Here is a 56,332-nt window from a genome sequence, read left to right as displayed (position 1 = left end):
GCCGTAGCCGATGCGCGCCACGTGCTGTGTGCCGATGCGGCCGGAGCCGCCGGGCGAAATATGGTCGGTCATGGTGCTCCTGTCAGCGGGAAGTGAGACACTGGTGGTTAGCGGAGGGCCCTCCGCTTGGTCAGCGTAGCAGAAACGGAGGTCCCTCCGCTTTGGTCGGGAAATGTCGTGCCGATGCGCGCCGCAACCGGGAGCGGCTACTTGCCGCCGCCGCCGCGGCGTTCGGCGGCTCCGACGGGAGCCCGGTGCCGCTGGAGGCGATCGCCCGCGACGCCGGGGTGGGGATCGGCACGCTCTACCGTCACTTTCCCAATCGCGAGGCGTTGGTCGAGGCCGTCTACCGCGCCGAGCTGAGCGACGTCGCGGCGATGGCCGAAAAGCTGCTCGCCGACCACCCGCCCAAGGTGGCGCTGCGGCGCTGGCTAGATCGCTACGCCGCCTTCGTCGCGGCCAAGCGCGGCATGGCGGAATCGCTGCGGGCCATCGTCGAATCCGGTGCGATGGAGCCCAATGAGACCCGCGAACGCATCGTCGGTGCGGTCGATCTGCTGTTGCGGACCGGTGCCGAGGACGGCAGCCTGCGCGCGGACGTGCGGGCCGACGACGTGGTGTCGAATTTGATCGGCATCTTCTTGACCAGCGCCTCGCCCGAGCAGACCGGGCGCCTACTGGACCTCTTGGTCGCCGGAGTGGCCGCCACGGGCTGAACCCGGTGGCTACGGTGGGGACGATGACCATCGACGTGTGGATGCAGCACCCGACCCGCCGTTTCCTGGCCGACGACATGCTGGCGTCCCTGCGGCGCTGGACCGGCGGGGCGATGCCAGATCAGGAGATCCCGATCGAGGCCACCGTGTCCGCGATGGATTCCGCCGGGGTGGATTTCGGCTTGCTCAGTGCCTGGCGCGGACCCAACGGCATGGATCTGGTGTCCAATGACGAGGTCGCCGAATGGGTTCGGGCGCACCCGAGCCGCTTCGCCGGCCTGGCCACCGTCGACCTGGACCGCCCGATGGAGGCCGTCCGCGAGCTGCGACGCCGGATCGATGACGGGTTCGTCGGCCTGCGGGTGGTGCCCTGGTTGTGGAATGCGCCTCCCACCGACCGGCGCTATTACCCGCTGTTCGCCGAGTGTGTCGAACTCGGTGTCCCGTTCTGCACCCAGGTCGGCCACACCGGCCCGCTGCGGCCCTCGGAGACCGGGCGCCCGATTCCCTACATCGACCAAGTGGCACTGGACTTTCCAGAACTGGTCATCGTGTGCGGGCACGTCGGCTATCCCTGGACCGAGGAGATGGTCGCCGTCGCCCGCAAACACGAGAACGTCTACATCGACACCTCGGCCTACACCACCAAGCGGTTGCCCGACGAGCTGATCAGGTTCATGAGAACCCGGACCGGGCAACGAAAAGTGTTGTTCGGCACTAACTATCCGATGATCATGCACGGGCATGCGCTCGACGGGCTGAATGATCTGGGGCTCGATGACGACGCGCGGGCGGATTATCTGCACGGCAATGCCGCGCGGGTGTTCAAGCTGGGGGCGGATAGGCTCCGATAAGGTTGTTTCCCGGCGCCACAAGCTGCGTTACCGCAGCGGATTCTGGCTTCTGAGTATCAACGCCGATTTCGTCGCGAGTACGCCTGCGCAGGCTACTCGGTGCTCTCAAGACGCTCGAGTTCGGTATTGAGATTCACCCGGGCGGCTGCCTCCCACTGGGCGCGTGCCGGCGCTGTGCGGTATAGGGCCGGTCCGTCGAGAAGGGAACGCAGTATCTTCGACCGTCCAAGCCTGAATTCTTTTTCGGTAACATGGGCGTATTCGGCGCGGACCGCCGCCGCGTAGGCAGCGTAGCTTTCGGCGGTCGATGCGAGGACCGCTAGATCTGCGTCGCAGAGCACTTGCCCGTTGCGATCGCCAGCGTCCGGCGTGTGGCTGGCGGATAGCCGCACGAGTCGTGCGACTTCGAGGACCAGTGCGGGCGCGACGTTCAAGTCCGCGAGTTCCGTTTCCGCCCGAGCAGCGCTGTTCTGCTCATCGTCGGAGAAACCGTTGTAGACGGCGTCGTGGTACCAGGCGGCTAACCGCACAGCGTCAGGGGTGACGGCGTGAGCCGCGAGCTGATCGACGTGGCGCAGCACCTCGCGCAAGTGGATTACATTGTGATACCGGCGGTGCGGCTCGGACCAAGAGGCAAGCAACTGTCGGCCGACGTCGTCGGTCCCCGACTTAGCACTGTGCCTTCCGATCAGCGAATGCCAGGCGCCCAAGAGGTCGGCGGTCCGGTAGCGCTCCGGTTCATTGACGACCTCTGGTTTCCTTGGGATACGCCAAGCATCTTCGCTAGGCACGAGTCATTCCGTCGTGGTCCCCGGAGCAGAACATGCACGGGTCGTTTCTTTCGCTGCCGTAGTTAACGTATGACGCTACGGCTGTGACTACTGATGCGGCCGTATCTGGGTCAAGGATCGGTTCATCTGTCGCTGAAAGCTCAGGCTTCAGGGCGCCGATACTGGCGACTAGCGGAATCTGGCTGGTCACGTCGCCGGTGATATCGCCCGTGCAATCGCCATCGATGAACAATGTGTACAAATCATGCTCGGGGAACGCGTAGTTGAATCTCAGTACCCACCATTTGCCAGACTCCATCGCCGCATAGGGGAAGAATTTATAACCCGTACGAAACCACTCGGGGCGTGCGCTGTTATCGATTGTCGGCGGCCCGCCTCGTGCTGCATCTTCCGATGCCATAATCTATACGATTCTCTTTGGGGCGTTAAAAATCATCGCCGCGCGATTGTTGTCTTTGCCGATCATCAGATGTCCTTCGAGTTCTTCGGTTGGTGCCAGCGGTTGGGTAGGGCGGCAAAAAATTCGTGATAGACCGCGTTGGTCAAGTTTGTGATGTCGTCGTGCAGTCGGTGTAGAGCGCATATTTCTATAAAAATACCATGTTCGATGAGAATGCCCTCCTCGCGCCCCTCGGAGTTGGCGATATAGTTGCTGTACTGTGCCCACACCGAATTCCCGTGGATGTGGATGTATCCGCTGCTTCGTACGCCCATCATGCCGGATTCCTGCTGTAAGGGAAGTGTCTTAGTTGCAACGCCCGTGGCGCCGAGATCCTGCAAAGTGCAATCGGCATTGTCTGTTAGAATTTGAAGCGGCGGCATACCGGACAACCGGAAAATGTTGATGGTCTCACAACCGTACCCTCTGCCGCGGTCCTCACTACCGTGCACTGCAATCCGTGATGGTGCGTTGCGGTTGTCAGCAAAACGGCCGATATGCCAACCGATAGGGGGAGTAATTCGCATCAACCACGCGGGTAGGCACTCAACAGGTAGCTGTTCCAGGTGGTCAACGTGGCGGGCGACCACATTGGCGACTGACTTGATAGCCGAGAGGTGACTCCACTCGTCCGGCAGTTCTTGGTTTCGGGCGCTCATGGGCTGAATGGGTGGGCCAGCTTGCCTAACTGGGTGATGATCCAGAGGCCGACTCCGCCAGCCCCAGCGAGCAGTCCTCCTGCCTTGGCCTCTTCGGGCGTTATCAGTGGCGGCGACGGGGGCGACGGGAGCGTGATCGGTGCACTGGACGGACCTGGAGCTGGAAGTGGCACGTCTGATGGATTCGGTGTGTCCCAGCCAAAGATGGGTGCCGACTGGTTCGGGCTGATCTGGAAGCCGGGCGGCGATGGGTCTTGCAACCATGGTGGCAATGGCGGGTGGTCGAGCACTGTTGGCGGAGGTGGCGCAACAGGGGGGTGGGTGAATTCTGGCGGCCGGATCTCGGTTGGGGGGTGTGCCAACACGGTTGGCTGATTTGGCAGCGGACTGATGACTGGAGCGGTTGGTGCTCCCCCTATCGGGTCGGTCGGACGTATAGGGGGGAGGGGCGGCGGGTGTGCGGGATCGATACCGAGGCCCGCGTTTACGCTGCCGCGACTCCTGATCGAACTCTCGATGATCGCCCGGTAGAGGTCATCTCCTGTGACTCCTTTAGCCTGATTCTTGGCGACGAGGTCACCAAAGGTTAGGTTTGGCTCCGTGGCGTTCAGTTGGTCGGCAAGTGCTCGGTTGCTCATCAGATCCCGCGTCCAAGAACGCAACGCGTTGCGTTGTTCAAACATTATTTTTGCACGTTCCTCGGTACTCAAACCCTGCTCGGCGAGTTGCTCGTTGAGTTCGCGCATGCGCAACTCGCCTTGCGTGTATACAGTACGAGTTTCTTCGGCCGACAACGAGCCAGGGTTGTAGTTCGGGAGCCCGAGTTTGCCGACTGGGTCTGGCGCTTTGTCGATTCGAGGATTTGGCTCCGGCTTCGGAGCCGGCGCATCCTTGAATCTCCGATTGCCCACCAGTTGGATTCCATCTTTCGCCGGCGTGGACTCGACCGGTTTTTCGTCGAACACGACCTTGTCGAGGCTTTCGGAGGCCACGGCGATTTGCATGGCTACTTCGTTATCTTTGGCGACGAGCGCGGCCACCTTGTGGCGAATGAACGTTGCGTGGCCCTGGGCCGCGGTCTGCCGTGCCCCGCGGTACGCCGAGGAACCGCCTTGCGTACGGTCGGTGACCGAATAATCCTCTCCGACGTCAAAACCGTCGTCCCGAGCTTCGCGGACCGCGCTGAGCACTCCCTGCTTGCAGAACTGCAGCGCCTCATCGCCGCGGCGGGCAACCCCGCTGACATGCCGCAATTGGTCTGCTGGCGTGCGTACCTTCACCATGTCGGCGTAGGTACGTTGTTGCGCTCCTTCGTTTCCGAAGCCTGTCCAAGGCGTACCCCCTGGGGCGGACACGCGCCGGTGGACGTCGGTGAACGACTCCTCCCATAGGTTGGCGGTGCGGTCCCAATAATCGGCTGCGCCGCGCAGGTAAGAGGTGTCAAGCGTCGTCACCTGCGACAACGGGAATACTGGGGCAGTAGCCGCCATCTAGCAGACCGTGGGCGGAGCGATTGACTGCATTCGCGCCGCGGCGTCGGCTTCATTGGCGGCGTATCCACTTGCCGCCGCGGCCAACTTCATGGCGGTGGCATGCATTCGTGCCGTGCAGTTTGCGCCGGCCGCGGCCACGAGTGCATTGAGGGCAGTGACCGCTGCTGCGCTGCCCAGCAACGAGGAGACCGCACCGTCGGGTGCTGCATTGCCCACCAACTTGCCGGCCAACGCCTCACACCAGCTCGCCTCGGCTTGCAGAGCCGCGTCGCTCACCCGGAGGGTGTGACCAGTCTGCGCAGAGAGCATTACCGAATACTAATTCCCAAGGCCCGCCTGGCGCACCTCACCGCCGCCCCGGCACCATAGACCGATGCCGCCGCCCCTCGACGACATCCTCGACCGCCTGCACGTGGTGGCGTTGCCGATGCGCGTCAAGTTCCGCGGCATCACCGTTCGCGAACTGGCCCTGATCGACGGTCCGGCCGGCTGGGGCGAGTTCGGCGCCTTCCCCGAATACGACGCGCCCGAAGCGGCGCACTGGCTGGCTTCGGCCCTGGAAAGCGCCTACCACCGGCCGCCCGAGCCCATCCGCGACCGCATCCCGATCAACGCGACCGTGCCCGCCGTCGACGCTGCGCGAGTCCCCGACGTGCTGGCACGATTCCCCGGCGCAACAACCGCCAAGGTCAAGGTCGCCGAGCCCGGCCAGACCCTTGCCGATGACGTCGCGCGCGTCGAGGCCGTCCGCGCCGTGATCCCCACCGTGCGGGTGGACGCCAACGGCGGCTGGAGTGTCGAGCAGGCGGTGCAGGCGGCAAAGGCGTTGGGGCCGCTGGAGTATCTGGAACAACCCTGTGCCACCGTCGCCGAACTCGCCGAGCTGCGTCGCCACATCGGCACCCCGGTCGCCGCCGACGAGAGCATCAGGAAAGCCGAGGACCCGCTGGCCGTTACCAAAGCGGGAGCCGCGGACATCGCGGTGCTCAAAGTCGCACCACTGGGCGGCATTTCAAAGCTCCTAACCATCGCCGGCCAGATCGGCATTCCGGTGGTGATCTCCAGCGCGATCGACTCCGCGGTCGGTATCGCTACCGGACTGCAGGCGGCGGCCGCGCTACCCGCCCTGCAACACGCCTGCGGGCTCGGCACCGGATCACTGTTCGTCGAAGACGTCGCGGAAACGCCGCCACAAATCGACGGCTACCTGCCGGTGCAGCCGATCACCCCGGACCTAGAAAGGTTGCACGGCTTGGCCGCCTCGCCGCAGCGGCGGCAGTGGTGGATCGACCGGATCAAGGCCTGCCATCGGCTGCTGGCCGCCTGAGTGCGCATCCGTCGAGTGTGCGGTTTGGTACGAAAAAACGCCGAATTGCGTGCCAAACCGCACACTCGGCGCGCCGCCGCAAGTTGTCGCGTATAGCCGGGCACAACACCACATGGTCGAACCCGCGACACGCCCGTCACCGGCCGCCCACAACTCACACGCTGGGCAGCCGCGCGTCGATCCCGTTCGCGATCGTGACCGCCTCGTCGATGACGTAGAGCTTGCACGCCAACACGTCGATGGCGACGTTGTTGGCCACCCGCAGCGCCCGCTGACACGACCAGCCCGCGCTGTCGTCCTGGTGCTGGGTCATCCACACCGTGGAGTCGACGTCGGTGACCGCATCGAAGGTCCACGGCGTGTCGCCATAGCCGTCCTTGGTGGTGGTGAAGGACCGCTCGCCGCACGGCGCCCACCGGCGGGCGGTCGCCTCGAAAAAGCTCTGCGCATCGGCCCGGTCGGCGAACACCGTGGCCGCCTGGACGACAAAGTGGTCCAGGGCGGCTTCGGAGAGGGTCTGGACGATCGTGGCGGTCCAATTGCTGCCGGCGTAGACCGACTGCTCCACCGGCATCCAGGCGACCATGCAGTCCTGGTCGGGGAATTGCCGCCCGGAGTCGAACATCCGCGAGCGGGAGTCTTTGACCCGCATCCCGGCCGAGCCCATGATGTCGCTGACGGTGGAGGCGTCCAGCAGCAGGTCCGCCAGCATCGACGCTGCCACCGGCCGGGGTCCGTCGTGGTCGGCGGGCACCGCCAGGCCGTCGGTCACCCTCGAACAACCGGCCACCACGGCGCAGGCCAGCACCAGCGTGCAAGCCAACCCCGCGGTCCGTCTCCGCATCACCGTCCCCAGCTGCGCAGTTGCGATCCTGACACCATAAGCGGTCGGTGGGTCGCGTACCTTCACTCCCGTGACCAACCTCGCTTACGACGACCGTAATCAGGATGGCGATCCGGTTCTGTTTATCGCCGGGCGTGGCGGCGCGGGCCGCGGCTGGCATCTGCACCAGGTACGCGACTTCCAGCTCGCCCGGTATCGCCCGATCACCTTCGATAACCGCGGTATCGGCGCCACCGAGAACGCCTCGGGGTTCACCACCGAAACCATGGTGGCCGACACCGCGCAGCTGATCGAATCCCTGGGGGTGGCCCCGGTGCGGATCGTCGCGGTGTCGATGGGCGCCTTCATCGCCCAGGAACTGATGCTGGCCCGGCCCGAATTGGTGAAATCCGCGGTCCTGATGGCCACCCGCGGGCGCCATGACCGCGCCCGGGACTTCTTCTACTCCGCAGAGATGAAGCTGGCCGAGTCCGGTGTCGACCTTCCCGCCGAGTACGAAGCCAAAGTGCGTCTGTTGGAAAGCTTCTCGCCGAAGACCCTGAGCGACGACGCCGCGATCAAGGACTGGATCGCGATGTTCACCCTGTGGCCGGTCAAGAACACCCCCGGGCTGCGCTGTCAGCTCGACGTGGCGCCGTTGACCAACCGGCTGCCCGCCTACGCCAACATCACCGCACCGGTGTTGGTGATCGGGTTCGGCGACGACGTCGTCACCCCGGCACACCTGAGCCGCGAGGTCGCCGACGCGATTCCGGGCGCGCGGTACCTGGAGATCCCCGACGCCGGCCACCTGGGCTTCATCGAGAAGCCCGACCAGGTCAACAAGGCCGCCTTGGAATTCCTGGCCGAGGTCGACGGCAAGCCGTTCCGCTGGACGCCTCCCCCTCCGACGCACGACTAACCTGATACCAATGACCAACCCCTCGACGGCACAGGCCCGCATCGTCGTCGACGAGCTGATCCGCGGTGGCGTCCGCGACGTGGTGCTGTGCCCGGGTTCGCGCAACGCACCGCTGGCGTTTGCGCTGCACGACGCCGACCGGGCCGGCCGGCTGCGCCTGCACGTGCGCATCGACGAACGCACCGCCGGATACCTGGCGATCGGGTTGTCGGTGGGCGCCGGTGCGCCGGTGTGCGTGGCCATGACCTCGGGCACCGCGGTGGCCAACCTGGGGCCCGCGGTGGTGGAGGCCAACTACGCGCGGGTGCCGCTGATCGTGCTCTCGGCCAACCGGCCCTACGAGCTGCTGGGTACCGGCGCCAACCAGACCATGGAGCAGCTCGGCTACTTCGGCACCCAGGTGCGCGCCACGATCAGCCTGGGCCTGGCCGAGGATGCCCCCGAGCGCATGGATGCCCTCAACGCCACCTGGCGATCAGCGGTGTGCCGAGTTTTGGTGGCCGCCAACGGATCTCGCAGCGCCAACGCCGGGCCGGTGCAGTTCGACATTCCGCTGCGCGAGCCGCTGGTACCCGATGCCGATGATTCGGGAGCGCTGCCGCCGGGCCGCCCCGACGGCCGGCCCTGGACCTACACCCCGCCGGTCAGCTTCGATCAGCCCCTGGAGATCGATCTGACCCCGGACACCGTGGTGATCGCCGGTCACGGCGCCGGGGCACACCCGAACCTGGCGGCGCTGCCCACCGTCGCCGAACCCACCGCCCCGGCACCGCAGAATCCGCTGCACCCGCTGGCGCTGCCGCTGCTGCGCCCGCAGCAGGTCATCATGGCCGGGCGGCCCACCCTGCACCGCCCGGTATCGGCGCTGCTGGCCGACCCGACGGTGCCGGTGTTCGCGCTGACCACCGGGCCGCGCTGGCCGGACGTGTCGGGAAACTCGCAGGCCACCGGCACCCGGGCGGTGACCTCGGGGGCGCCGGATGCGGCCTGGCTGCGCCGCTGCGCCCAGCTCAACCGCAGCGCCAACGCCGCGGTGCGCGAGCAGTTGGCGGCGCACCCGCTGACCACCGGGCTGCACGTGGCCGCGGCCGTCGCCGACGCGCTGCGCCCCGGCGACCAGCTGGTGCTGGGCGCCTCCAACCCGGTGCGTGACGCCGCGCTGGTGGGGCTGAACCCGCAGGGCATCACCGTGCGGTCCAACCGCGGCGTCGCCGGTATCGACGGCACCGTGTCGACCGCGATCGGTGCGGCGCTGGCGCACGAGCGGGACCACCCCGGTGGGCGCACCATCGCCTTGATCGGCGACCTGACGTTTGTGCACGACAGCTCCGGGCTGCTGATCGGGCCCACCGAGCCGACGCCGCGGCAGCTGACCATCGTGGTGTCCAACGACAACGGCGGTGGCATTTTCGAACTGCTCGAGCAGGGCGACCCGCGGTTCGCCGACGTGTCGTCGCGGATCTTCGGCACCCCGCACGACGTCGACGTCGGCGGGCTGTGCCGCGCCTATCACATCGAGTCGCGGCAGATCGAGGTCGAGGCACTGCCCGCCGCGCTCGCCGAACCCGCCGGCGGCATGCGGGTGCTCGAGGTTAAGGCCGACCGGTCGTCGCTGCGGGCACTGCACGCCGCGATCAAGGCCGCGCTGTGAGACTGCCCCGCTTCACATCATGGAAACCGTTGCTGCACAGACTGGTTCGCGGAGAGGGCGTCGCCGCGCCGGGCAGCACGATCGGGCGTCTGCTGCGATGGGCCAGAACCGGCGTGCTGATCATGGTGGCGGTGGTGACGCTGCAGTCGGTGCTGTTGGTGGCCGGCGCCTGGCGCAACGACATCGCCATCGAACGTGACATGGGGGTGGCCGAGGCCGAAGTCCTCAACGCGGGCTTCCGGCGCTCCACCATCGAGTTCGTCACCCCGGAGCGGATCACCTACCGCCCCGAACTCGGGGTGCTCTATCCCTCCGAATTAGCAACCGGGATGCGCATTTACGTCGAATACGACAAGTCCGACCCCGACCTGGTGCGCGTGCAGCACCGCACCGCGGTACTGGCGATCATCCCGGCCGGCTCGATCGTGGTGATCGCCTGGCTGGTCGGAACCGCGGCGCTGGCCGGGTTGGCCGTCGTCGAACGACGCTGGGTCCGCGGCTAACGCTCCTGCACCAGCCGGTCCAGCCAGCCGGCCTCGTCGGTGTCGACGACCGTTCTGGTGGCGACATCGAAAACCGTTGGGGTGCCGGGGCTCCCCGGGTTGGCCGCCAGCAGCTGCACACGGTTGAAGGCGTTCATCGACGTCGGCTCGACGGCCGGCTGTCCGGTGGCGATCCGGTCCACCACGTGGGCGGGCAGGCCGGCCTCCCGGGCGGTGGCCGCGATCTCCTCCAGGTCCGGCGTGCCGCCCTTGCGGTACAACGCGGACACGAACCTCTGATAGGTCGCGGCGTCGGTGGCCGGATCGGCGGCGGCCATCAGCGCGTTGCCGACCCGGGCGGAGGTGTCGTTGCCCCGGCGGGCGTCGAGAAACGTCATCCACCGGTAGGTGACCGCGACGTCCCCGGCCGCCAGGTGCCGGCCCAGCGCGTCCCCGGAGTCCGCCTCGAATTTCGCGCACTCCGAGCACTGCGGGTCGCAGAAGATCTCCAGCTGCACCCCGGCGTCCGCCGAGCCGGCCAGCACACCGAAGTGATCAGGCGCCAGCGCGGTGCCCGGCGCGCCGGGTTCGGCAAGCGCTGGAGCTGCCAACGCCGCGCCGAACGTCACCAGTGCTGCCAATGTGCCCAGCCAAGACCGCATTCCACGACCCTATCGGAGGCGGGTAGCCTCGACACCGTGAGCCGCGCGAGCCTGGACAAAGATCCCCACGCGGTGGCATCGATGTTCGACGGCGTCGCGCGCCGCTACGACCTCACCAACACGGTGATGTCGCTGGGCCGCGATCGCGCCTGGCGGCGGGCCACCCGTAAAACACTCGGCCTGCGGCCGGGGGAGAAGGTGCTGGACCTGGCCGCCGGCACCGCGGTGTCCACCGTCGAGCTGGCCAAGTCCGGGGCATGGTGCGTGGCCGCGGACTTCTCGGTCGGGATGTTGGCCGCCGGCCGCAAGCGGGATGTACCCAAGGTCGCCGGGGATGCCACCAAGCTGCCCTTCGACGACGCGGTGTTCGACGCGGTCACAATCAGCTTCGGGCTGCGCAATGTCGTCGACCACACCGCGGGCCTGCGGGAGATGGCCCGGGTGACCAAACCCGGTGGGCGGCTGGTGGTCTGTGAGTTCTCCACCCCGAGAATCCCGGTGTTCGCCACGGTCTACAAGGAGTACCTGATGCGCGCACTGCCGGCGGTGGCCCGGGCGGTGTCAAGTAACCCGGAGGCCTACGTGTATCTGGCCGAGTCGATCCGGGCCTGGCCGGATCAAGCGGCGCTGGCCGAGCAGATCACCGCGTCGGGATGGTCGGACGTGCAGTGGCGCAACCTCACGGGCGGCATCGTCGCCCTGCACTCGGCCCGCAAGCCGCAGTAGTCCGGCCCTACGCCGGCGGGTCGAACCGGAAGACCGAGATGCGCCCGGCCAGCGCCTCGACCTCGTCGGGCGTGCCGTTGACGACCAAGCCCGCCTGTTTGAGGAAGCGGACGCCGACCGGCACCTGCGTCGGAAACGCCCGCAGCACCGGGCGGGCCGCCTCCGGTGACAGCTCGACGATGCGCACCGGCCGCTTCTTACGGCCGTGGGCGAGCGTGCCCGAACCGGCCGCCCGAGCATTCAGGGCCCAGTCGGCGTTCGGGAACCCCGCCACGGTGTAGAGCTGGCCGTCGTGGGTGAACGGCGTCATCGGTGTGCTGCGTGGCTGACCGGACTTGCGCCCCGGCACCGTCAGCACCATCGGCGGACCGGTCGGAATCCCCAGCTTCTGCAGGCCGATCATCACCTTGTTGACCGGCTTGAGCCAGCGTGGCGGCTTCGGGGTAGCCATGGCGTTCAGCCCAGGTGCGCCGAGAGAAGCCAGCCCGCAGCCGATTTGCGGCCGTTAGCCTCGTCGCGCAGCCCGACGCCGCCGAATCCGGCGAAGTTGTCGGGGAACACCGCGTGCAACCGCGCCGGCTTGATCTCGTCGATCACCCAGTACTTCGACACCACGTCGCGCAGCTCGTCTTCGGTCACCGCGAACGGCGGACCCTCCGGGATGGCGGACTTGTCGAAGACCAGCACGAAATACGAGGCGCCCGGCGCGGCGGCGCGCACGATCGAGCGCTGATAACCCTCGCGGGCCTCCACCGGGATCGAGTGGAACAGAGTGCTGTCGACGATGGTGCCGAACCGGCCGTCATAGCCGGTGAACGCGTTGATGTCGGCGACCTCGAAGGTGGCGTTGGTCAGGCCCCGCGCGGCGGCCTCGCGACGCGCGAGGTCGATGGCGGTGGGCGAGCTGTCCAGGCCGACGGTGGTGTGGCCCCGTTCGGCCAGATACAGCGAGATGGCGGCCTCGCCGCAGCCGACGTCGAGGACGTCGCCGTGGAACTTGCCCTGCTCGATCAGGGCGGCCAGCTCGGGCTGGGGCTCACCGATGCTCCACGGTGGTTTGGCGCCCAACCCCATTTGCTCGGATTCGCCGCGGTAGGCAGCGTCGAACTGGAGATCCAATGATTCGCTCATCTACCCGGTATATCAATGAGATTGATATATGTCAACGGTCCTGATATTGCGCTGGTTCAGGAGAACGGGCGGCGACGGTCGATCAGCCGCGACATCCGGCCCCCGCCCCGCCAGGCCCGCGCCACCAGGTCGGCGTCGTCGTCGGTGACCAGGTTGGCCATCACCCGCACCGCCACCCGCATCAGCGTTGTCGACCGCATCGCCAGCGGCCCGGTGGCCGGCAGGAACTTCGGGAAGGTCAGCAGCAGCGCCAGCCGCCGCGCCACCGAGAACCCGCGGGCGTAGCGGGCGGCCAGCAATTCCGGCCAGGCGTGGGTGAGGTCTGGGCAGCCCAGTGACTCGGCGGCCAGCCGCCCGGTCTCCAGCCCGTAGTCGATGCCCTCGCCGTTGAGCGGGTTGACGCAGGCCGCGGCGTCGCCGATCAGCATCCAGTTCGGCCCGGCCACCCCAGAGACCGCCCCGCCCATCGGCAGCAGCGCGCTGGCCGGGGCCTTCACCGGGCCCTCGAAGCCCCACTCGTCGCGGCGCAGGTCGGCGTAGTAGGACATCAGCGGGCGCAGCGCGACATCGGCGGGCCGCTTGACGGTGGCCAACGCGCCGACGCCGATGTTCACTTCGCCATTGCCCAGCGGAAAGATCCACCCGTAGCCGGGCAACACCGCCCCGTCGGGCGAACGCAGTTCCAGGTGCGACGTCAGCCAGGGTTCGTCGCTGCGCGGTGAGGCCAGGTAGCCGCGGGCGGCCACCCCGTACACCGTCTCCTGATGCCATTGCCGGCCCAGCACCCGGCCCAGGGTCGAGCGGGCGCCGTCGGCGACGATCAGCGCCCGGCAGGCTACCTCGGTGCCGTCGGCGAGTACCACCGCGCGCACCCGCCCCGACGAGTCGTGATGGACGCCGACGGCCTTGACGCCCAATCGCATCCGGGCCCCGGACTCCTCGGCGACCTTGCGGATCCGTTCGTCGAGTTCGGTGCGGGGCGCGGCGCTGCCCGTCGAGGGGAAAGACGGGCCGGGCCAGTCCACCTGCACCTCGCCGCCGAAGCCGGCCATCCGCAGGCCCCGGTGCCGGATGTGGCTGTCGAGCCACTCGCCCAGCCCCAACAACTCGAGCTGCTCGACCGCCCGCGGGGTCAGTCCGTCACCGCAGGGTTTGTCCCGCGGGAACGTGGCCGTGTCGAGCACCAGCACGTCTCGGCCCGCCCGGGCGGCCCAGGCGGCCGCCGCCGACCCCGCCGGTCCGGCGCCCACTATCACCACCTCGGCCACCGTCTGAGCGCTGGAGTTCACACTGACCAGTATGTTGGAGCCGTGAGGACACCGGCGAGTGTGGTGGCGGGGCTGGATTTCGGGGGCTTGGGCGACCCGGCGTTCGCGGGCAATGTCCGCGACGGGGTGGCGCGCATCGAAGAGCTCATGGACACCGAGTTGCGCGGCGGCGACGCGTTGATGACCGAAGCCGTCACCCACCTGTTCGACGCCGGGGGAAAGCGTTTCCGTCCGTTGTTCACGGTGCTGTCCGCCCAGCTCGGGCCGGAGCCGGACGCCTGGCAGGTGACGGTGGCCGGCGCGGTGATCGAGCTGGTGCACCTGGCGACGCTGTATCACGACGACGTGATGGACGAGGCGCAGATCCGCCGCGGGGCGCCCAGCGCGAACGCGCGGTGGGGCAACAGCATCGCGATCCTGGCCGGTGACTACCTGTTCGCGACGGCGTCGCGGCTGGTGTCGCGGCTGGGGCCGGAGGCGGTGCGGATCATCGCCGAGACCTTCGCCCAGCTGGTGACCGGGCAGATGCGCGAGACCCGCGGGGCCGCCGAGGGGATCGACGCGATAGAGCACTACCTCAAGGTGGTCTACGAGAAGACGGCCTGCCTGATCTCGGCGTCCGGCCGGTTCGGTGCGACGTTCTCCGGCGCCGACGACGATCAGATCGAGCGGCTGGCCCGACTGGGGGGTGTCGTGGGCACCGCGTTCCAGATCTCCGACGACATCATCGACATCGACAGCGATCCCGACGAGTCTGGGAAACTGCCCGGCACCGACCTCCGCGAAGGGGTGCACACCCTGCCGGTGCTCTACGCGCTGCAGGAGACCGGCCCGGACGCCGAGCGGCTGCGTACGCTGCTGGCCGGCCCGGTCACCGAGGATGCGGTGGTGGCCGAGGCGTTGGGGCTGCTGCGCGCGTCTCCGGGCATGGTGCGGGCCAAGGAGACGGTGGCCGAGTATGCCGCGCAGGCCCGAGCCGAGTTGGCCGCGCTGCCCGACTGCGTCGGCCGGGCGGCACTCGCCGGCCTGGTCGACTACACCGTCAACCGCCATGGCTGAGCACAATGCGGAACCCGGGCTGCGCCCGAGGCGTTAAATGAGCAAGACGGCGGTTCTCCGAGGAGGAAGTCGATGACCTGGCACCCGCACCGCAACACGGCGAAGACGTTCCTGCTGCTGTTCGTCATGTCGGGGTTGATCGTGCTGGTCGGGCGGGCCTTCGGGCCCTCGATGATGTGGGTGGCGGTGCTGTTCGCCGTGGCGATGAACGCCTACACCTACTTCAACAGCGACAAGCTGGCGCTGAGGGCGATGCGGGCCCAGCCGGTCACCGAGGTCCAGGCGCCGGAGATCTACCGGATCGTGCGCGAGCTGGCCACCGCCGCCCACCAGCCGATGCCCCGGTTGTACGTCAGCGACACCAACGCCCCCAACGCATTTGCGACCGGCCGCAACCCGCGCCACGCCGCGGTGTGTTGCACCAGCGGCATCCTTCGGCTGCTCAACGAGCGCGAGCTGCGTGCAGTCCTGGGCCACGAGCTGTCGCACGTCTACAACCGCGACATCCTGATCTCCTGTGTCGCCGGCGCCCTGGCGTCGGTGATCACCGGGTTGGCCAATATGGCGATGTTCTTGGGCAACCGCCGCGACGGCAACCCGCTGGCGATGCTGCTGGTCGCCTTGGTGGGGCCGCTGGCGGCGTCGATCGTGCGGCTGGCGGTGTCGCGGTCGCGGGAGTATCAGGCCGACGAGTCCGGCGCCGTACTGACGGGTGACCCGCTGGCGCTGGCGTCCGCGCTGCGCAAGATCTCCGACGGGGTGCAGGCCGCCCCGCTGCCGCCCGAGCCCGAGCTGGCCAGCCAGTCGCACCTGATGATCGCCAACCCGTTCCGGGTGGGCGAGAAGGTCGGGCAGCTGTTCTCCACCCACCCGCCGATGGCCGACCGGATCCGCCGGCTGGAGGCGATGGCGCGGGGGTAGGGCCGCCCATCCCTGGCGCCCCACTCGGCGGCTGCCCATCCCAGCGCCCCACCCGCCACTTCCGTCCCCGCGCCTGGGGATAGATGTCTTGTCGAATCGGATAGCGCATGCGCTACTACCGGCCATGAACCACTACACGTATCGAGCCGAGTGGTCGCGCGAGTACGACCGCTACGTCGCCCTGTGCCTCGAACTGCCCTGGCTGACGCATTGGGCGCCCACCATGCGGGAAGCCATCGCCGGTGTCGAGCAGACCGTCGATGAGTATTTGGCCGAGCGCGAAGGCGAAGACGTTCCACCGCCGATCACCGACCGGAAGTTCAGCGGCAACTTCCTGGTGCGGACCTCACCGACGCTGCACGCCCGCCTCGCCGTGGAGGCCGCCGACCAGAACGTGTCGATGAACCACTGGGTCGTCCAGAAGCTGGCAGATCGCCCGCCGAGCAACCTGCTGGACTGGTGATATCGCCCGCGCTATCCGATTTGAACTCACCTCACCCCACCGGAGACGGTGCGCAAGTGACGCCTGCGACGGAAGAGGCTCAGAAGCCGGTGCCCTCCACCTCGTGCCCTGGGGCCTCGGCGATCAGCCCGCGGTAGGCCTGCTCGACGGTGGAGCCGTGGTTGATCACGCCGTCGACCTCACGGGCGATCGGCATGTTCAGCCCGTATTGCGCGGCGAACTTCATGATCACGCTGGCGGCCCGCACCCCCTCGGCGACTTGGTTCATCGAGGCGATGATCTCGTCGATCGACTTTCCGGAGCCCAGCTGTTCGCCGACGAACCGGTTGCGGCTGCGCTGGCTGGTGCAGGTCACGATCAGATCGCCCATGCCGGCCAGCCCGGCGAAGGTGTCGCGGGCCCCGCCCATTGCCTCGCCCAGTTTGGACATCTCCCGCACCGATCGCGCCATCACCATGGCCCGGGTGTTCTCGCCGATCCCCAGCGAATAGCCCATCCCCACCGCGATCGCATAGACGTTCTTCAACGCCCCGGCCATCTCGACCCCGACCACGTCGTCGCTGGTGTAGACCCGGAACCGCTTGGTGCGGAAAAGCAACGCCAGCTGCGCCGCCAGATGCTGATCCGGCATGGCCAGCACCGCCGCGGCCGCGTAGCCCTCAGCGACCTCGCGGGCGATGTTCGGCCCGGCCAGGATGCCGGCCGGATGCCCGGGCAGCACCTCGTCGACGATCTGCGACATCCGCATGTTGGTGCCCTGCTCCAGGCCCTTGACCAGTGACACCACCGGCACCCACGGCCGCAGCTCGTTGGCGAGCTCGGTGAGCACGCCGCGGAAGCCGTGCGAGGGCACCGCCATCACCACGACGTCGGCGCTGCGGGCGGCCTCGGCGAAATCGGTGGTGGCGCGCAGGGTCTCGCTGAGCACCACCTCGTTGCCCAGATAGCGGCTGTTGCGCTGGTTGTCGTTGATGTCGGCGGCGGTCGATTCCGAACGCACCCATTGCAGCGTCGGGGCGCGCCGCGAGCAGATCGAGGCCACCGTGGTTCCGAACGATCCGCCGCCGAGCACGACGACCCTGGGTGTGCGAGTAGCAGCTGGCATGCAGCGAAGTTACCTCGGGTCAGCTGGCCAGCGGCACGCTTTCGCCGGCCCGACCGAACACCATCGACTCCTCGATCCGGTCGAAGCGGTAGTCCAAGGCGTCGGCGAAGTAGTTCTGCCGCACGTTCCAGGGCCGCTTGGTGCCGGATTTGGGCAGGGCGTGCAGGGCACGCAGCACGTAACCGGCCTGAATATCCCAGGCCGGCTTCTCGGTGAGCGGCTCGTCGCCGAGATGCGGGTAGGCGTGGGTGTACCCGCGGGCGGCCATGTACGACATCAGCTTTGCGGTGGCGCGGGCCGTCATGTCCGCGCGCAGCGTCCAGGAGGCGTTGGTGTAGCCGACGCACCAGAACAGGTTGGGCACGTCTTCGAGCATGTGCGCCTTGTAGACGAAGCGATCGGTGGGCTTGATCTCGGTGCCGTCCAAGCTGATCCGCACCCCGCCGAGGGCCTGCAGTTGCAGACCGGTGGCGGTGACGATGATGTCGGCATCCAGGTGCGTCCCGGACTGCAGCGTGATCCCGGTGGCGTCGAAGTGATCGATCCGGTCGGTGACCATTTCGACTCGCCCGGCGCTGATCTCGGTGTAGAGGTCCGCGTCGGGAATCAGGCACAGCCGCTGGTCCCACGGCTGATACGGCGGCTTGAAGTGGGTGTCGACGTCATAGCCCGGCGGCAGGTTCTGCACGGCCGTCCGGCGCAGCATCCACTTCAAGAGCGGCGGCGTCTTGCGGGCCAAAAACCAGACCACGCCCTCGAACAATGCCATGGTGAACCGGATGATCGGGTGAGCCAGCTTGCGGGGCAACAGTTTTGCGACCGCATCGGTGAAACGACTGTATTTCGACGCCGAGATCAGGTACGTCGGTGTGCGCTGCAGCAGGGTGAGCTGGCCGGCCCGCTCGGCCAGCGCCGGAACCAGCGACATCGCCGTGGCGCCGCTGCCGATCACCACCATCTTCTTGCCGGCGTAGTCCAGGTCCTCGGGCCAGTGCTGCGGGTGCACCACCGTGCCGGTGAACGTCTCGACACCGGGGAAGTCCGGGGTATAGCCCTCGTCGTAGTTGTAGTAGCCGGACCCGAAGAACACGAACCGGCTGCGGTAGGTCCGCGTTGTTCCAGTGGTGCCCTCCTGCACCGTCACCGTCCAGGTATCGGTCGAGGAATCCCAGTCGGCGGCGACGACGTGGCTGTTGAACCGGATGTGGGAGTCGATCCCGTACTTGCGTGCGGCATCGGTCAGGTAGTCGCGGATCTCGTCGCCGTCGGCCACCCGTTCGCGGCCCGTCCACGGCTCATAGGGCAGGCACAGCGTGAAGATGCTGCTGTCGGAGCGCACCCCCGGATAGCGGAACAGGTCCCAGGTGCCGCCGATGCGTTCGCGCCGCTCCAGGATGACGTAGCGGGTGCCGGGGTTGCGCTCGGTGATGCGGTAGGCCGCCCCGATTCCGGAGATGCCCGCTCCGATGATCACGACGTCGAGGGAATCTTCGGTGGTCACGGCTCCCAGCGTAGGCACAGCCAGGGCCGCGGGCTAGGGTCTTTGGGCTACCGGTAGTTGACGAACTGCAGCGCCACGTCGAGGTCGGCGCCCTTCAGCAGTGAGATGACGGCCTGCAGGTCGTCGCGCTTCTTCGACGACACCCGGATCTCGTCGCCCTGGATCTGGGTCTTGACGCCCTTGGGCCCCTCGTCTCGGATCAGCTTGTTGATCTTCTTGGCGTGCTCGCCGTCGATGCCCTGCTTGAGGCTGCCGCTGACTTTGTAGGTCTTGCCGGAGGCCTGCGGTTCGCCGGCGTCGAACGCCTTCATCGAGATGTCCCGGCGGATCAGCTTTTCCTTGAACACGTCGACGGCGGCCTTGACGCGCTCCTCGGTGGAGCTGACCAGCTCGATGGTCTCCTCGCCCTTCCAGGCGATGGTGGTGTCGGTGCCGCGGAAGTCGAACCGGGTGGCCAGCTCCTTGGCCGCCTGGTTCAAGGCGTTGTCGACCTCCTGGCGGTCGACCTTGCTGACGATGTCGAACGATGAGTCGGCCACGAGACGTCCTTTCTCCATGCCGTTTGGCAGGTGCTGGCCCGTTTGTGTTCGGGGTACATCTTCGTTGTAGTCTGCTAGGCGCGATACGGCAGGTTGCCCGAGCGGCCAATGGGAGCGGACTGTAAATCCGTCGGCGCAAGCCTACGCAGGTTCGAATCCTGCACCTGCCACCCAGATCAGGCCCCTTCTGCAAGGGGCCTGATTGCTTTTACAGCTCGCCGGAGTAGTCGGCGGTCAGCCAGCGATCGGGCCGGATGGTGAACAGCACGCTGGAGGCGCCGTCCATCTTCGCGGCGAACGCCCGCCCGCCTTCCTCACCGAGGTAGCGAACTGCGATGGCTTCGCGGGGTTCCCTCGGCGCCGGCGTGGCGGCCTGCACCACGGTGCCCTCCACGACGACGTACTGGTAGGGCAGCTCTTCGCGCTGCACCACCAGGGTCACCGCACCGGCGCGCTCGATGAGCTTGGCCTTGCGCGACCCGGCGCCGGTGTTGACCCGGATGTCGCCGCCGGGGGTGTAGTCGTACCAGATCGGGACGCTGGCCGGGGGCCGGCCGTCGGTGGCATCGACGGACAGCACGCCGACGTGCGTGTCGGCGAGGAATTGTTGACGTTCGGCTTCGGTGAATGGTTTGGGCATGCCGAGACGAACCGCGGCGGTCTCGGTGCTATTCCAGCCGTGGCGTTGAACTGGGCGTGGCCGCATGTCGTGTCGAGTAATGGAGCCGCTAGCGCCGACCGTGATGGCTTGTGGGGGAGGCATCGCCGTCACGGTGGTGGTCGACCTAGCCGTCACCGGTGCCGCGGTGGACGGCGCTGGCGGCTCCGACCGCGTGCCGGCGACACCTCTCCGGCTCCATCGCCGATTTAAAGGAGAAACAGGGTCTAAAGTCCTCTAGCGGCCGCAACATGGCTAGGCTAACCTTCCCCGCATGACCCTGCCCATGTCTGACCGCAAAACCGCTGATCTCCCCGGCCACTGGCTCTTCGCCCGCCTCGGCAAACGCGTCCTGCGGCCGGGCGGCCTCGGGCTGACCCACCGGATGCTGGCCGACGCGCAGCTGCCCGGCGCCGACGTCGTCGAACTCGCCCCCGGCATGGGCCGCACCGCAAAAGAGATCCTGGCGCGCACTCCCGGCACCTACACCGGTGTGGAGGCCGACGCGAACGCCGCCGGCGTGGTCCGTTCGGTGGTCGGCGACCGCGGAAAGGTCGTCACCGGCGAGGCGTCGGAGACCGGGCTGGCCGCCGGCAGCGCCGACGTCGTCGTCGGCGAAGCCATGCTGACCATGCAGACCAACGCGCACAAGTCCGAGATCATGCGCGAGGCGTTCCGGGTGCTGCGGCCCGGCGGCCGCTACGCCATCCACGAGATGGTGCTGCAGCCCGCCGACGTGCCCGAGGCCGTCAAGGACGAGGTGCGCACCGCGCTGGCCCGTTCGATCAAGGTCAACGCGCGACCGCTGACCGCCGCGGAATGGACCGAGCTGCTCACCGAGGCCGGCTTCACCGTGGAGAAGATCTCCTATGCGCCCATGGCGCTGCTCGAACCGCACCGGCTGATCGCCGACGAGGGCCTGTTCGGGGCGCTGCGGTTCGTGTTCAACGTGCTGCGTGACTCCGACGCGCGGGCCCGGGTGCTCAACATGCGCGCGACGTTCCGCCGCCACCGCAACCACATGGCGGCCATCGAGGTGATCGCCGCCAAACCGGCGGCGTGACCCACTTGTCATGATGAACGGGTGACAACCCGCGACCGCGACGACTCCGGCCGCCCCCGCAACGCCCGCCCGCGGGACCGGCTGGGTCGCCCGCTGCCCCGCGGCAGCCAGGGCGGGGTCGAAGGCGTTCCCGACGATCTCGACCTGCCACCGGCGCAGACGCTGGCCTACGCCCAACTGCTGCTCGACGACGGTCTGGCGTTCAACGCCCACGAGGTGCTCGAAGCCGCCTGGAAACACCGGCCCGACGCCGAACGCGATCTGTGGCAGGGCCTGGCGCAGCTGGCGGTCGGGGTCACCCACGTCCAGCGCGGCAACGTCGTCGGTGCGGTGAGCCTGCTGCGCCGCGGCGCCGACCGTCTAGCCTCGGTGCCAGGCCCGGCACCGTACGGGATCGACGTCGCCGGCCTGTTGCGTTTCGCCACCAGCCTCGCCGACGACCTGGCGGCCGGTGCCGAGATCGACCCGCACCGGCTGCATCCCCGGTTGGTCGCGTGAGCCTCCCGACGAGCTGGACGCTCGCCGATGGCCGCGACCTGTTGTTCTTCTGCCTGCCCGGTCACACCCCGGCGCCGGTGCCCGACCGTCGGCCGCTGCCGCCGCGCGACCCCGAGCCGTCGCAGCTGCGCTTCGACCGCACCACCGGCCAGTGGGTGATCATCGCCGCGCAACGCCAGGACCGCACCTATCACCCGCCCGCCGAGGACTGCCCGCTGTGCCCGGGGCCGAGCGGGCTGACCAGCGAGGTGCCCGCGCCCGGCTACGACGTGGTGGTCTTCGAGAACCGGTTCCCCAGCCTGGCCGGGACCGGGGCCGCGATCGCCACCCCACCCGACGGCTCCGGATTCGTTGCCGCACCCGGGCATGGCCGCTGCGAGGTGATCTGCTTCTCGGCCGATCACACCGGCTCGTTCGCCGGCCTGCCCGCGGCGCACGCCGCGCTGGTGGTGCAGGCCTGGCGGCACCGCACCGCCGACATGCTGGCGCGTCCCGGCGTCGAGCAGGTGTTCTGCTTCGAGAACCGCGGCGAGGAGATCGGGGTGACACTGGCCCACCCGCACGGCCAGATCTACGGCTACCCCTATCTGACCCCGCGCACCGCGGCGATGCTGGAACAGGCCCGCGATCACCGAAACACCCACGGCACCAACCTGTTCGCCGACCTGCTTGCAGCAGAGCTGGCCGACGGGTCGCGGATCGTGGCGCAGAGCGACTGCTTCACCGCGTTCGTGCCGTTCGCGGCGCGCTGGCCGGTCGAGGTGCACCTGTATCCGAATCGGCGGGTGCACAACCTGACCGAGCTGCATGAGGCCGAGTTGGACGACTTCGCGCAGATCTACCGAGATCTGTTGGGACGCTTCGACCGTATTTACGATGCACCGCTGCCGTATATGGCCGCCCTGCACCAGTACCGCGTCGACGGGCCGCAGGCCGACGGGTATTTCCACATCGAATTGATGTCGATCCGGCGCAGCGCCACCAAGTTGAAGTATCTGGCGGCCTCGGAATCGGCGATGGACGCGTTCATCGCCGATGTCACCCCGGAGTCGGTTGCCGCCAGGCTGCGTGAACTGTGATCAGCTATTCCGCGCCGGGCCGGGTGAACCTCATCGGTGAACACACCGACTACAACGGGGGTTTCGCGCTGCCGATCGCGCTGCCGCAGCGCACCACCGTCGCATTCAGCCCCGCCGAGATCGACACGCTGACCGTGCTCTCCGATGCCGCCGACGCCTCGGTGCGCATCCCGCTGGACACCGTCCCCGGCGGAGTCACCGGCTGGGCGGCCTATGTCGCCGGGGTGATCTGGGCCTTGCGCGACCGCGGTGTTGCGGTGCCCGGCGGAACGTTGTCGATCAGCAGCGACGTGCCGATCGGTTCGGGTCTATCATCGTCGGCGGCCCTGGAGTGCGCGGTGCTCGGCGCCCTGATCTCGGCCGCCGGGGTGCAGATCGACCGGATCGAGCAGGCCCGGATCGGTCAGCGTGCCGAGAACGACTACGTCGGCGCCCCAACGGGTTTGCTCGATCAGCTGTCGTCGCTGTTCGGGGAGGTCTCGGCCGCGCTGTTGATCGACTTCCGTGACGTGGCGGTGCACCCGGTGCCCTTCGACCCGGACGCCTCCGGGGTGACGTTGTTGTTGTTCGACTCCGGCCAGCGCCATGGCCACGTCGACGGCGAGTACGCGGCGCGGCGCGCGTCGTGCGAGCGGGCCGCCGCTGCGCTGGGGGTGGCGTCGCTGCGGGAGGTGCAGCACCGCGGGGTGCAGGTGCTCGACGGCGTCGCCGATCCGGTCGACGTCCGCCGGGCCCGGCATGTGTTGACCGAGAACGAGCGGGTGCTGGATTTCGTTGCGGCGTGCGCGGAGTTGGACTTCGCCGCGGCCGGGCGATTGCTCACCGCGTCGCACGCCTCGATGCGCGACGACTTCGAGATCACCACCGCGCATCTGGACCTGATCGTCGACGCCGCGGTGGCGGCCGGAGCCCTGGGCGCCCGGATGACCGGCGGCGGGTTCGGCGGCTGCGTGATCGCGCTGGTGCCGGCCGAGCTGACGCTGAAGGTCGGCGACGCGGTGCGGGCCGCGGCGACCGCGGCCGGCTACCCCGAGCCGGAGGTGAGCCGGGTGTATGCGGCGGCCGGGGCCGGATAGCGTCAGATCGCGTAGTCGGGCAGGTCGAAATCGTCGCGCACCGACCCGGCGAGCAGGCCGGTGAGCAGCCGCAGGTTCATCGCACGGATCGCCAGGTTGCGAAACCACAGCCCGAATCGGGTTCGGGTGGCGAAGAACCCGAGGAACTGCGTCGCGCTGGACTGTTTGGCTTCGATGAACGGGCGCAGCCGCTTCTCGTAGGCGGCGAACGCGCGCCGATGGTCACCGGCGGCCCGCTGCAGCTCGCCGGCCAACACGTAGGCCTCGGTGATGGCCAGGCCGGTGCCCTCACCCCCCAGCAGGGAGATGCAGCCGGCGGCGTCGCCGATCAACAGCACCCGCCCCCGTGACCAGCGTTTCATCCGGACCTGGCTGATCACATCGAAGTACAGGTCGTCGACCCCGGCGACCGCGGCCAACAGCTGCGGGCACTCCCAGCCCGCGTCGGCGAACCGGTGGTGCAACTGCGCCCGCGGGTCGGCCACCTCCGGGGAGTCGTCGCGGAACACGAACAGCACCAGGGTGCGGTCGTCGCGCAGCGCGACCCGGGACACCTGGCGGCCCGGCACCGCGTAGCTCACGTAGACCAGTTCGTCGCGGGGCCGGTAGCCCTCGACGACGGCCGCGGCCACCTTGCAGCCCAGGTAGTGCTCGAAATCGGTGTCCGGGCCGAACACCAGCCGGCGCACGTTGGAGTGCAGTCCGTCGGCGCCGATCACCAGGTCGAACTCGCGCGGCCCGGCGTGGGCGAAGGTCAGCCGGACACCGTCGTCGTGGTCGTCGATGCCGGTGATGCTGTCGCCGTAGATCATCTCGACGTAGTCGGCGATGGTGGTGTGGATGGTGGCGGCCAGGTCACCGCGCGGCAGGCTGGTGAAGTCGTCGCCGAGCAGGTGCTTGAAGACGCCTGCGTTCAACGCCGCGCGGATGCGGCCGTCGGTGCCGACCGATCGCACGGACTCGATCTGGTAGCCCTTGTCGAGGATCTGTGCCTCGATGCCCATCCGCTGGGCCACGGTGTAGCCGACGCCCCAGAAGTCGATCATGTAGCCCCCTGAGCGAAAGGCCGGCGCCTGTTCGATCACGGTCGGGGTGTGGCCGGTGCGGTGCAGCCAGTGCGCGAGCGCCGTTCCGGCTACTCCTGCACCGCTGATCGCGATCCGCATCGGCTCAGATCATCTCGTTCTCGGTCAGCCAGCGCATCACCGGCCAGCCGACGAACACCGGCAGCCAGCAGGTCAATACCCGATACAGCAGCACCGACGGGACCGCCAGCGCGGCGGGGACACCGAATGCGGCCAGCCCACCGATCAGGGCGGCCTCCACGGCGCCGACCCCGCCGGGAGTCGGGGCGGCCGAGGCCAGGGTGCCGCCGACCATCGTCACCACCGTGACGGTGACGAACGAGGTGTTGCCGCCGAAGGCTTCCACGCTGGCCCACAGTGCCAGGGCCGCACCCAGGGTGGTGCCGGCCGCGCCCAGCACGATCAGCGCCAGCCGCTTGGGTTCGCGGGCCAGCTCGAGCAGGTCGGCGGTGACCTCGGTGAGGCGCGGGCGCAGTGCCGTGGTCAACCACCGGCGCAGGTTGGGCACCAGCAAGAAGATGCCGGCCAGGCCCAAGGCCACCCCGGCGATCAGGTACAGCATGGTCGCGCTGGGTACGAAATGGGACAGGTCGGCCCGGGCGCCTGCCGCGGTGGTGAAGATGATCAGCAGGATCACGTGCACGATCACCTGCACCGACTGCTGCAAGGCGACCGCGGCGGTGGCTCGCAGGGCACTCAGCCCGCCCTTGACCAGAAATCGGGTGCTCAACGCCAGCCCGCCCACACCGGCCGGGGTGGTGGTGGCGGCAAAGGTGTTGGCCACCTGCATGATCGCCAGGTTGCGGAAGCTGACCGCGCCGTTGGCGCACGCCCACAGGGCCCCGGCGGCACCGACATAGGTCAGCGACGACACGATCAGCCCCACCAGCGCCCAGGACCAGTTCGCGTGCCGCAGTTGGGAAAAGAACGTCGGGACCTGGCTGATGAACGGATAGGCGACGTAGACCAGCCCGACCAGCAGCACCAGCTGGATCAGCTGGCTGCGGGTGAAGCGGGTGATGGTCTTGGTGTGGATCGCATCGGTGTTGGTCTGCCGTTTGACCTCTTCGCGGGCGGCCGAGATCACCGCGCCGACCTCGGGCACCGCTTTGCGAAGCCGGGACGGCACGGCCGATTTCGTGAGACGGCGTGAGGCGGCCAGCACCGCGGTGCGACCGAAGTGCTCGATGGCCGCGGCCACCGCCGACGATGCGTCGTACAGCGATGACGTCGTCACCAGCAACTGGGCGATATCGGACTGCAGCTGGGTGTCGGTGGCGCCGTATTCGGCGTTGCCGAAACCGCCGAACAGCACCCGGTCGCCGTCGACCGTCATCTCCTTGGCACGCAGATCACCCTGCGAGATCTGCTGATCGTGCAGCCGCCGCAACGCCTTCCACGCGTGGCCCACCGGGGTGCTGGCGACGGCGTCGGCGATCGGCACCCCGCGCGGCGGGGTGTGCGCGTACAGGGTCCAGCCCCGGTCCAGGGAGGCCACCGCCACGGTGTCGGTGTTGGCGACCCCGGTCTCGGCGATGGCGATCGCCATCAGCGCGCGGTGCTCGACGGCGCGGTGCAGCGAGGCGTGCAGCGGCGCGGTCTCGGTGGTGCGCAGCCGCAGCTTGCGCCAGAGCTGCCGCAGTGCGCCGCCGCTGCGCTGGTTGGGGCCGTACAGCTCGATGATCGCCGGGTGCTTGCCGACGGTGGACAGCACCAGCGGCCCGCGCCCGGCCGGGCGGACCACGGTGAGCTCGGTGACGGTGCAGCCGCGGCGGGCCAGGGTGCGCACGGTGCCGTCCAGCGGCACCTCCAGTGCGGGGGTGCCGACGATCAGGATGACCAGGGCTCCGACGAACCAGCCGACGGCCAGTCCCAGCAGTGAGCGGGCCGGCACGATCGCGCTGACCACCAGGTGGATCGGCACGAACGCCAGCAGCAGTGCCCACCACCAGCGCCGCCAGCGGGCCGGCAGCCACGGGCCGGAGACGGTGAGCATCGCGGCGAGCATGGCGATCCACCGCGGGTCGTCGAGGAACTGGGCCAGCGTGGTGGCCAGCCGTTCGGACAGGTCGAAGTGCCACCGCGGTGCCGCCAACCCGTTGCTGCGGATCGACAGCGACGCGACCGCGAGCAGCCCGGCGACCGCGTAGGCGGCCAGCAGTTTCCATTGCCGGGAGACGACCAGGCCGATCAGGATGGCGAACGGCAGCACCACGATTGCTATGCCGTAGGCCAGGTAGACCTGGTTGGCGTGGGTCGGGGAGAGCACCCCGACGATCTGGGACACCGAGCGTTCCAGCGCCACCCACTCGTAGCGGGTGACCAGCGAGCTGGTGATGACCGTCGCGAGGAACAACGCCGCCAGCACCAGACGCAGAATGTCGTTGGTGCGTCGGGTCAGCGGCTGCAGCAGGTTGCCGGTGACGGCGACGTCGCGCCCCTCAACTCGCATGATCACTTTCGGTCCGTCTGGTGCCGCAGATTGCGGCTCGCCACAACTTAACCGGTGAGCTGGGGTGGAGGGCTAATTTGTCTGCCGCCTCGCCGCCAGGTGATGGGGGCGGAGTCCCGTGCGTCACTCCCGTCACCGCAGGGAAGTGGCATGAGGTGTGCCCACCTCCGAGCGACAACAGAGATTATGTCGGCTCGTGAGGGCGGGCGTCGGCGCCGAGTTGCCCGACCCGACGCCAGCTGTCGCTCGAAGGCGGGCAACACTCACATACCCCCGGCGCCGTGACGGCTGTTGCTGTTGAGGCGACGACGTGCTGTGCCCCCGGGCGGCGACGGGTCCCAGCGGGGCGCGCCGGGTCACACCGGGTAGCTGACCCCGGTCATCTTCTCCGACTCCTCCCACAGCCGCCGCCACAGCTGCTGGTCCTTCGACAGCTTGTTCGACGGGCATGGCCCCATCGGGCCGCGCGACTGGTTGAGCTTCGTCGGCCCCCAGTAGGCGTCCGGGTCGGCGTCGGCGACGGTGGCGGCGAACACGATCGACTCGGCGGCCCGCTCGGGGCGCTGGCCCAGCACCGCCAGACCGTACTTGGTGACCAAGCCGGGCAGCGTCTTGTCGTTGTCGAACAACTCGGTGGCCGACACGCCGGGGTGTACCGCGTAGGAGCGCAGCGGCGAGCCGGCCGCGCGCAGTCGGCGCTGCAGCTCGCGGGCGAACATCAGATTGGCCAGCTTGGACTGCGCATAGGCCAGGTTGCGCTGGTAGAACCGGTTCTTGTAGTTGAGGTCGTCGATCCAGAACTTCGGGGTCTGCTTGTGTGCGATGCTCGATACCGTCACCACCCGGTCGCCGATGCGGTCCAGCAGCAGGCCGGTCAGCGCGAAGTGCCCGAGGTGATTGACACCGAACTGCATCTCGAACCCGTCGGCCGTCCGTTTCAGCGGGATGTTCATGATCCCGGCGTTGTTGACCAGCACGTCGAAGCCGCCCTGCTGGGCGGCGAAGTCGCGTACCGACTCCAGGCTGCCCAGATCCAGTGCCGCCACAGAGACGTCGCCGTCGATGCCGTCGGCGATCTGCTGGGCCTTGGCGGTGTTGCGGCAGGCCATCACCACGCTGGCGCCCTTGGCGGCCAGGGTTCGGGTGACGACTTCGCCCAGTCCGCCGTTGGCGCCGGTCACCACGAAGGTGCGGCCGTGCTGATCGGGTGTGTCGGCGAGTCGGAAAGCCATGGTCGTCACGTTACGCGACGGATCAGGTGCGGCCCTCTGTGGTCAGCACCACACCGCGGTGGGTGATCACGTGGGTCTGTGCGGTGGGCCCGAGCCCGCTCACCGCCTCCAGGTAGCCGCGCCGCAGCGTCACCCGGACTCCGCCGGATAGCCCCGGGATCGCCAGGCGCACCGCGTGGCCGGGGGCTTCGTGCAGCACGGCCACCGGGGGATAGCGCAACATCCGTCGCAGGGCGTGGTCGTCGTGGCCGTCGAAAAGCTGCGCGCTGCGGATGACGCCGTCGATGGCCCACTCCAGGTTGGCGTCGAGGCTGCGGACCCGTTCGGCCGACAGCGGCGACGGCGGCGGAGTCAGCGCGGAGATCAGTTCCGTGGGATGCCCGATGTCCTCGGCGATGTCGTAGGCGGTGAAGCCGCGGGCGTCGCGCAGGCCGCGCAGTGCGCCGCGATCGAGCAGCGCGGCAAAGACTTTCGCCGGTGCCCCGTGGCGGGCGGCCTGGTGCAGCGGGGTGAGCCAGGCCGCGGCGCCGGGCCGCCACTGGTTGACGCTGAGCGCGGGGATGGCGTCCAGCAGATCGAACAGTGCCGGCCAGTCACCGGCCTCGGCCGCATCGGCAAGTCGGTGCCCGGCGGTGATGGCTTCCTCCGGAAGCAGGGAGAGTTCCAACACGCCGGGCCAATCTAAAGGTGGTTCGTCCATGACTCGAAATTAGCCAAGGGGTCCGACAATAACTGTCGATCGATCGGCGGACGAGAGTTGTCGGTACCCGGCGATAACCTGACGTCGCTGGACACCGTCGTCGCCCGCTGGGATGGGTGGGCGCAGACTGCCGAGGACGTCGGCGTGCACCTAATCCAGCTGGTCGACAAGCATCACCGCCCGGAACGGCGCCGCTCCGCGGTACGCACCGAGTTGCGTGCCGTTGCCCGCGAGTGGAACGCCGGGGAGCGGGAAGAGTGAGCGGCTACACCCCGGGTAGCCGGCCGCCAGAACTTGTCGGTGGTCGCCGATAGATTCTTTTCACCAGCACTTCCCCACGGGGGCTTGAGATATCGGGAGGTCAGCAATGTCGCAGTCGGCAGTCGACCGCGTTGTCCTGCTCGGGGACAACGACACCACGGCCCACCGCGCCGAGCTGGCCAGGGACGCCGCCAAACAGCACTGCATCATCGTCGAGGCGTTCGGTTTCGAGGAGGGCGAGGCCGGCGGCACCGATGACCTGACCGAAATCGACGCCGTGGTCGCCGCGCTGGGCCGCGCGATCGCCGGGCGGATGGACGTCTGGGTGCCGTTCCCGGGTCCGGACTTCATTCGGGAACAGCACCTGCGGCGGCTGAGCCTGGTGTTGCAGCGTCACGGCCTGAACGTGCGGTTGACCCGGGGGCTGTACCCGGCGCCGACCGACGGCGGCATGAACGAGATTGACTTCGCGCTGCGGCGCGAGGTTCAAGCCGTCGACAGCCTGGATCAGGCGGCGCTGGCCGCCGAGGGCGCCAAGAGCCTCGGCCGGGAGATCGAGATGGCGCTGGTCAAGGCCGACGGCCGACAGTCGGTGCGGCGCACAACCGACGGGGGCCGGGCGAACGTGCACCCGGTGCCGCCGATGCTGCCGTCGCCGGCGGTGCCGTGGCCGGAGCGCAAGCGTCAGGTCAAGCGGTATGCGGGCTGGTTGGTGCACGGCTGCGGTGTTACCCAGGCGGCCACCGCGCGGGTGCTCAACTCCGCGGGGCAGCGTACCCCGACCGGCCGGGAGTGGAAGCCCGGTACGGTGTCGAAGCTGCTGGCCGGCAAGTACGACGACCCGAGGCGGCCCGGTGACTTCAGGCCAGATGCCGTAGCCGGGTGATCATCCGGGATACACGATCGGCACGAAGATCAGGGCGTAGACCAATCCACTGATCAAGACGGCCAGGCCGCACCCGCCGATCGCCAAGCCCATACCGCGACGACGAGGCGAGTCGGTGCCCAGCAATGTCGCGCCGATCAGCAACGAGGCCACGGTCGTCAGTAGGGCGGCGACCGCTATCAGGATGGGAACCCCGATGTGGTCGACGACCGGAGTTTGTCCCAGCAGCCAGCCGATACCGAACCAGACCGCCAGGACCGGCTGCACGACGACCGGTGATGATCGGGTGGCGATCCGCCAAACATCGCTGTCCTGCACCCGGATTCGACTGAGCACCGTGTTGGGCATGCCTGAGTGCCTTTCAGTGCAGTAGCAAGTAGATCAAGCCGGCCGGGATGAGCGTGATCGCGATCGTCAACGGTGTCGCGAGGTAGCCCGCAAGGATCCCCCGGCCGGCCTGCCCGATCTCATCGGGCAGCTGGCTCATGAACAGCCCTATCGGCACCACAACGGCCGTGGCGATTGCGAAGAAGAACAGGTTGGCGATCCACAACGGCAGCCACACCCAGGTGGCGGTCTCGACGATCACGATGGTCGCCAGCGCGGCGACCAAGCTCCGCGGGCCGTAGCGGTCTGTCGGGGTCGGGGCGGTCATGGGTAGAAGTTATCCCTTCGGGAGCGGCTCGAGGCTCAGCCGAGTTGTCCGGATGTCGAGGAGACCGACGGCGGCGCGTACACCGGTCCGAAATCGGTGGCGGCGTCGCCGAACGGGGCGAACGCGGAGCTGCCGACACCGACCTCGTGATGGCCCGGCAGGTTGCCGGCGTCGTACTTGATGCGTACCGAGCCGTCCGGCGTCTGCGCAATACTGCCCTGCGGGACACCGACTTTCACCCTCCCGGGGCCACCGCTGTCGTTGAGCTCGACGGACGGATTCTGGCGCATCACCACGATCCCGTTGTCATAGTCGATGTAGGTGGTGACCTTGGTGTCCTCGGGATCGAAGTTCGGGTTGGGGCCCCGGTCGTTGCCGGCGTCATGTGAGCCCAAGCGGTTGACCCACGGCTGCTCAATCCATTGCGACGCACGCACCACCCCCTGCCCGGCGGGGGTGTCCAACGCCAGGGCTTGCTGATTGGCCAGTGCCTCGGCGGATCTCGGCCTCGATGCCGTCGAGTCGTCGGCGCCCGCGCAGCGCCACCTGGCCGCACCGCGCAGCGTCGCGACGAACGCCCGGTCCAGTTGCGTCGTGGTGTGCAGCCGGGTGGCCAGGGCGGCCTCGCGCTCTCGCGCGGCATTGGCGTGGGCACCGAGTTCCTCGGGCATGTTTTCCGACGCTAGTTCAACCGTGCCGATCGCGGTATTCACCCGGCTGACAGCCGCCGGCCATGGAATCCCGGCACGGTGTCGAAGCTGCTCACCGGCAAGTGCGACGATCCGCGGCGGGCCGGGGACTTCAGACCAGACGCAGTAGCTGAATGATCACCACCGGCGGGATGACGGCCAGTGCGATGGTCAGCGGGGTGGCGAGATAGCCGATCAGCATGCCGCGGCCGACCTGTGCAGTCTTGATGCCACCGCTCTGGGACATGAAGAAGCCGGTCGGCACCACAATGGCGGTAGCGAGGCCGAAAACGTACAAGTCCGCGATCCAGTACGGAAACCACATCCAGGTCGCGGTCTCGACGATCGCAATGGTCGCCAACGCGGCGATGAAACTGTGCGGGCCGTAGCGGACTTCGGTGTCCGGGCTGGTCATGCGCCGCCCTCGAACCACGGCAGGAAAATCAGCACGTAGAACAATCCGCTGATGAAGGTCACTACGGCAGATCCGCAGACAGCCAGACCGACACCGCGTCGATACGGTGACTCCGCGCGCAACAACACCGCGCCGATCACCAGAGCTGCGACGGTCGGCACGATGAAAGCTGCCGTGGCCAGCCAGCGAAACGGTGTGCCATAGGAGAGTGGGCTGCCACTCAGCCCCAGCCAGCCGATGCCGATTAGCGCCGCGAGGACGGCTTGGACGACCAGCGGTGCTGACCGGGTGGCGGTGCGCCAGAAGGCGGGGCCGCCATCGCGGACACGGGCCAGAATTGCACTGGGCATGCATGGCTCCTTTTGATGATCAGGCGGGGACACCGCCGGGTCTGCCCGACGGTGAAGGTACTGCTGGTGGTGCCACGGTGGGTCCGAAATCCGTGGCAGGCAGGGGAGATCGGACGTCGAATCGTGGATTCCAGTTCCCGCCGTGGTCGAAGGGCGCGAACGCCTTGCCTCCGATGCCGACCTCGTGGTGGAACGGAAGGTTGAACAGGGGTCCGTTGGTGCTTCCGGATTGAGCCGGGTCGATCAGAACGGTGCGGGTGCTGCCGCCGGGTAGGTCTTGGTAGACCTCCAAAGACGGGTAATCCGTTCGGGTGCCGTCGACATGCACGCCATCTGGACCGGGGGTGAAAACCAGGTCGCCGTTCACGCTCAATCGGTGGCTGCCTAGCGGGCCGCGCGGATCGGCGGAGACGCCCGGTGCGAGTGGGTTCGCGGCGTCGTACTTGATCCGCACCGATCCATCCGGGGTTTGCGTGACGCTGCCTCGGGGGACACCGACTTCCACGCGTACCGGAGCGCCGTCGATGTTGAGTTCGGCGGAGGGGTTCTGCCGCATCACCACGATCCCGTTGTCGTAGTCGATGTAGGTGGTGACCTTGGTGTCTTCGGGGTCGAACCGCGGGTTGGGGCCCCGGTCGTTGCCGGCGTCATGTGAGCCCAAGCGGTTGACCCACGGCTGCTCAATCCACTGCGACGCACGCACCACCCCCTGTCCCGGCACCGGATCGATCCTGGCGACGCGGATCTCGGAGTCCACGCCCTGGAACTTCGGGTCGTAGGTGTGTGCATCCAAGGCGGCCGCAGTCGTCCAATCGGAGGCCGAGACCGGGTCGCGGCCGAAGACCTGCTTGAAGGCGTCGATCTGATTGAGACGACGTTCGTCGGCTGAGGCGGGCGACCGCTTGAAGCTGTGGTCGACGGCCTGGACGCCTGGCGCGCGCGGCCCCTTGACGGTGTAGCCGGCACCCAGGGACCGCGCCGCCGCCGCACGGGCGTGGCTGTCGGCCACGGTGTCGGCGATCACCCGGTGGATGTCACGGGTTTTGACGGTCAGGAACTGTTGAAACTGGCGGGCGCCGGCGGGGGTATCCAGCGCCAGGGCTTGCTGATTGGCCAGTGCCTCGCGGATCTCGGCCTCGATGCCGTCGAGTCGTCGGCGCCCGCGCAGCGCCACCTGCGCCGCACCGCGCAGCGTCGCGACGAACGCCCGGTCCAGTTGTGTCGTGGTGTGCAGCCGGGTGGCCAGCGCGGCCTCGCGATCTCGCGCGGCATCGGCGTGGGCACCGAGTTCCTCGGGCATACCCGGGGACGCTAGTTCAACCGTGCCGATCGCGGTATTCACCCGGCGACGCTCAGTCCTTGAAATACACCAGCTGATGGCTGCTGGTCAGCAGCACACCGTCGCGGGACCACAGGTGCGCGCTCTGGTCGAAGTAGCCGCGGGAGAAGCCGTTGGCGCGGGCGCTGCCCAGCACGAAATCGCCGCCCACGGCCTCGAGCTGCGCGGCGTCGGCGTGGAAATAGGTGGTCAGCGAGATGGTGCCGGCCGGGATGAAGCCGCCGCGGCGCAGGAACACCCGCGGGTAGAAGATGTCGGAGACTGCGGCCAGCGCGGCGAAGTCCAGCGGGCGTTGATCAACGTCGCGCGCCCACAACGTGGTGGTCGACGATCCGCTGGGCACACCTTCGTCGGGAATCGGCCCTTCGGTGAAGCGCATGTCGTAGCGCTTGGCCCACACGATCGCCTCGATGAAGTCACCGCGCGGGAGATCCTCGGGCGCAGCGGTTTTCGGTGGACGGGCTTCGATGTCGGCCCAGGTGTCGCGGTGCCGGCCGAACACCGCGGTGGCGGTGGTCTTGACCTCATCGCCCTGGCGTAGCTCCATGACCCAGTGCTGGTTGCTGCGGTTGGTGCGCGCAGCGCGTAGCGCGATGTCGAACTCGCCGTCGGCAATCGGCGCGGCGTAGTTGAGCGTCAACGCCAGCGGGTCACCGATGCGGTCGGGGTGGGATTCGACGGCGCGCAGCAACACCGCCGCGGTGATCCCGCCGAACGGGCCGACCATGTTGGCCCACGCCGGTTCGGTGGCACCGCGCACGACGCCGGTGTCGACGTGGTCCAGGCGCATGGCGCGGTCGAAGGGGTGCGGGGTCACGGCGGTCCTTCCGATGGGACGGAACGATATCGGTCACGCTATCGCGAGCCTGCGGGCACCGCCCGTCGTCTACCGCCAGGAACGGTTAGTATGTGCATGCTAATGTATGTGCATGTCTCCTTTGGAGCATCGACTGCAGATCCTGCTCGACGATGAACGCCATCGCCGACTGACCGCGGCGGCGCGGGAGCGTGGCGTCTCGGTGGCCAGCGTGGTGCGCGAAGCCATCGATCGCGGCCTCGCGGGCCCCGTCGACCGCCGCAAATCCGCCGGTCAGCGCCTTCTCGACGCTCCTGACATGCCGGTTCCCGACCCCGCCGAACTCAAGCAGGAATTGGACGAACTGCGCGGACGCCGCGGATGATCGTGCTGGACACCACGGTGCTCGTCTATGCCAAGGGCGCCGACCACCGGTTCAGGGAGCCGTGCCGTGACTTGATCGCGGCGGTTGCCGCCGACCGCATTGAAGCGACCACTACCCCCGAAGTGATCCAGGAGTTCGTCCATATTCGTGCCCGCCGACGTGGCCGCAACGATGCCGCAACGCTGGGGCGCAGCTACGCCGAGCTGCTCGCGCCCCTGCTGACTGTCGCTGGCGACCACCTCGAGCGAGGATTGACGATGTTCGAGACGACCCCGAGTGTTGGTGCCTTTGATTCCGTGCTGGCTGCGGTCGCCAAATCTGCCGGGGCGGTACTGGTCTCGGCGGACGGTGCGTTCAGAGACCTCCCCGACATCACCCATGTAGTGCCCGACACCGCGGGCGTCGCCAGCCTGCTCGGCGACAATTGATCTCGCCGGGTTTCTCCGATTTTGATCGATGGAGTGACTCGTCCCCGGGTGTAGCACGGCTCTTGCCGTGGAGGTGCTCGCCGAGCCGTATCGGGAACGCGACGGCCTGGCCGACTACGCCACTTCGGCGCCGCCGGAATTCGGCGACTACCGGACGTTCTGCGGGGACCTGACGCGCGGTTCACGCTGAGGTCGAGCTGCTCAGCCCGGATTGGTCGCGGTCACCACCCAGGTGTGCCCGGGGAACTTCAGAACCCCGTCGACGCGGTGCCGGCGCAGCTCGTCGCGCAGCTTGTCGACGACGGCGGCCCAGCCGTCCTCGCCGAGCCGGACGGGCAGTTCGGTGCGGGCCTGCTGCCCGGTGCGGTTGGACAGGATCATCGTCAGGCGTTCCTCGACGCCGTCGCTGCCGTCGATGCTGAAGTTGCAGACCCCGTCGAACGCCGCCAGCTCGACGTCAGCCCAGCCGGCGTCGGCCAGGATGGTCCGCACCCGCTCGGCGTTGCCGAAGGCCAGCGGGCCCGGCTCGGTGGGATCGGCCGCGGCGGGCGGTGATTCGAGCTGCGCAGCCAGCATGTCGACGCCGACGGAGAACATCGGATTGTCGCCTTCACGCCAGCACACGAACGCCAGCCGGGCGCCCGGAGCGGCCGCGCGGCGGATATTGATGAACGCCGCCACCGGGTCGTCGAAGAACATCACCCCGAACCGCGAGATGACCCGGTCGAAGACCGGCCCGCCCAGATCCATGATCTGGGCGTCCCCGAGCACCACGGTGGCCTCCGGCACCCGCCGGCGGGCAGCATCCACCATCGGCTGCGAGATGTCGACGCCGACCGGTGTTGCCCCGAGTGCCGCCGACCGCTCCAGCAGAGTTCCTGAGCCGCACCCGATGTCGAGCACCCGCACCCCGGGTCGGATGTCGGCGGCCTGTATCACCGGCTCGGCGAACGGCGCCAGCACCGCTTCGAAGATCGCCGCGTTGTCTACCCAGTCCACACCCTGGGTCGCCCAGGACTGCTGCTGTTCCTCGTTCGCCATGGCCCTCAGCGTAGGGGGCGGCGGCCGCTAGCCTGATAGCCGTGGATGGCCAGGCGTTCTACACCCAGACCGGTCCCGGACAGTTCGACAGCTCGCCGCTGACCAGCGGGCCGTGGAGCGTGTCGAGCCAGCACGGCGGGCCGCCGTCGGCGCTGCTGGCCCGCGAGATGGAGCGTTACCAGCCGCGCGAGGGGCATCGGTTGGCGCGGGTGAGCATCGACATCCTGACCCCGGTGCCGGTGGCGCCGCTGACGGTCACGGTGGAGGAGATCCGCACCGGCAAGCGGGTGCAGCTGCTGCAGGCGACCGCGCAGGCCGGCGGGCGCACGGTGCTGATCGGGCGGGCCTGGCGGATCGCCGCGGCCTCGGCGGACTTTCCGGCCGGCGCCGCCGAGCCCGCGCCGGCGGCGGGCGAGCCCACCGCCCAAGCGTTCACGTTTCCCGAGGGTTGGCATGCCGGCGGGTACCTGTCGGCGATCGACTGGTGCTTCGCCGACGGCGGCTTCGCCCAGGACGGCCCGGCGCGGGCCTGGGCGCGCCCCCGCGTGGCGCTGGTCGACGGCGAGGCGATGACGCCTTGGCAGCGGGTGCTGACAGTGGGGGATTCCGGCAGCGGGATCAGCGCCTGCGCCCCGCCGGCCGAGCACCCGGCGATCAACTGCGACTTCACCGTGGTGTTGCACCGAGATCCGGTGGGGCACTGGGTCGGAATGGACTCGCGCACCCTGGTCACGCCCGGGCAGGGGGCGTTCACCCAGACGACGGTCTTCGATCCCGCCGGGCCGGCGGGCCTGGCGACGCAGACGCTGGTGGTCTGAGCTTTCCGGCACTGATCAGAGCAGGTGGCCGACGATGACGAAGGCCGCCAACCCGAACATCGTCGCGTTGACCAGAACGCTCCACGGCTCATGCAGCCGCGAATGTGCCCAGGCGGCGCCGATCATCACCACGCACAACCCCAGCGCGGCCAGCGGCGTCAACACCGTCCCGATCCCGGTCAGCCCCGGCGCCACGAGTCCGACCGCCGCCAGCAGCTCCATCGCCGCGGTGAAGCGCACCACCGGCATCGGAAACATCGCCACCCCGGTCTGGCCGGTGGCGATCAAGCGATCGCGCGCCATGGTCAGTTTGGCGGCCCCCGACGCGGCGAATACCGCGGCCAAGGTCAGTTGGGCGGCCCACAGTGCAGTGTTCATGGTTTCGGTCCTTCCCGTATGAGGTGTCTCTACGTAGGACGGACGGAGCCTGCCGTGTGTGACGATCCGGCGGTGTCACATTCGGTGCCGCGGGATCGTCTACAAGGCATGAGCGACTACCAGAGCCCGGTTGGGTTGTCCCAGCATCGCCGCGGCGCGCGGACACGCGTATGGCGCGGGCCCGCAGCTCGCGCTGGCCCGCGATTTCCGTATCTTTTCCCGCCACGCCCGGGCCGCGGTGGCCGAGCAGGCCTGCTGTCTGGCATCCGCTGAATTCGGCACACTATATGGAAAGAAGCGGGGGTGACTGAGATGACCGACAACCTGCCCTACATCGACGAGCACACGGTACGGGTGGATGCGCCGCGGCGGGCCGTGTGGCATGGATTGCGGTGGTACGTGGAGTCCCTGCTGCGCGGCGCCGAGCGCAACCCCCTTGTCGCACTGCTCGGCCCGCAACCGCGGGCCGGCTTCGACGTGGCAGAGAGCGTCGAGGAACAGCGGCTGAGTTTGACGGGGCGGCACCGCTTCTCGCGGTATCGGCTGCACTTCGAGCTGAGCGACGCGCCGGGTGGTGGCACCTGCGTGCACGCCCGGTCCTACGCGGCTTTTCCTGGGCTGCACGGGAGTGTGTATCGGGCATTGGTGATCGGGACGCGCTTACACGTTGTCGCGACGAATGACATGCTGCATGGGATACGGGCGGCGGTGGTCGGGAAGTCCCGTTGACCTGGATCGGTCAGTTCACTCCTGACCGACGCCACCGCCGCAGGATCGCCGACGTCGGTGTGCTCCGCTATGCTCGACACAGCTCACGAGTGGACGGCCGTTCGGGTACCTGGCCCGTCGTCCCGGCAACCGCGCCGCCACCGCACGGTGCCCCAGGGGAAGAGCCGGCGCGCGATCAGCGCGCAAGGGGTGGATGCCCGGGTGCGGCACCGCCGGGAAGGCGATATGTCCGAACTGGACTGGGATCTGTTGCGAAAGTTGGCGGCCGAGTTCGGAGCCACCTGTCGAAAGCGAGGCGCACGTGAAGTATCTCCGGCCTGCGTACCGTGACCGGCTCGGCCGCCTCAGCGATGCCGAGTTGCTGGCCTACGCCAGGCGCAAGTACGGGAACCCGTACCTGACCCTGGTTGCGGCAAAAGAGATGCACAAGATTCAGCACCAATACCTGCATCTCGGGGTAGCTGCTGCGCAGCGGCAGGTTGAGGTGCGAGCGGAGAGTCGTCGACAACTACGCGCCAGGCTGTGGCCTGCGAATCCGATTGAGGCCCAATGACCGCCGAGCGGGGCTGGATCGGCGAACCTCAGCCGCAACGGGAGTGGCACAGATCGATTGCGTCAGCGCGTGCCGACAGAATCCGTGCGGCGCAAGAGCAGCGGCGACGCGAGATCTTGCAGCAGGTAGCCGAGGGTGAGGAGCGGCGAAAGCAAGCACTGGCGCGCGAGCCCGCCGGTGAGCCGACCGTGTCGGTGCCCTCTGAAAGAATGACCCCGCGAACTACCACCAGCTCGGCGCAGCGCAGCGCGGGTAGCCCACGTCGCGATATCGCCACGGCTATCCGATCCACACCTCACACACCCTGACGGCGCAGGTACGGAAGTGGTGGACGTGGCACGAACCTGGACGGCGACCGATCTCCCCGTAGGCTGGCGGAGTGGCACCCCCGCTCCTGACCGCCGACTTCGCCCGCGAGTTCCCCGAGCTCGCGCAACCCTGGCAGGCCGCCACCCCGGCCGACCCGAAGCTGCTGGTACTCAACGAAAAGCTGGCTGCAGAACTCGGCCTCGACCCCGACTGGCTACGCAGCCCGGACGGCCTGAAGCTGTTGACCGGCACCAGCGTTCCCGACGGCGCCACCCCGGTCGCCCAGGCCTATGCCGGACACCAGTTCGGCAACTACGTCCCGCTGCTCGGCGACGGGCGCGCCCTGCTGCTCGGCGAGCTGGCCGGCGATCACCGCCGCGACATCCATCTCAAAGGCTCCGGGCGCACCCCGTTCGCCCGCGGCGGCGACGGGCTGGCCGTCGTCGGCCCGATGCTGCGCGAGTACCTGATCAGCGAAGCCATGCACGCCCTGGGTATTCCCACCACCCGCTCACTGGCTGTCGTCGCCACCGGGGCCCAAGTGCAACGTGAAACGCAGCTGCCCGGGGCGGTACTTACCCGCATTGCCGCCAGCCACCTGCGGGTGGGCAGCTTCCAGCTCGTCGCCCAGCAGGCCCGCGCCACCGGCGATCTGGGGCTGCTGCGCCGGCTGGCCGAGCACGCCATCGCCCGGCATCACCCGCAGGCAGCGCAGGCCGAAAACCCTTACCTGGCACTGTTTGAAGCCGTGGTTGAGGCGCAGGCGTCGCTGGTGGCGCAGTGGATGCTGGTCGGGTTCGTACATGGGGTGATGAACACCGACAACATGACGATCTCCGGGGAGACCATCGACTACGGGCCGTGCGCGTTCATGGACGCCTACGACCCGGCGACCGTGTTCAGCTCCATCGACTACGCCGGGCGCTATGCCTACGGCAACCAGCCACTGGTCGCGCAGTGGAACCTGGCCCGCTTCGCCGAGACCCTGCTGCCGCTGCTGGCCGCCACCGAGGAGCTGGCACTGTCGACGGCGGTGGAGACCCTGGAAGGGTTCATGCCGCGCTATCACGGGCACTGGTCGGCCGGGATGCTGGCCAAATTCGGGCTGACCGGCAGCGTGGAAGCGGCCGCGCTGATCGATCAGACGCTGGCACTGATGAAAGACAACGCCGTCGACTACACCTCGTTCTTCCGGAACCTGGCGCGGGCAGGCCGCGGCGACACCGCTGCCCTGCCACCGGTCTTCGATGACTGGCTGGCACGCTGGCAGGCCCTGCAACCTGACGTCGACGCGATGGATCGGTTCAATCCGGTCTACATTCCGCGCAATCACCTGGTGGAACAGGCATTGACCGCCGCGATGCGCGATGATCTCGTGCCGGTGCGCAAGTTGCTGGAGGTGCTGGCCGAGCCGTACGACGAGCGCGACGGCCTGGCCGACTACGCCGCCCCAGCGCCGCCGGAATTCGGCGACTACCGGACGTTCTGCGGGACGTGAGCCCTACGGTTCCGCGGTCACCAGCGTCAGCTCCCACGCGTTCAGCCACGGCTTGATCAGCTGCGCGACGGAGTAGGTGTGCGGTCCGTCGCAGGTCGGCTCGGAGTAGTCGCCGTTGGACACCGCGGTGAAGATCCCGACCGCCTCGATCGCGCCGTCGGGGCGGATTTTGTAGACCGGCCCGCCCGAGTCGCCGCACTTGGCGGTCGCAGCGAACCGGATCTTGTTCTCCTCGCCGGCGACCACCGGCCCGCACATCGCGCCGCCGCTGCGGATCCCGAAATGGCAGACGGTTTCCCCGATTTCGACGCGCTCGGCCAGGCCGACCACCGGATGCCCGTCGATCTCGGAGGTCACCGGGATCTTGCCGGGGCGGTCCAGGTCGATCAGTCCGATGTCGAAGTCGTTCCAGTCGTTGCCGTCGTAGATGGTCTCGGTGAAGGTGCCGACGACCGGATATTTGTAGAGCCCGCCGTGACGAATCGCCACCGCGGCGGGCCCGCCGGGCTTGTTGCAGTGCCCGGCGGATAGCAGCGCCGGCCGGTTGTCCTTGGTGTGCACCAGAAATCCTGTTGTGCAACTGATGTTGTCGGAGCCGTCGGTGGGGGTGACGTTGATGCCGATGCCGGGTCCGATCGTTTTGGCCGCCGGAATCGGGATGGGGTTGCGCACCGGGTGGGCACGACTGGCCCAGATGGTGGCCACCAGGATCGCTGCGACGACGACCGCGATGGTCACTCGGGTGATCAGGGCGCTGAGGGGACGTTTGCGGGAGGCGGCCATGTCAGGTGTGCTCCCGGGATGGTGGTTGATGCACCGACTGTACTCAGGCCGCCTATTCGTGCATATACGTGTCTGGACGCATCGAACCGGGTATGCTGAACACTGCTAGCTGAATCGGTCGCATGGCCGGGGTAGGTTAGCCGTCAAGGGCCCCGCAAGGGGCCCCTTTCATTTGTAGGGAAAACGTATAGACCGTCGCCGCGCTGGGAGACTCGCGTTACGTGCACGGGTTTCAGCAGTTGCCACATTTCGTCGTTGCAGATGGTGGTGGTTCGACCGGTTCGCGGTAAGGCTCTCGCGGAGGCTGCATACGCCGCAAGGTCGGCGAGCTGGATGAAATAAGAATGCTGCGAATCGCGGGGGACGGGGTCTTCGATGATGAGGGGGGCAGAAACGCGCGCTCCGGCGGCCGTCCAGGTAAGTCGTCGGAATCGACGGAGAAGCTTGCGGATCGCGTCGTCCTGGCCGATGTCATGGATCACCATGATCGGCGTTCCTGACTCCTCGGTGCGCTTACGAAGGCGTTCAAGCAGATACCGCCAGGAAATGTCAAAAACGTCCAAGTCGGGTTTGGCCAGGAGGTCTTTGCGGATGACGATGGCGAAGACCCCGGAGGCGATCTGCGCTGCCGCGCGCATGTGACGCTGGTAGATGTCCCGGACCTGGCCATCGCCAAGTCCCAGTTCTCGGTAGATCTTCTTGACCCCCACCATCTGATTCGCTTTCGCCTCCTGCCGCATGGGCAACAGATAGGCGTCACGGATCTCGCGGCGCATCGTGACCAGTTGGTCAAATCTTGCGAACCAGTCGTCGACCGGTACCAAGACGCACCCCAACGTGAACGTCCGCGTACCCGCTGCACCAGTGTCTCCGGACTCATCGACGTACGCGAACTCCATCTGATGGCCCGGGTGCGCAGTGGCGACTGGAGCGGATCGAGCTGAGGTCACGGGGTTATGTTCCCGGGCGGTACCGACATGCTCGATGGGCTTGCGGTGGCTGTTCAGCGGCGCGCCAGATCGCGGCACAACCGCGATTTAGGGAGGACAATGGCGGTTAAGGGGGACGCTCGGGAAGGACGAAACGATGAGTACCTCGATTCAATCCCAAAACACCACTCGGATGTTCGCCCGGGTGGTCGGCCCGTTCTTGGCCGTCCTCTGCTTGACTGCTGCCGTGCAGGGCTCGGAGCTGTGGACGCGCCTCGCCGAGGTCGGCGACGATTGGCTCTGGTCGTGGGTGGCGGGCGCGTTCACCTTGCTGGCCGGCCTGGTGGTGATCGCCTTGCACCCGTACTGGCGCGGGGTGGCGGCGTTCAGCGTCTCCGCGCTGGGCTGGCTGACTGCGGTGAAGGGGTTCTTGCTGGTGGCGTTTCCGGCGACGGTCCTGTCGGTTCCGGCCGACTGGATGGGCGCGGTGAACCTGTGGCGGGTCGTGTACGTGGCGTTCGCGCTGCTGGGGCTGTATCTGACGTATGTCGGGTGGGCGCCGGGGGCGCGTGGGACGGCGCCGCGGGAGCACAGCGCGGAGCGGGATCTGCCGCGGGTGGCGTGACGCGTCTTGTTTTCCGTGACTCCGGGCGAAAGTGTCAGTGACCGGATCTAAGCTCGTCGATAGCGCCACCGATATCGTCGGTGAGATCTGTCCTCAAGGAGTTCACGGTGACCGATTCGGATCACGACACGCAGGCGAACCATGTGTCCAATGGCAGGCACGCCAGGTTCGAGTTCGCAGATTCCCAACTCTTGGACGAAGCTCCGCAGCCAATCGATCTCGACGCAACCACTAACTCGATTTCCCCGACGACGCAGGGCGGCGGCTTGGCGACTGTCCCCTCCGCGCTGGCACGGCAAGGCGAGGTCTCAGCCGCCCTCAAGTCATGGCGCGACGGACTTGTGGGTCTCACCCGACAAAGTGCGCTGATCAAGTTTCGTGCCTCGAAGACCTCGTCGCTGCTAATTGACGCACCACCTCCAGACCAAGCTCTCAACCTCTTGCAAACGGGGAAAGCGCAGTCAATACGTGGTGATCTTGCCCCGGAGTCCTTGGCTTCACCATCTGGCGAGTTCTACCATTCGCCTCGACCAGATGCTGAAGTCGCCGCGGTGGTCAGAAACCTGATGCGAAAGGCTTCAGCGGAATTCATTGATAGAGGCCTGTCGGTACTTTACCTTGCGTTCGGGATCCTAGATTGGTGCGACGTAGACGGTACGGAGATGGTGTCTCCGCTGCTCCTTGTCCCGGTGAAGTTGCTTCCTAATGGGCCAAAGTCAACGCCACTCATTACGGTCGGTGAAGATGACGCCGTACTGAATCCAGCGCTGGCGCTTCGGTTGAAAGAATTCGGGATTGACCTGCCCGCCATCGAGGAAATCGATAACCTGTCGGTTTCAGAGACGCTTACCGCGATACGGTCTGTGCTCGCAAACCATGACGCTTTCACCGGATGGACGCTACGCGAGACCACATACCTATCGACATTCTCCTTCACGAAGGAGGCCATGTTCAGGGATCTTCTGGATAACGAAGCCAGGATTCTCGAGCACCCCATCGTACGAGCCCTGGCAACATCCGATCCGTCGCAGCAATCGGCAGCATTTCAGTTTGATCGGCTTGAGGACGCCGATATTGACCGGGCTGCTCCTCCTGAACTCACGCCTCTCGTACTTGACGCAGATTCTTCCCAGCGGGCGGCAGTGGCTGCAGCTCTCGCAGGCAAGACGTTCGTCATGGATGGTCCACCAGGCACGGGCAAGTCGCAGACGATCGCGAACATGATTGGCGCACTCCTGCATGCGGGCAAAACCGTGCTATTCGTATCGGAAAAGATGGCGGCCCTTGAGGTCGTGCGAAATCGTCTTGCCTCGGTTGGACTCGGCTCATACTTGTTGGAACTGCACTCGCACAAGGCGAACCGCAAAGAAGTGGCAACCGAGCTACTCAACACACTCGACAACGTCGTGAAACCTCCTGTTGCGATGCCGGGTGCCACTCGGCTGGGCGTGAGGGACCGTCGCGACCAACTCAACCAATATGCGACCGCGATGAATGAGGTTCGCAAACCGCTTAACATGCCGCTACACAAGGTTTTGGGGTTGTGTGCGAATTTGGCTGCAGCGCCGATCGCGCCGGTACCCGAAACAGATCCGACTGGCTTGTCAGAGGCTGACTATGTCGGAATCCAGGAAACGCTCTCTAAACTGGTACGCGCGTGGCGGCCTGCGGTGCAGGGAAACTCCTTCCTTTGGCGTGAAGTCATTGACGACCAGTCTTTGGAAGTGCGCCTGTACCACGCAAAGTCCGCGCTTGAGGAGTTGCGCAGCACGGTTGCGCTCAACACCGAGCTGGTCGATGCTTTTTGTCTCACCAAACCGTCTGATGCGCCGCAGCTGCTGGCTCTTATCCAGCACCAGCATGGCCCGCGCCCCGCCGGGGTGATGGATCAGTGGCTCACCGCCGAAAGCACGGTGCCGCTGGATTCACTGCGGGCCGATCTAGGGCGTCAGCTTGCGCATTTGCGGGTTGCGGAGGAGACCGTGGTCAAGGTCGGGGGCGTTGCATGGACATCGTTTCCAGATCTGGCGACGATGCCACCGGAACCTCCGCCGGTAGGCGCCAGTCCTTTCCCGGTAGAAATTCACACAATGCCGGCTCGCGACTTGATGGCGACAGCTGATCGCTTCGAGGCCCAAGCGCGGATGCTGGATCAGCGACTCAACGCACTATCCGCGTTAGCCGACAGCATCGGGCTCGCGCCGCCGTCGACCTTCGCTGATGCAGATCGCTTGATGCGGCTTGTCAGGCTGCGTTCGCACAACGCTCTTCCCGACCGTCGATGGTTCACACGCTCCGGCTTGACCGAGGCGCGCGCAGCTGCTGCTGTAATGCGTGAGCGCATCAGGGCCTTGAACGAAGCGGAGGCAAAGGCGTCCCCCGTTTTCGCGCCAGAAGCGCTGAGCGCACCACTAGCCGAGTTACAAGACCGCTTCACGAATTTGCACAAGGGCCTGAAGAAGCTTTCGGGGAACTACCGAGCGGACAAGAAGACTCTCGCGGGCCTGCTGACCGACGCCGCTGAGGTGAAGACGGGTATCAGCCATCTCTCCGACGCCATCGCATGGGGTGACGCCGTCAAGGCCCTCAACACTTTCACAGCTACCGGTGGAGAGATCCTCGGGGCCCACGTTGCCGGACGAGAGACTGACTTCGAGAAACTCAACGCGGCGTTCAACGTCGCTGACGAAGTCCTCACCATTCTTGATGGCAAGGTGCCCGCACAGTTGGTGACCTACATGACCGGTACCGGCTCCAACGACGCCTATCAAACCGTCGCCGATACCGTGCGTCACGACTTCGACGAATGGAAAAGCGGCCTCCAAGTGTCTCCGGCAGCGACGGGACGTCCCGAACTCCTGATCGGGGCTATCAGAGAAGCCATCAACTGGCTAACGGCCCATGTGAGCCCGCTTCGGCGCGCCGCGGACCGCGTCGGTGCCGTCGCTGCCGTCGCTGCCGGAGGGGCTGATTCGCTTGCTGACGCCAACAACCTGCTTGCTCTCGTTGACGACGCTCAGCGCGCAGCAGTAGAGATTCGGCGAGGCGAACCCGCCTACAGGAATACATTTGGTGACCACTTCGACTTTAGCGAAACCAACCTGGAGTCACTCGATGAAGCTATGACGTGGGCGACTCACCTCCGTTACCTCGCGGGCGGACCGCTAACTACCGACCAGGTCAAGGCGATTGCCGGCTCGTCCCTCGTAGAAGCCTTGGGTCCAGCGCACGAGAAATGGGTCAACACCTGCGGCCGGGTGGTTGAAGCATTCGCGCCTAGTCGGCAACGTGAACTGATGACAGAGTTTGATGACTACAACGATGCGGTCGAACTGCTTGATGCGTTCCGTGAAGACTCTGTTGGGCAGCAGGAGTGGTTCGAATACCGACGTGCATATGCAGACCTTGCGCGGCGCGGCCTCGATGTCGCGGTCGACTTCTGCATTGAGAAGCGCCTGGCTGAGCAAGACGTCCCCAGTGTCATCAATCGTGCCCTATTGAGGGGCTGGTGCGACGCTGTCATTCAAGGGGACGAACGCCTTCGCCCTCTGCTTGCGGCCGATCGAGAAGCCTTGGTCGCTGAGTATCGTCAGCTCGACAGCGACCTGATCAAGGCGGCAACCGCAGACATCATTCTTGCTGTCAATGCTCGTCGCCCAGTCAACACGATGATCGGTGAGCCCGGGGTGATTCGCCGCGAAGGAAGCAAGCAGAGGAAGCATCTGCCAGTCCGTGAACTGATGTTGCGCGCTGGCAACGCTACGCGCAGCATCAAGCCGGTGTTCATGATGTCGCCGCTGGCGGTATCCCAGTACCTGCCACCGGAAATGGAGTTCGACATCGTCATCTTTGACGAAGCTTCGCAGGTTACTCCTGGTGATGCCATAAACTGTATCTACCGAGGCAAAGCCCTGATATTGGCCGGCGACGACAAGCAATTGCCGCCCACCTCCTTCTTCGACCGCAGTACGGACGACGACGAGGACGAAACCGACGTCAAGGACTTTCAATCGGTTCTGGAACTCGCCAAAGCCTCAGGTGCGTTCAACAATTTGGGCCTCCGGTGGCACTACCGGTCCCGCCACGAAGACCTCATCGCTTTCTCCAACTACAAGTTCTATGGGGGACAACTCGTCACTTTTCCCTCCGCACAGGCCGAAGGCGAGGACGTCGGCATCGAGTTCTTCCATGCACACGGCATGTATCGACGCGGCGGTGGGGCGTTCAACCCTATCGAAGCGGCCAAGGTCGCCGAGCGTGTCATCGAGCACTTCACTAAGCATCCCGAACTCACTCTCGGTGTGGTGACATTCTCTGTTGCTCAAGCGGATGCGGTACAGAGCGCCATAGATGAGGCTCGAGTCAGCAGGCGAGACCTCGACCGATTCTTTGATACGGATGATCGTCTCCGTGGGTTCTTCATCCGAGCACTGGAACAGGTGCAAGGCGACGAGCGCGATGTGATCATTTTCTCCATCGGTTATGGCCCGGACGAGGCGGGAAAGATATCAACCAACTTCGGTGCCTTGAACAAGGACAAGGGGTGGCGACGTCTCAACGTCGGTATCACCCGCGCTCGTCAACGTGTCGAGGTCGTCGCATCGATGCGCGCACGTGAGATTCCACCGTCGACAAACGAAAATGTTGACTACCTCCGTTCCTACCTTGAGTATGCGGAGCGAGGGCCTCAGGTGCTTGCGGTCCCGTATTCACCTAGCGGGCGCGATCCAGAATCACCGTTTGAAGAGTCCGTACTTGCAGTCATCCGCGGATGGGGCTACGTGGTTGAGCCTCAAGTGGGCGCTGCGGGATACCGGATCGATATTGGTGTTCGGCACCCCGCTTACCCCGGGATGTTCGCGATCGGAATCGAATGCGATGGCTACCAATACCACTCGGCTCCCGCGGCTCGAGACCGTGACCGCCTTCGTGAGCAGATACTGGTCGGCCTCGGTTGGAGACTCCACCGTATCTGGGGCACAGCGTGGTACCGCGATCGTCTTGCAGAAGAGGCGCGTCTACGAGCTGCCATTGAGGAAGCGATTGCTGCACCTCTTGACAACCGGAGTAAGAAGACTTTGCCCTTAGACCGACCGATCATTGAGACTGAGCAGGCCGAGATTGCCGATACCCCAAACTGGACAACCGAGTACCGGCCTGCTCCAGCGACGCCGATTCCCCATTTTGTGGATCCCGGAGAAGCAGGCAGTCACCTTCATATGGTCGAAGCGATCCAGGTTCTGGTGGAACATGAAGGGCCCGTCCATATCGAAGTCGCTCATGAACGTCTTCGGGAATGGTGGAACATCGGACGTATTGGTTCCAATATTCGCAACAACATCGACCGCGCTATCCAGAGGGCGCAGGTTGTCCGAGACGGCGACTTCCTAATGTTGCCCGGCCGGCAAGTATCAATGGTTCGCGTACCGGCAGGGAACACCGCTCGGAAGGCCGAACACGTGCATTTGGAGGAACTAGGAATGGCCGTGGTCCTTACCGTTCAAGATGTGGGCGCGGTCAGCCGGACTGAAGTTGTTCAATGTGTTGCGCGTGTATTCGGATGGACAAGAACCGGAGCAGTCGTGGAGCGTTACATCGGCGATGCCATCGATCATCTCGTTGTTGGCGGAAGGATAGCGATCAGCGGTGATGACACGCTCACACTCTCGTCGGTCCAGCAATCCTCACCGGGGATTGTTTTGTAAAGTAATACTTTTGACGCCTTTTCGGGACGAGTACGAGTGGGACGACGAATAAATGATTGACGCATGCGGAAGCTGGCGTCGAGTGCGGGCGATATCTGAAGCGGTCGGCCAAGCTCGTCGCTGGGGTTGCCATGCACCAACATAGCGAGAAGGAGTGCTCAAGGATGGCGTCGATGGTCTCATCGGCCATGGGACCTGCGCAATCATTCGGCTACCACCCCGACCCGGAACAGCTCCATGTCGCCCTCGACCGCGGTGAGTTCGCCCGGGCACTGATCCTCGACGGCCCCGTTCGCGCCCTGGCCTCGCACGTCGAGGAGTGCCGGGTTCTGGGACAACCCGAGGTCGAACTGCCCGAAGGTCTCTACTGGTTCCAGGGCGTCGACGGTGGCGCCCTGATTCTGCAGGTCGCGCTCGGCGCGCCACCCGGGGATGCGACGGTCGCGCGGCTCGACCAACTCAGCGACGACCATCCGCTGATGGCGGCCCTCGCCTGGGCGGAGAAGTTCTGGGTCGACGGCCACCCGGTCCCCACACCCCGGTTCGAGCTCAACGAGGCGGCGGTGACCCACCCCGGCGACGTCGACGTCGTGATCCGCGATCGGGTGTTTCTCGGCGGACGCTCCGGGCAGTGGTCCTACACGGTGATCGTCGAGGGCCACCAGCAGAACGTCATCGAATCCTCGCTCAAGGCCCGCCCCGAGCTCGACACTCCGCGGGCCTGGGTGACCCGCGAGCCAACACCGGCGCGCCGGTTCGGGGCGACGCTGACCCGCGCGAAATTGCAGAGCAAGTTTGCCAACACGCTGTTCTCGTTCCGGGCCACCCGCACCACCTTCCGGCCCTACCAGTTCAAGCCGGTCCTCAAGTTGTTGCAGACCGGCAAGGCCCGCATCCTGATCGCCGACGAGGTCGGCCTGGGCAAGACCATCGAGGCTGGCCTGATCTGGACCGAGCTGGAAGCGCGCCGTGAAGCCGACCGGGTGCTGATCGTCTGTCCCGCGGGCCTGGTCGGCAAGTGGAAAGAGGAGATGGACGACCGGTTCGAGTTCGACCTGACGGAACTGGACACCGCCACCCTGCGGACCTTCCTGGACAAGCACCGCCAGAACCGGCTGCCGCGCCGGCAGGCCTACATCTGCAGTATCGAACGGCTGCGGTCCTGGGAGGGCATGGACGAACTCGACGATCTGCCACCGGAATTCGACCTGGTCATCGTCGATGAGGCGCACTCGATGCGCAACCAGGACACCAAGAGCTACGCGCTGGGCACCCGCCTCACCGACTGGGCCGACAACCTGGTCTTTCTCACCGCGACACCGATCAACCTGCGTCAGGACGACCTGCTCAACCTGCTGGAGCTGCTCGCCCCGGGCGACTACGGCGACATCCGCGACCTAGAACTGCGCCTGGAACCCAACCGGATCATCAACGCCGTCGCAGCACGGTTGGTCGAGAAGGGGGTCGACGGTCGTGAGCTGTGCGCGAAGCTCGGCGAACTGAAGACCACCACGCTCGGCGGCCCCTTGATGCAGCGCCCGGACTTCGCGCTGCTCGAAGAGCTTCTCGCCAAAGGCAAGCTGGAGCCGCGCGATGTCGTTGAGGCCAAACGCTACCTGGCCGACCTCAACACGCTGTCGACCGTGATCACCCGCACCAAGAAGGTCGAAGTCGACGACCGCAAAGCCAAACGGACCTTGGACCGCCACGACGTCACCTGGACTCAAGCCGAAGCCGACTTCTACGATGAATACCTGCAGTGGTGTCAAGACCGCGCTAAAGCGATGGGGCGGCCGCTGCACTTTGCGATGCAGATGCCGCTACGGCTGGCCAGTGCGTGCCTGCCGATGGCCCGCCGCGCCGTGCTGGAGCCCAAGGCCTTCGGCGCCATCACCGACGCCGACTCCGATGCCCCCGCCGTCCGCCTGGAACCGCACGCCGGCTTGATCGCCGCTGCCCGCAACCTGCCTGCGGACGTCGACACCAAGTTCGATGACCTCCGCAAGGTGTTGCGCACGCTGCACCAGCAGGGCCGGCGTGCTCTGGTGTTCACCCACTCCCGGCCTACCTTGGCCTACCTCATGGGCCGGCTGGAGGACGAGTTCCGGGTGGCGGTCATGCATGGTGGTGTCAACCGGGAACAGCGTCGCCGCATCATGGGCGACTTCCGCGGCGGCGCATACGATTTCGTGCTCGCCAACCGCGTCGCCAGCGAGGGCCTCGACTTTGAGTTCTGCTCGGCGGTGGTCAACTACGACCTGCCGTGGAACCCGATGGAGATCGAACAGCGCATCGGCCGCATCGACCGCATCGGTCAGGTCGAAGAGGCCATGCTGGTGGTGAACTTCGTCAACGAGGCCACCATCGATGAACGCATCCTGTCGCGGCTCCTCGACCGGATCGGGATCTTCGAATCCTCCGTCGGTGCCCTGGAACCGATCATCACCGCCAACGCCCCCAAAGCGTTGGAAGCCGGTTTCGACTTCACCCTGACACCCGAGCAGCGTGAGCAGAAGATCCACGAGGTCGAAACGGCGATCGCCGAGCAGCGCGCCGGCCTGCAGGACGTCTCCGACGCGTCCAGTGCACTGCTTGTCAGCAACGACGTCGACGTCGCCGGGCTCGAAGACGAGCTGGTCCGTACCGGGCGCTACGTCGGACAACACGAGCTGGCGCAATTGCTTGACGACTGGGCGCGGGTCGACGGAGCTTCGGGAATTCGGCTCACCAAAGACCGACGGGTCGCTGAGCTTTACGGCAATCCGACCATGGCCGGCCGCGTTGAAGACCTTGCCAAAACGGCGCAGCGCACCCGGGCAGAGACCAGCAACCTGGCATCGCAGCTGCGCAGCGAGATGCCGATATCGCTGATCCTCGACCAGGAGTTGGCCCGCACCGGCGGCGGCATGCTGCTCACCGCGACCAGTCCACTGACGATGGCAGCCGCGGCAGTGCCGGGCCACCGGCAGGCCCGGTTTGCGTCGCTGCGGGTTCCGGCGTCAGCCGACGATGTCGGACCCGGTGTCTACGTTGTCGTCATGGCTAAGGCGGTGGCGGCGTCGCGCGGCGGGGATGAGATCTGGGGAGCTGCGGTGACCGATGCCGGGCGCCATGCCGGTGACGGGCCGGCGAACGCCTTGCTGGCCGCCCTCGCCGAAGGCAACCTCACCGACACCCCGTTGCCACGCATCGATCGGTTGGAGAACCTTGCCGAGCGCGCACAGAACCAACTGTATGAGCGGCATCTGCACGAGCAATCGCGCCGCAATCACGAGTTCGATGCCCTGCAGCGAACCCGGGCAATCACTTTGGATCAACAGCATCACCGCAAACTCGCTGCCATCGAGAACCGGATTGCGACCGCACGGGCGCGTGGGCGCGGGGAGCGGGCGATAGCACTGTTCGAAAGCCAGCGTCGTCGGGCGCAGGAGCGCTACGCGGCGCTGTCGGCCGAGCTGCAGAGCGAAGTCCAACCCGAAATCCGACTCGAGCCGCTCGCGGCCTGTGTCATCGAAATAGTGGCCTGACGGAGGGATTAGTGAGTACGCCCAAGGAATTGGAACTTGAAGACGAGCGCACCGCGGAGAAGCGTTACGCGACGCTGCTGCGGGAGAAGGCCAGCCGCCCACTGGCTTATCAGGGCCCGCGCAATGGTTTGTGGACCGGGACCGGTCTGCCGGCACGACGAGAGATGCCGGTCGGAGAACTGGTGGGCCGGGTGGCGCTGGCCGGACCCGACGAGTGGGTGCTTGAGGGGCAATCGGACTTCTACATCGGCAAAAAATATGCTGAGTTCGACGGGACCCTGGTTTTCAGTTGGACCGCTCCGATCGCCTGCACCTTCTATCGCGGCACCAGGCACCACAAGCTCTGCGACGAGGTTGCCGTCGTGCGCACCATGGTGCGACGCAACGGCCAGATCGTGGACTTCAGCGACGAGACGCTACGCGCCGACGCGCCTAAGCATCCATTCCGCAAGCGTGGACTGGCGATCCCCGCCCCGCCGACGATACCCAAACGGCCGCAGCCTGATGTGCCCAAACCGCTGGACCCAGTGGCCGAAGGGCTTTCGGCGGCTGCATCCGACGGCCATCATCACGCCGACCACTCACTCGCCGGAATCCGTGCGGAAGAAGCGTTGCGGGCTCAAATGCAAGCTCCGCGAACAAAGAGGTTGGATTCGGTTCTGGCCACACTGCAGCCGGACCAGTACGCGTTAGTGACGATGCCGGCGGGCGACAGCATGATCATCGAGGGCAAACCCGGCACTGGGAAAACGATCATCGCATCGCACCGCGCCGCCTACCTGGTCAACGAGGACACCCCTGCCGAAGACAGGGCTTCCGGCAATGTGCTGCTGATCGGGCCGACCGCCGGGTATTCCCAACACGTCATCGGCGTCATCAACGACCTAGCCGGCAACTCCGCACAGTTGCATGTGTTGTCGCTGCCGGAGCTGTGGCAGCACATCCTCGGCCTCAAGTACCCTCCGAAAGGCGAGATCTCGCCGACAGCACAGGATGCCAACTGGAAACTGGTGCGGTTGCTGCGGCGCGCCATCCGGCACATCCGTACGACCAACGGCGGTGCCGCACTGTCAGCCGAGCAGGTCTACGAATACATGCGCGCCAACAGCGCAGCGATCACGTCCGATCCGCAGTGGAGCACCTATCTGAGCGCGCTGCCCGCATACCGGCATGCCCTGACGCTGCGGGCCCATTCCGCGCTGCTCGCCTACATCCAGTGGGAGGTGAGCCCGCCGGCCGATCTCGCTGGTATCACCCACATCATCATCGACGAGGCACAGGACGTGACCCCGCTGGGCTGGCTGCTGCTCGACGAGATCAACATCGAGGACCGGTGGACGGTGCTGGGAGATCTCAACCAGCGCCGGTCGGACCACACCCCGGCGAATTGGCCCGAGATCTTGGACTTGATCGCGATCGAAGAAGACACCGCAACCTTCGAGCTGGCGATCGGATACCGGTCCACGCGCCCGATTTTGGAGTTTGCGACCCGACTGCTTCCTCGTGATCAGCGGGTGGTCAACGCCTTCCAGCATGAGGGGCCGGCCCCCACCGTCGAGAAGGTGCGCCCGGCCGAGCTCGGCGACGCGGTCGCAGAGCAGGTCGAGCGGCTTCTGGTCGCCTACCCATCGGGGACAGTTGCCGTCATCGGTCCGGACACCGGAGCGGTCCGACGCAGTCTCCGCTCGCGCGGGTGGGCCGGGTCCATGCATGACCTGAGCCCCTGGGAACGCGATGGCCGGGAGGTGACCGCGCTGGACCCCGACTCGGCCCGCGGCATCGAGTTCGATGCGGTGGTGGTGGTGGAGCCGGCGGACTTCAGACGGAACCGCGGGCACCAGGGGCCGCTCTACACGGCGCTGACGCGGGCGAATCGGGAGTTGGTGGTGGTGTATTCGAAGGGTCTGCCGGATGCGCTGCGGGGTAGGTGATGATCGCGATCAGTCGTATAGACACGGTTCACCAGCGCCGACGTCAACTGTTGTGCTGCTGATTCGTACCCATTAAATTCGTGCAAGTTGCACGGCCAAACGACGAATGGATGGGCTATGGTTGTGCCGTTGATTCCGCTGGCTCTTATTGCCGTCGGTGCCGTTACAGGTGGCGGCGGAGTTGCACTCGGCGGCAAGGGCGCCTGGGACATGAAAAAGGCTCGTGACCAGGTGGACGCTGCACGTAAACGCTACGAGAAGAGTCGCAGCCAGACCGCAGAAGCGGTAGAAGTGACCAATGGCCGACTTGAGGCATTGGGTGGACAGCAGCAGCGAGCATTGATCGACGTCGTCGTGCGCATGGCTGAATTCCTTCGACGCCACGAGCGACAGGTCCGTGAGAACGAGCGGCTGCTGGTGGATGGGATTGACGTCACGATCTCGCGCATGTCCGGGATTGCTGGGCTGGACGTTGACCCGATTTCATGGGCTTTAGGTGCTGTTGGATCGGTGACGACAGCCTTTGGTACGGGTGCCGGCGTATATGCCGCTGCCGGCAGCTTTGGTGCAGCGAGTACAGGTGCTGCAATCTCCGGTTTGTCTGGGGCCGCAGCTGAGAGCGCGACGGTAGCGTTCCTCGGCGGCGGAAGCGTGGCTGCGGGTGGCGGTGGAATGGCCCTGGGCGCCACCGCACTGAATTTCGTGACCGTCGGCCCGGCGTTGCTGGTCGGCGGTCTCGTTACGCAGATGCAAGGAGCGAAAGCGGCCACGAAGGCGCGGGCCGTTCAGGCGGATGTCGCGGTCGAGCTCGCGAAGCTTGATGCGTTTGCTGTTCGCCTCGATGCTGTGGATACGAGGGTCGCAGAAGTCAGTTCGGTGTTGAATGCGCTCACGAGACGCGCGACAGCTGCGCTGGATCTGCTTGAGTCGGAGCAGTTTGATCCGAAGGCACACGCCGATCGTTTTCAGCAAGCCTTGGTCCTCGCACTCTCGGTTCGTGATGTCGCAGCAGCGCCAGTGGTCGATGCGGAGGGCGACGTGCCTAATGAGAGTGCAAACATGACGGTCAAATACCGGGAGATGATCGGGGATGCCGAGGGTGAGTGAGAAGCCGCAGGTTCACGTAGCGAATGGTGTTGGTCGTGTGGGGGCGAAATTCTCCGCCTTGGACGGTTTCAATGCGTTGACCCAGATCGTGGATGTGACTCGCGAGTGCATCAAGGTCACCCAGAGCGAAAGTACGCAGCGCACAAGAATCCGCGCTTATGAGAAGACTGAGGTTGCTCGCATTAAAGCTGCCGAAGCGGTTCTCAAAGATTACTTCGAGCAGGTATTCGCCGAGCGTCGAGCGACGTTCGAAGCGTTGTTCACCCGTCTCGACCAGGCGCTCGAAGCCGGGAACGGTGAGGCCCTCAATGCAGTCGTTCGTGGCATTGTCGATATCGCCCGGACGTCGCCGCTTGCAGACCTCGGTGACCTTGGACAGATTCGTGCAGCACTCGATGATCCGGACCAGGTTTGGGATCTGTAGCCGGTCAGTGGCTGACGTTCGCGACACCCGCAGGGGCCGGTAGGTTGCACGCAAGCCCGGTGAGCTGCTGCACGATGGACCGGACCTCGGCGTACACGGGCTGTGGATCGAGGGTACCCAACGCTTCGAGGATTCTCGGGATGTCAATCCCGACACCGTAAATGCGGGCATCTGTCACCCCTGCCGCTGGCATTATCCGCAGCGCGGGTCCAGTCGTGCTGGTTGTCGAGGCATAGATCAGGCCTGCGCGTCGCGCGTACTCGCCACCGCCGAGCGCGTAGGCATACGTGAACAGCTGATAGATATCGGCAGTATCGAGGAGATATTGTCAAGACCTGTGGATCGGTGATTTTCAGGCGACCTCCGATCCGGCGGTTGCGGGCTCGCCCGTCGACG

The 56,332-nt window shown here is 66.7% G+C and carries 58 protein-coding genes, 1 tRNA gene and 1 riboswitch (1 of these 60 cut by a window edge); of the genes, 29 read left to right on the top strand and 30 right to left on the bottom strand.

Annotation, left to right across the window (positions count from 1 at the left end):
* On the bottom strand, positions 1 to 72 hold the start of the coding sequence (locus BST28_RS14165) for an aldo/keto reductase (protein ID WP_019737392.1). The gene continues 876 nt to the left of window position 1, outside the view; only the first 72 of its 948 coding nucleotides appear in the window; its start codon is at positions 70 to 72; its stop codon lies off the left edge, out of view.
* An 89-nt stretch (positions 73 to 161) separates the two neighbouring features.
* Between BST28_RS14165 and BST28_RS14160 the strand changes: the two genes are divergently transcribed.
* Positions 162 to 716: a TetR/AcrR family transcriptional regulator gene (locus BST28_RS14160; RefSeq protein ID WP_019737391.1), complete on the top strand. Its 555-nt coding sequence runs from the start codon at positions 162 to 164 to the stop codon at positions 714 to 716.
* Between the two features lie 23 nt (positions 717 to 739).
* Entirely contained in the window at positions 740 to 1,570 is an 831-nt protein-coding gene (locus BST28_RS14155) for an amidohydrolase family protein (RefSeq protein ID WP_083081526.1), read from the top strand.
* Positions 1,571 to 1,662: 92 nt separating this feature from the next.
* On the opposite strand, the gene BST28_RS14150 is transcribed toward BST28_RS14155, so the two are convergent.
* The 5 genes from BST28_RS14150 to BST28_RS14130 form a co-directional block, all read right to left on the bottom strand.
* The gene (locus BST28_RS14150) at positions 1,663 to 2,151 is read right to left on the bottom strand and encodes an HD domain-containing protein (RefSeq protein WP_337339090.1); all 489 of its coding nucleotides are present in this window, start codon (positions 2,149 to 2,151) and stop codon (positions 1,663 to 1,665) included.
* Positions 2,152 to 2,353: 202 nt separating this feature from the next.
* Positions 2,354 to 2,761, bottom strand: coding sequence for a hypothetical protein (locus BST28_RS14145; protein WP_083081524.1), 408 nt, complete (start codon positions 2,759 to 2,761; stop codon positions 2,354 to 2,356).
* A gap of 65 nt (positions 2,762 to 2,826) precedes the next feature.
* Positions 2,827 to 3,459, bottom strand: coding sequence for a hypothetical protein (locus tag BST28_RS14140; RefSeq protein WP_133054303.1), 633 nt, complete (start codon positions 3,457 to 3,459; stop codon positions 2,827 to 2,829).
* Positions 3,456 to 4,913 (bottom strand): hypothetical protein, encoded by a 1,458-nt coding sequence (locus BST28_RS23690; protein ID WP_133054302.1) that lies wholly within the window; start codon positions 4,911 to 4,913, stop codon positions 3,456 to 3,458. Before BST28_RS23690 ends, BST28_RS14140 begins: the two co-directional genes overlap by 4 nt.
* Before the next feature lie 36 nt (positions 4,914 to 4,949).
* Positions 4,950 to 5,228: a hypothetical protein gene (locus BST28_RS14130; RefSeq protein WP_083081518.1), complete on the bottom strand. Its 279-nt coding sequence runs from the start codon at positions 5,226 to 5,228 to the stop codon at positions 4,950 to 4,952.
* A gap of 97 nt (positions 5,229 to 5,325) precedes the next feature.
* Here BST28_RS14130 and BST28_RS14125 point away from each other — a divergent pair, with 97 nt between their 5' ends.
* Complete coding sequence (locus BST28_RS14125) at positions 5,326 to 6,279, top strand: o-succinylbenzoate synthase (protein WP_083081516.1); 954 nt, start codon at positions 5,326 to 5,328, stop codon at positions 6,277 to 6,279.
* Positions 6,280 to 6,433: 154 nt separating this feature from the next.
* Here BST28_RS14125 and BST28_RS14120 read toward each other — a convergent pair whose 3' ends face one another.
* Entirely contained in the window at positions 6,434 to 7,123 is a 690-nt protein-coding gene (locus tag BST28_RS14120) for a sensor domain-containing protein (RefSeq protein ID WP_080575712.1), read from the bottom strand.
* A 70-nt stretch (positions 7,124 to 7,193) separates the two neighbouring features.
* Here BST28_RS14120 and BST28_RS14115 point away from each other — a divergent pair, with 70 nt between their 5' ends.
* From BST28_RS14115 to BST28_RS14105, 3 genes are read left to right on the top strand one after another with little or no spacing between them, the layout of a single operon-like run.
* Positions 7,194 to 8,024 carry an alpha/beta fold hydrolase gene (locus BST28_RS14115; protein WP_083081514.1) on the top strand — a complete coding sequence of 277 codons (831 nt, stop codon included), beginning with the start codon at positions 7,194 to 7,196 and terminating at the stop codon, positions 8,022 to 8,024.
* A 10-nt stretch (positions 8,025 to 8,034) separates the two neighbouring features.
* Entirely contained in the window at positions 8,035 to 9,675 is a 1,641-nt protein-coding gene (menD, locus tag BST28_RS14110) for a 2-succinyl-5-enolpyruvyl-6-hydroxy-3-cyclohexene-1-carboxylic-acid synthase (RefSeq protein WP_083081512.1), read from the top strand.
* 29 nt (positions 9,676 to 9,704) lie between these two features.
* The gene (locus BST28_RS14105; RefSeq protein ID WP_029249004.1) at positions 9,705 to 10,178 is read left to right on the top strand and encodes a DUF3592 domain-containing protein; all 474 of its coding nucleotides are present in this window, start codon (positions 9,705 to 9,707) and stop codon (positions 10,176 to 10,178) included.
* Here BST28_RS14105 and BST28_RS14100 read toward each other — a convergent pair.
* Entirely contained in the window at positions 10,175 to 10,819 is a 645-nt protein-coding gene (locus BST28_RS14100; RefSeq protein WP_029249003.1) for a DsbA family protein, read from the bottom strand. The genes BST28_RS14105 and BST28_RS14100 overlap by 4 nt on opposite strands.
* A gap of 36 nt (positions 10,820 to 10,855) precedes the next feature.
* Between BST28_RS14100 and BST28_RS14095 the strand changes: the two genes are divergently transcribed.
* Positions 10,856 to 11,545 (top strand): demethylmenaquinone methyltransferase, encoded by a 690-nt coding sequence (locus BST28_RS14095; protein ID WP_029249002.1) that lies wholly within the window; start codon positions 10,856 to 10,858, stop codon positions 11,543 to 11,545.
* A 7-nt stretch (positions 11,546 to 11,552) separates the two neighbouring features.
* On the opposite strand, the gene BST28_RS14090 is transcribed toward BST28_RS14095, so the two are convergent.
* From BST28_RS14090 to menJ, 3 genes are read right to left on the bottom strand one after another with little or no spacing between them, the layout of a single operon-like run.
* Positions 11,553 to 11,996, bottom strand: a complete 444-nt coding sequence (locus tag BST28_RS14090; RefSeq protein WP_019736101.1) for a nitroreductase family deazaflavin-dependent oxidoreductase — start codon at positions 11,994 to 11,996, stop codon at positions 11,553 to 11,555.
* 5 nt (positions 11,997 to 12,001) lie between these two features.
* Entirely contained in the window at positions 12,002 to 12,676 is a 675-nt protein-coding gene (locus BST28_RS14085) for a class I SAM-dependent methyltransferase (protein ID WP_019736100.1), read from the bottom strand.
* Positions 12,677 to 12,732: 56 nt separating this feature from the next.
* On the bottom strand, positions 12,733 to 13,944 hold the full coding sequence (gene menJ, locus BST28_RS14080) for a menaquinone reductase MenJ (protein WP_109560708.1): 1,212 nt from the start codon (positions 13,942 to 13,944) through the stop codon (positions 12,733 to 12,735).
* Between the two features lie 42 nt (positions 13,945 to 13,986).
* Between menJ and grcC1 the strand changes: the two genes are divergently transcribed.
* From grcC1 to BST28_RS14065, 3 genes are all read left to right on the top strand, one after another.
* Positions 13,987 to 15,003 carry a nonaprenyl/(2E,6E)-farnesyl/geranylgeranyl diphosphat synthase gene (gene grcC1, locus BST28_RS14075; RefSeq protein ID WP_165758089.1) on the top strand — a complete coding sequence of 339 codons (1,017 nt, stop codon included), beginning with the start codon at positions 13,987 to 13,989 and terminating at the stop codon, positions 15,001 to 15,003.
* Positions 15,004 to 15,075: 72 nt separating this feature from the next.
* On the top strand, positions 15,076 to 15,924 hold the full coding sequence (gene htpX, locus BST28_RS14070; RefSeq protein ID WP_019736097.1) for a zinc metalloprotease HtpX: 849 nt from the start codon (positions 15,076 to 15,078) through the stop codon (positions 15,922 to 15,924).
* Positions 15,925 to 16,048: 124 nt separating this feature from the next.
* Positions 16,049 to 16,387: a type II toxin-antitoxin system HicB family antitoxin gene (locus tag BST28_RS14065; RefSeq protein ID WP_019736096.1), complete on the top strand. Its 339-nt coding sequence runs from the start codon at positions 16,049 to 16,051 to the stop codon at positions 16,385 to 16,387.
* A gap of 79 nt (positions 16,388 to 16,466) precedes the next feature.
* Here BST28_RS14065 and BST28_RS14060 read toward each other — a convergent pair whose 3' ends face one another.
* From BST28_RS14060 to BST28_RS14050, 3 genes are read right to left on the bottom strand one after another with little or no spacing between them, the layout of a single operon-like run.
* Entirely contained in the window at positions 16,467 to 17,492 is a 1,026-nt protein-coding gene (locus BST28_RS14060; RefSeq protein WP_019736095.1) for an NAD(P)H-dependent glycerol-3-phosphate dehydrogenase, read from the bottom strand.
* Positions 17,493 to 17,511: 19 nt separating this feature from the next.
* On the bottom strand, positions 17,512 to 19,002 hold the full coding sequence (locus BST28_RS14055; RefSeq protein WP_109560707.1) for a flavin-containing monooxygenase: 1,491 nt from the start codon (positions 19,000 to 19,002) through the stop codon (positions 17,512 to 17,514).
* A gap of 38 nt (positions 19,003 to 19,040) precedes the next feature.
* Positions 19,041 to 19,532 carry a YajQ family cyclic di-GMP-binding protein gene (locus tag BST28_RS14050; protein ID WP_019736093.1) on the bottom strand — a complete coding sequence of 164 codons (492 nt, stop codon included), beginning with the start codon at positions 19,530 to 19,532 and terminating at the stop codon, positions 19,041 to 19,043.
* Positions 19,533 to 19,619: 87 nt separating this feature from the next.
* On the opposite strand from BST28_RS14050, the gene BST28_RS14045 reads away from it, so the two are divergent.
* Positions 19,620 to 19,702: transfer RNA gene (locus BST28_RS14045), tRNA-Tyr, on the top strand.
* Positions 19,703 to 19,740: 38 nt separating this feature from the next.
* On the opposite strand, the gene BST28_RS14040 is transcribed toward BST28_RS14045, so the two are convergent.
* Positions 19,741 to 20,172 (bottom strand): pyridoxamine 5'-phosphate oxidase family protein, encoded by a 432-nt coding sequence (locus BST28_RS14040; RefSeq protein WP_019736092.1) that lies wholly within the window; start codon positions 20,170 to 20,172, stop codon positions 19,741 to 19,743.
* A gap of 292 nt (positions 20,173 to 20,464) precedes the next feature.
* Here BST28_RS14040 and BST28_RS14035 point away from each other — a divergent pair, with 292 nt between their 5' ends.
* From BST28_RS14035 to BST28_RS14020, 4 genes are read left to right on the top strand one after another with little or no spacing between them, the layout of a single operon-like run.
* Positions 20,465 to 21,253: a class I SAM-dependent methyltransferase gene (locus BST28_RS14035; RefSeq protein WP_019736091.1), complete on the top strand. Its 789-nt coding sequence runs from the start codon at positions 20,465 to 20,467 to the stop codon at positions 21,251 to 21,253.
* A 21-nt stretch (positions 21,254 to 21,274) separates the two neighbouring features.
* Positions 21,275 to 21,751, top strand: coding sequence for a DUF309 domain-containing protein (locus BST28_RS14030; protein ID WP_019736090.1), 477 nt, complete (start codon positions 21,275 to 21,277; stop codon positions 21,749 to 21,751).
* The gene (gene galT / locus BST28_RS14025; protein ID WP_019736089.1) at positions 21,748 to 22,830 is read left to right on the top strand and encodes a galactose-1-phosphate uridylyltransferase; all 1,083 of its coding nucleotides are present in this window, start codon (positions 21,748 to 21,750) and stop codon (positions 22,828 to 22,830) included. Before BST28_RS14030 ends, galT begins: the two co-directional genes overlap by 4 nt.
* The gene (locus BST28_RS14020) at positions 22,827 to 23,906 is read left to right on the top strand and encodes a galactokinase (RefSeq protein ID WP_083081510.1); all 1,080 of its coding nucleotides are present in this window, start codon (positions 22,827 to 22,829) and stop codon (positions 23,904 to 23,906) included. Before galT ends, BST28_RS14020 begins: the two co-directional genes overlap by 4 nt.
* 2 nt (positions 23,907 to 23,908) lie before the next feature.
* On the opposite strand, the gene BST28_RS14015 is transcribed toward BST28_RS14020, so the two are convergent.
* From BST28_RS14015 to BST28_RS14000, 4 genes are all read right to left on the bottom strand, one after another.
* Positions 23,909 to 25,072, bottom strand: coding sequence for an FAD-binding domain (locus BST28_RS14015; RefSeq protein WP_083081507.1), 1,164 nt, complete (start codon positions 25,070 to 25,072; stop codon positions 23,909 to 23,911).
* A gap of 4 nt (positions 25,073 to 25,076) precedes the next feature.
* The gene (locus tag BST28_RS14010; RefSeq protein WP_083081568.1) at positions 25,077 to 27,443 is read right to left on the bottom strand and encodes a lysylphosphatidylglycerol synthase transmembrane domain-containing protein; all 2,367 of its coding nucleotides are present in this window, start codon (positions 27,441 to 27,443) and stop codon (positions 25,077 to 25,079) included.
* A 356-nt stretch (positions 27,444 to 27,799) separates the two neighbouring features.
* Complete coding sequence (locus BST28_RS14005) at positions 27,800 to 28,675, bottom strand: oxidoreductase (RefSeq protein WP_083081566.1); 876 nt, start codon at positions 28,673 to 28,675, stop codon at positions 27,800 to 27,802.
* Positions 28,676 to 28,697: 22 nt separating this feature from the next.
* Complete coding sequence (locus BST28_RS14000; protein WP_083081501.1) at positions 28,698 to 29,345, bottom strand: ankyrin repeat domain-containing protein; 648 nt, start codon at positions 29,343 to 29,345, stop codon at positions 28,698 to 28,700.
* Positions 29,346 to 29,432: 87 nt separating this feature from the next.
* On the opposite strand from BST28_RS14000, the gene BST28_RS13995 reads away from it, so the two are divergent.
* Together BST28_RS13995 and BST28_RS13990 are read left to right on the top strand one after the other, a co-directional pair.
* Positions 29,433 to 29,636: a hypothetical protein gene (locus tag BST28_RS13995; protein WP_019736083.1), complete on the top strand. Its 204-nt coding sequence runs from the start codon at positions 29,433 to 29,435 to the stop codon at positions 29,634 to 29,636.
* A 106-nt stretch (positions 29,637 to 29,742) separates the two neighbouring features.
* Complete coding sequence (locus BST28_RS13990) at positions 29,743 to 30,522, top strand: hypothetical protein (protein ID WP_019736082.1); 780 nt, start codon at positions 29,743 to 29,745, stop codon at positions 30,520 to 30,522.
* On the opposite strand, the gene BST28_RS13985 is transcribed toward BST28_RS13990, so the two are convergent.
* From BST28_RS13985 to BST28_RS13955, 7 genes are all read right to left on the bottom strand, one after another.
* Positions 30,523 to 30,870, bottom strand: coding sequence for a hypothetical protein (locus BST28_RS13985; RefSeq protein WP_065288083.1), 348 nt, complete (start codon positions 30,868 to 30,870; stop codon positions 30,523 to 30,525).
* A 13-nt stretch (positions 30,871 to 30,883) separates the two neighbouring features.
* Positions 30,884 to 31,177 (bottom strand): hypothetical protein, encoded by a 294-nt coding sequence (locus BST28_RS13980; protein ID WP_019736080.1) that lies wholly within the window; start codon positions 31,175 to 31,177, stop codon positions 30,884 to 30,886.
* Positions 31,178 to 31,212: 35 nt separating this feature from the next.
* Entirely contained in the window at positions 31,213 to 31,848 is a 636-nt protein-coding gene (locus tag BST28_RS13975) for a DUF4226 domain-containing protein (protein WP_083081498.1), read from the bottom strand.
* Between the two features lie 130 nt (positions 31,849 to 31,978).
* Positions 31,979 to 32,281: a hypothetical protein gene (locus BST28_RS13970; protein WP_019736167.1), complete on the bottom strand. Its 303-nt coding sequence runs from the start codon at positions 32,279 to 32,281 to the stop codon at positions 31,979 to 31,981.
* Entirely contained in the window at positions 32,278 to 32,631 is a 354-nt protein-coding gene (locus tag BST28_RS13965) for a hypothetical protein (RefSeq protein WP_019736166.1), read from the bottom strand. The genes BST28_RS13970 and BST28_RS13965 overlap by 4 nt, the downstream gene beginning before the upstream one ends.
* A 19-nt stretch (positions 32,632 to 32,650) precedes the next feature.
* Positions 32,651 to 33,931: a DUF4226 domain-containing protein gene (locus BST28_RS13960; RefSeq protein ID WP_083081496.1), complete on the bottom strand. Its 1,281-nt coding sequence runs from the start codon at positions 33,929 to 33,931 to the stop codon at positions 32,651 to 32,653.
* A gap of 52 nt (positions 33,932 to 33,983) precedes the next feature.
* A complete protein-coding gene (locus BST28_RS13955; RefSeq protein WP_193466316.1) occupies positions 33,984 to 34,760 on the bottom strand; it encodes an acyl-CoA thioesterase in 777 nt (258 codons plus the stop codon).
* 139 nt (positions 34,761 to 34,899) lie between these two features.
* On the opposite strand from BST28_RS13955, the gene BST28_RS13950 reads away from it, so the two are divergent.
* The 3 genes from BST28_RS13950 to BST28_RS25105 all read left to right on the top strand — a co-directional run bounded on the left by BST28_RS13950 (position 34,900) and on the right by BST28_RS25105 (position 35,769).
* Positions 34,900 to 35,151 (top strand): ribbon-helix-helix domain-containing protein, encoded by a 252-nt coding sequence (locus BST28_RS13950; RefSeq protein WP_019736076.1) that lies wholly within the window; start codon positions 34,900 to 34,902, stop codon positions 35,149 to 35,151.
* Entirely contained in the window at positions 35,148 to 35,579 is a 432-nt protein-coding gene (locus BST28_RS13945) for a type II toxin-antitoxin system VapC family toxin (RefSeq protein WP_083081494.1), read from the top strand. The genes BST28_RS13950 and BST28_RS13945 overlap by 4 nt, the downstream gene beginning before the upstream one ends.
* 67 nt (positions 35,580 to 35,646) lie before the next feature.
* The gene (locus BST28_RS25105; RefSeq protein WP_013827527.1) at positions 35,647 to 35,769 is read left to right on the top strand and encodes a hypothetical protein; all 123 of its coding nucleotides are present in this window, start codon (positions 35,647 to 35,649) and stop codon (positions 35,767 to 35,769) included.
* Positions 35,770 to 35,780: 11 nt separating this feature from the next.
* On the opposite strand, the gene BST28_RS13940 is transcribed toward BST28_RS25105, so the two are convergent.
* Positions 35,781 to 36,620: a class I SAM-dependent methyltransferase gene (locus BST28_RS13940; protein ID WP_083081492.1), complete on the bottom strand. Its 840-nt coding sequence runs from the start codon at positions 36,618 to 36,620 to the stop codon at positions 35,781 to 35,783.
* Between the two features lie 41 nt (positions 36,621 to 36,661).
* Between BST28_RS13940 and BST28_RS13935 the strand changes: the two genes are divergently transcribed.
* Positions 36,662 to 37,438: a thioesterase family protein gene (locus tag BST28_RS13935; protein WP_083081490.1), complete on the top strand. Its 777-nt coding sequence runs from the start codon at positions 36,662 to 36,664 to the stop codon at positions 37,436 to 37,438.
* A gap of 15 nt (positions 37,439 to 37,453) precedes the next feature.
* Here BST28_RS13935 and BST28_RS13930 read toward each other — a convergent pair whose 3' ends face one another.
* Positions 37,454 to 37,816, bottom strand: a complete 363-nt coding sequence (locus tag BST28_RS13930) for a DoxX family protein (RefSeq protein WP_013827530.1) — start codon at positions 37,814 to 37,816, stop codon at positions 37,454 to 37,456.
* A gap of 312 nt (positions 37,817 to 38,128) precedes the next feature.
* On the opposite strand from BST28_RS13930, the gene BST28_RS13925 reads away from it, so the two are divergent.
* Entirely contained in the window at positions 38,129 to 38,545 is a 417-nt protein-coding gene (locus tag BST28_RS13925) for a hypothetical protein (protein ID WP_083039923.1), read from the top strand.
* Positions 38,546 to 38,626: 81 nt separating this feature from the next.
* Positions 38,627 to 38,740: riboswitch (SAM riboswitch) on the top strand.
* A gap of 737 nt (positions 38,741 to 39,477) precedes the next feature.
* Positions 39,478 to 40,905, top strand: a complete 1,428-nt coding sequence (locus BST28_RS13915; protein WP_083081486.1) for a protein adenylyltransferase SelO — start codon at positions 39,478 to 39,480, stop codon at positions 40,903 to 40,905.
* Between the two features lie 3 nt (positions 40,906 to 40,908).
* Here the strand turns inward: BST28_RS13915 and BST28_RS13910 are convergent, their stop codons facing one another.
* Both BST28_RS13910 and BST28_RS13905 read right to left on the bottom strand, forming a co-directional pair.
* Positions 40,909 to 41,688, bottom strand: coding sequence for a chymotrypsin family serine protease (locus tag BST28_RS13910; RefSeq protein WP_083081484.1), 780 nt, complete (start codon positions 41,686 to 41,688; stop codon positions 40,909 to 40,911).
* 143 nt (positions 41,689 to 41,831) lie between these two features.
* Positions 41,832 to 42,587 (bottom strand): DUF3800 domain-containing protein, encoded by a 756-nt coding sequence (locus tag BST28_RS13905; protein WP_083081482.1) that lies wholly within the window; start codon positions 42,585 to 42,587, stop codon positions 41,832 to 41,834.
* 187 nt (positions 42,588 to 42,774) lie between these two features.
* On the opposite strand from BST28_RS13905, the gene BST28_RS13900 reads away from it, so the two are divergent.
* The 6 genes from BST28_RS13900 (at position 42,775) to BST28_RS13875 (ending at position 55,936) form a co-directional block, all read left to right on the top strand.
* Complete coding sequence (locus BST28_RS13900; RefSeq protein ID WP_083081480.1) at positions 42,775 to 43,242, top strand: hypothetical protein; 468 nt, start codon at positions 42,775 to 42,777, stop codon at positions 43,240 to 43,242.
* 107 nt (positions 43,243 to 43,349) lie between these two features.
* On the top strand, positions 43,350 to 48,947 hold the full coding sequence (locus BST28_RS13895) for a DUF3320 domain-containing protein (RefSeq protein WP_133054301.1): 5,598 nt from the start codon (positions 43,350 to 43,352) through the stop codon (positions 48,945 to 48,947).
* A 173-nt stretch (positions 48,948 to 49,120) separates the two neighbouring features.
* Positions 49,121 to 52,474 (top strand): DEAD/DEAH box helicase, encoded by a 3,354-nt coding sequence (locus tag BST28_RS13890; protein WP_165758087.1) that lies wholly within the window; start codon positions 49,121 to 49,123, stop codon positions 52,472 to 52,474.
* Between the two features lie 11 nt (positions 52,475 to 52,485).
* Entirely contained in the window at positions 52,486 to 54,405 is a 1,920-nt protein-coding gene (locus tag BST28_RS13885; protein ID WP_083081474.1) for an AAA family ATPase, read from the top strand.
* 117 nt (positions 54,406 to 54,522) lie between these two features.
* The gene (locus BST28_RS13880) at positions 54,523 to 55,512 is read left to right on the top strand and encodes a hypothetical protein (RefSeq protein ID WP_083081472.1); all 990 of its coding nucleotides are present in this window, start codon (positions 54,523 to 54,525) and stop codon (positions 55,510 to 55,512) included.
* Positions 55,505 to 55,936 (top strand): hypothetical protein, encoded by a 432-nt coding sequence (locus BST28_RS13875; protein WP_234808289.1) that lies wholly within the window; start codon positions 55,505 to 55,507, stop codon positions 55,934 to 55,936. Before BST28_RS13880 ends, BST28_RS13875 begins: the two co-directional genes overlap by 8 nt.
* Positions 55,937 to 56,332: the final 396 nt, after the last annotated feature.

The sequence above is a fragment of the Mycolicibacter kumamotonensis genome (genome assembly GCF_002086285.1).
GTDB lineage: Bacteria > Actinomycetota > Actinomycetes > Mycobacteriales > Mycobacteriaceae > Mycobacterium > Mycobacterium kumamotonense.
The sequence above is the reverse complement of the archived record's forward strand: the minus strand, read 5'-3'. Positions and strand labels throughout refer to the sequence as shown.

Coding starts and splice junctions, on each gene's coding strand:
- BST28_RS14155 (WP_083081526.1), top strand. CDS start 740: ATGACCATCGACGTGTGGATGCAGCACCCGACCCGCCGTTTCCTGGCC.
- BST28_RS14145 (WP_083081524.1), bottom strand. CDS start 2,761: ATGGCATCGGAAGATGCAGCACGAGGCGGGCCGCCGACAATCGATAAC.
- BST28_RS14140 (WP_133054303.1), bottom strand. CDS start 3,459: ATGAGCGCCCGAAACCAAGAACTGCCGGACGAGTGGAGTCACCTCTCG.
- BST28_RS14125 (WP_083081516.1), top strand. CDS start 5,326: ATGCCGCCGCCCCTCGACGACATCCTCGACCGCCTGCACGTGGTGGCG.
- BST28_RS14120 (WP_080575712.1), bottom strand. CDS start 7,123: ATGCGGAGACGGACCGCGGGGTTGGCTTGCACGCTGGTGCTGGCCTGC.
- menD (WP_083081512.1), top strand. CDS start 8,035: ATGACCAACCCCTCGACGGCACAGGCCCGCATCGTCGTCGACGAGCTG.
- BST28_RS14100 (WP_029249003.1), bottom strand. CDS start 10,819: ATGCGGTCTTGGCTGGGCACATTGGCAGCACTGGTGACGTTCGGCGCG.
- BST28_RS14090 (WP_019736101.1), bottom strand. CDS start 11,996: ATGGCTACCCCGAAGCCGCCACGCTGGCTCAAGCCGGTCAACAAGGTG.
- BST28_RS14085 (WP_019736100.1), bottom strand. CDS start 12,676: ATGAGCGAATCATTGGATCTCCAGTTCGACGCTGCCTACCGCGGCGAA.
- htpX (WP_019736097.1), top strand. CDS start 15,076: ATGACCTGGCACCCGCACCGCAACACGGCGAAGACGTTCCTGCTGCTG.
- BST28_RS14065 (WP_019736096.1), top strand. CDS start 16,049: ATGAACCACTACACGTATCGAGCCGAGTGGTCGCGCGAGTACGACCGC.
- BST28_RS14060 (WP_019736095.1), bottom strand. CDS start 17,492: ATGCCAGCTGCTACTCGCACACCCAGGGTCGTCGTGCTCGGCGGCGGA.
- BST28_RS14040 (WP_019736092.1), bottom strand. CDS start 20,172: ATGCCCAAACCATTCACCGAAGCCGAACGTCAACAATTCCTCGCCGAC.
- BST28_RS14035 (WP_019736091.1), top strand. CDS start 20,465: ATGACCCTGCCCATGTCTGACCGCAAAACCGCTGATCTCCCCGGCCAC.
- BST28_RS14015 (WP_083081507.1), bottom strand. CDS start 25,072: ATGCGGATCGCGATCAGCGGTGCAGGAGTAGCCGGAACGGCGCTCGCG.
- BST28_RS14010 (WP_083081568.1), bottom strand. CDS start 27,443: ATGCGAGTTGAGGGGCGCGACGTCGCCGTCACCGGCAACCTGCTGCAG.
- BST28_RS14005 (WP_083081566.1), bottom strand. CDS start 28,675: ATGGCTTTCCGACTCGCCGACACACCCGATCAGCACGGCCGCACCTTC.
- BST28_RS13990 (WP_019736082.1), top strand. CDS start 29,743: ATGTCGCAGTCGGCAGTCGACCGCGTTGTCCTGCTCGGGGACAACGAC.
- BST28_RS13985 (WP_065288083.1), bottom strand. CDS start 30,870: ATGCCCAACACGGTGCTCAGTCGAATCCGGGTGCAGGACAGCGATGTT.
- BST28_RS13980 (WP_019736080.1), bottom strand. CDS start 31,177: ATGACCGCCCCGACCCCGACAGACCGCTACGGCCCGCGGAGCTTGGTC.
- BST28_RS13975 (WP_083081498.1), bottom strand. CDS start 31,848: ATGCCCGAGGAACTCGGTGCCCACGCCAATGCCGCGCGAGAGCGCGAG.
- BST28_RS13970 (WP_019736167.1), bottom strand. CDS start 32,281: ATGACCAGCCCGGACACCGAAGTCCGCTACGGCCCGCACAGTTTCATC.
- BST28_RS13965 (WP_019736166.1), bottom strand. CDS start 32,631: ATGCCCAGTGCAATTCTGGCCCGTGTCCGCGATGGCGGCCCCGCCTTC.
- BST28_RS13960 (WP_083081496.1), bottom strand. CDS start 33,931: ATGCCCGAGGAACTCGGTGCCCACGCCGATGCCGCGCGAGATCGCGAG.
- BST28_RS13955 (WP_193466316.1), bottom strand. CDS start 34,760: ATGCGCCTGGACCACGTCGACACCGGCGTCGTGCGCGGTGCCACCGAA.
- BST28_RS13950 (WP_019736076.1), top strand. CDS start 34,900: ATGTCTCCTTTGGAGCATCGACTGCAGATCCTGCTCGACGATGAACGC.
- BST28_RS13945 (WP_083081494.1), top strand. CDS start 35,148: ATGATCGTGCTGGACACCACGGTGCTCGTCTATGCCAAGGGCGCCGAC.
- BST28_RS13940 (WP_083081492.1), bottom strand. CDS start 36,620: ATGGCGAACGAGGAACAGCAGCAGTCCTGGGCGACCCAGGGTGTGGAC.
- BST28_RS13930 (WP_013827530.1), bottom strand. CDS start 37,816: ATGAACACTGCACTGTGGGCCGCCCAACTGACCTTGGCCGCGGTATTC.
- BST28_RS13925 (WP_083039923.1), top strand. CDS start 38,129: ATGACCGACAACCTGCCCTACATCGACGAGCACACGGTACGGGTGGAT.
- BST28_RS13910 (WP_083081484.1), bottom strand. CDS start 41,688: ATGGCCGCCTCCCGCAAACGTCCCCTCAGCGCCCTGATCACCCGAGTG.
- BST28_RS13905 (WP_083081482.1), bottom strand. CDS start 42,587: ATGGAGTTCGCGTACGTCGATGAGTCCGGAGACACTGGTGCAGCGGGT.
- BST28_RS13900 (WP_083081480.1), top strand. CDS start 42,775: ATGAGTACCTCGATTCAATCCCAAAACACCACTCGGATGTTCGCCCGG.
- BST28_RS13890 (WP_165758087.1), top strand. CDS start 49,121: ATGGTCTCATCGGCCATGGGACCTGCGCAATCATTCGGCTACCACCCC.
- BST28_RS13880 (WP_083081472.1), top strand. CDS start 54,523: ATGGTTGTGCCGTTGATTCCGCTGGCTCTTATTGCCGTCGGTGCCGTT.